Here is a 56,439-nt window from a genome sequence, read left to right as displayed (position 1 = left end):
CCGCCCTAAGCTTCTGAGCCTCTCTATTCCCTTCGGCTCTAATCAATGAAGCTTCCTGCATTCTCTCGGACTTCATTCTTTCGAAGACAGCATTTCTGTTTTCGTCGGGCAAGTCGGCCCTCTTAACACGTACAGATATTATCTCGATCCCAAAGTCCTTCATGTCATTTGCGGCAAGTTTGGTTATCTCGTCGAGAACATCGGTTCTTTGGCCGGAGATGATGTCATCGTAATCAAGTTTCCCAAAAGTATTTCTTACGTGAGAGTACACAATGTCGTCTATCCGTGTGAGTGCGATCTGTTCTGACTTCATTGTCTCTACGAAACTCCTGGGATCTACTATCCTCCATAGCGCGAAGGTGTCTGTAAGAATCGTCTTTTTATCCCTAGAGTAGATCCTCTCAGCATCAACATCGTAGATCTGAATTCGCTTGTCGAACTTCCTTACAGAGTCGATGAACGGAGTCTTGGTGTAAAGACCGGCCTCGGTAACTGACTCGCGTATTTCGCCAAATCGAAGGACCACGGCCTGTTCAGTCTCGTCAAGTATGAAGAAGAAGCTAGGCAGCACAACTGCCGCAACTATTACCACAATAGCAATCGGAATGATGAATTTATACTTCATTATCTCTCGCTCCCTTCAAGATCAAGGAGTTTAAGAACGCTGCTCTGGTCAAGAACAACGGTCTTACTGGCCTCTCCAAGTACTTTGGCAAGCGTTTCCAGATACATCCTGGTTCGAGTAACCTCCGCAGCCTTTTCGTACTCCTGGAGAATCGCAAGGAATCTATCCGCCTCTCCTTCTGCATTGAGAATCCTCTCCTGTGCGTAGCCTTCCGCGACTCTAGTCAATTGAGCCGCCTCTCCTTCTGCCTTGGGAATGAGGTCGTTCTTGTATTTCTCGGCCTCATATATGAGTTTCTCTTTGTCCTGCTTGGCACTGTTCACATCGTCGAATGCGGCGATAACCTGTTTTGGAGGCGCCACCTCTTGCAGGAACACGTTTTTCACCAATATGCCTGTACCGAGCCTCTCAAGTTCGGCCTGGACTCTCTCTCCTGTCCGAATTGAGATTGTGTCTCTCTCGGTTGTGAGAATTGAGTCTATAGTGCTTGAAGCAACTTCCTCCCTAAGCACCGACTCTGTTGTGAACTTCACGATGTCGCCATCATCCACGATATTGAAGGCGAGTTTTGCCGGATCCCCAACATAATACTGGATAACCATTTCCACCGAGACGATGTTTCCATCTCCGGTGAGCATGAGAGACTCATTTGCCAGGGTCTGGTAAGTACCTGTTCTAATGGTTCTAAAACCGATTTCCTGCTTTCTCAAATTCGAAGTATCTACAACGACTACGCTCTCAAACGGAAATGGCAGATGGTATCCAAGTCCTGGACCGACGGTATTTGTATACTTTCCGAATCTCTTGATCAGTCCGACCTGATCGGGCCCAACCAGGAAAAACCCGCTCAAGAAATACACGGCAACGATTGCGACAATAACCAGCAGCACAAAAAGCCCGGACCATAAAAAGCTTTTCTTAGGGCCTCCACCGCCTGTGAAATTATCTTCAGGTTCCTCGATTCTTACGTCAACCATTATCCAACCTCCTTCCAGATTTCTATCTCTGTTCCAAGATCGACGCCAGCAGCCTCTCTTACTTTTCGCTTGATCACTTCAATTAAACTCAAAACGTCTTCCTGGCTGGCGTCTCCTTTATTGACTATAAACCCTGCGTGCTTTTCGGATACTTCAGCGTCCCCGACCCTAAAACCCTTCAAACCTAACTTTTCGATGAAGGAACCTACATAGAAGTCAGGCCTCGGTCTCATAAAAACGCTCCCTGCACTGGGATACTGAAGCGGCTGCTTCTCAAGCCTTTTCGCCAGGATCTCAGACATCCTTCTACTGATTTCAAGCTTCTCTCCTCTTCTAAGAGCGAACTCGGCTCCGAGGATGATTTTGTTGCTGGATCTGAAAATACTGCTTCTGTAAGAAAAACCAGCGGCCTTCCCGTCGATTTCTCGTGCCCTGTTGCTTTCATCTAGATAAGTCACTCTGGCAACGCGATTCCCAAGTTCGCCACCGAAGGCACCCGCGTTCATGAGAATCGCCCCCCCAACAGAACCGGGCAGTCCAGTGAGAAACTCAAGGCCAGTCAACCCCTCAGATAAACAGTGCCAGATTAGAGTATTGACACTGGTCCCGGCCTGAACGAAGACCCTCTCTCCTTCGGACTTCATCAAGTTCAGATTCTTGGTCGAGACTACAACTCCTTCAAAGCGGGCGGGACAGATGATATTTGAACCTCCTCCGATGATTCTGAATTCAATCGCCTCAGATTTCAGAAAGCTCACGATTTCCGCAAGCGACTCAACAGAATACGGCTGAACAAAGACTCTTGCAGGACCTCCTACCCTGATCGTCGTATGCCACTTCAGAGGCTCATTAAGCCTTACATCCGCCCCCAAAGAATAGAGGATATCAAAACAGTCTGTCAGTTCTCTTTTTGCCATTGATAAAGCCTTTCAGTGATCTCCCTAACATTGTGAAGGCTTTGGAGATAATTCTTCAATTCATACCTCCTTGAGAGAATTGAGTGAATTGCTTCAAGAATGAAGGCCTTCGTAGACTTGTCGGTCGTCTCTCTCCCATACAACTCAGCAAGCGCCTTGACAGCCATTGAGGAATTAGTGCTGCTTAGAGCCATTATGACTTGGTCCCGGAGTTCGGAGTCATTGTTCTCACTAAGCATCAAAGAGAGAACACCCACTACCTTCTCTCCTTCACCCAGGCGCGCAAGAGCCTCGTAGATAACGACTTGAGACCTCTCGTCACTGAAATCTTTCAGCATCTCATAAAGGTTTGTAACGGTTCTCCTGTTGCCTATTTCACCTGCGAGGTCCGCAAGGTACAGCCTGGAGACGGGGTCGATATTCGTTATTCGCATCTTCTCTATGAGAAGCGGAACAACTGCCTCTCCCATCTGCAAGAGCGCATCAAAGCAAATGTGCGCAGTTTCGCTGTCTTCATTGACCAGAAGGTCAAGAAGAGCAGGAATCGCCTCCGTTCCCTTTTCTTCAACTATCCTGTTTATTAGCTCTTCTCTATTCACTAGACGCACCTCATTTCTCAATCTGGAATCTGGCCGCTCATTTCCTCGATCTCTCTTTCTTTAGAGCAGCCATGAAGCTCTTCTATACTCGAAATGGTGTTGGAACCGAACTGCTCTTTTCTGACGACAAAGTGCTTGTCTGCATTCTGAGCGATTTGGGGAAGATGGGTTATAACTATAGTCTGTATCTCCTGCGAGATCTCTCGCAGTTTGTCCGCCACTACCGCTCCCAGCCTCTGCCCAACACCAGAGTCAACCTCGTCAAACACAATCGTTCTAAGATCCAGCTGCTCTCTCAAAGCAGACTCAAGCGCCAGTAAAAACCTTGAGAGCTCCCCTCCGGAGGCCACCTTACCTATCTCCATAAATTCCATTCCGGGATTTGTCTTCACAATCATCGTCACTCTGGAAGTACCGTAGTTTCTCGGTATCTCTTCCTGGCGCAAATGAAACTTCAGTTCTGCACCTTTCATCCTAAGGCTTTCAAGATGTACTCTTATTTGCTCTTCTATCTCCCTGGCCCTGGCCAATCTCTTTTGGTCGAGAATCTCTCCGGTCTTCTTCAATTTGTCAAGCAGATCCTCTTCACGCCTCTTCAGCCTCTCTTTTCTCTCCTCAAGCTCTTGCAGAGACCTCAACTCTTCTTTGAACGTCTCGAGCTTAGAGAGTACTGCATCTGCAGAATCACCGTATTTTCTCTTCAGCCCCTGGATTAAGGTCATTCTGTTCTCAATCGATGTAAACTCTTCATCGTCGATGTCAAGGGAACCTCTCTCCTCTTCGACCTTCGAGTACAGAGAGTCGAGCTCTTCTAGTGCAACCTGGAGATTTTCTCGCCACTCACCATATCCAAAGCTTTCAATTCTCTCGACTATAGTAAGTGCATCGTTAAGCGAGTTATAAACAGACAAATCGCCGTCCTTAAGAAGCTCTCGCAGCTCATGAAACGTATCTAAGAGGGCTTGTGCGTTTCTATATCTTGTATACTTCATCTCTACGATTTCATCCTCGCCCGGCTGCAGTCCAGCCTCTTCTATCTCGCTAATCTGGAAACTCAAGAAGTCCTTCTCTCTCTCTATGTAAGCAGGGTCTACACTGAACGATTCGAACTCGCGCTTGACCTTTAAAAACTCTCCATATAGCTCTCTGTAATTTGTAAGGCTCTCTTCGCCTTTCAGCGCATGATCCAGAATCTCGTGGTGCTTAGACTCGTCCAGAAGACTAACACTGCTGTGCTGAGAGTGAACCTCTACCCTGTCGCTGAAGGCAGTTTGAACAATCTGCCTTGGCACCATCCTCCCGTTTATCCTGTAAATCGTCCGTTGCCCTGTGAAACTTACCGTTACAAGGAGGTGGTCTTCTTCAATCTCGATTCCCGTTTCTCTCAGTTTCGAGCTCAAAGAATCGTCGACCACAAAGTTTCCTTCAATACTTCCGGCATTAACGTTATCCCATTGGGGAGGGAATCCTAACACTGTCAAGAGCGCCTTAAGAAAGATCGTCTTCCCTGCTCCGGATTCACCGGTTATTGCGTTCATTCCTTCAGAGAACTCAACATAGAACTCCCTGAATGTAAGAAAATCCCTTCCTGCCAGCGACAGCAGCATATTTTCCTCCAATTAGTGTATAGTCCAAGTGGAACTCATACATCAATCTATTATACTATCGATCAACAGTACCTTCAGTGACTCTGCTTTCGGTCCGGCAAGACACCGGCATATCGGCGCCTTGACAGTCCCTGCCGCACTCCGTATAATGTTCACTGTGACGAATTCACTGGAGGTTGTTTATAATGAAAAGAACATACCAACCATCAAGAGTTAAGAGGAACAGAACACATGGTTTTCTTGTTAGATCCCGAACGGTTGGCGGCCGAAAAGTGCTGGCAAATAGACGAAGAAAGGGAAGAAAGAGACTGTCTGTGTGAATCTGAAAGATCAGTCCCTTAGTAAAACAGAAAGACTAAGAAGAAAGGCAGACTTCGACAGAGTCTTCAAAAAGGGAAAGTCAATTGTTGACCCTTTTTTTGTTGTATTGTATGTTAAGAATAGTCTGCCTTTTTCTCGTATTGGAATATCGATAAAACGGAAATTCGGCAAGGCGCACGTGAGAAACCGACTCAGAAGATTGGTGAAAGAGGTTTACAGAACTAATAAATCAGTCTTCCCCGCGGGGTATGATATACTTTTCATTGCTAGAAAGGATTTATCTGACCTGTTTAAAGAGAGAGAAGTTGGGTACTCTGGCATTATGCTCGTTATCAAACGAATCGCTGAGAAAATTGGAGAAACGTCCGATGAAAAAGATACTACTGTTTCTAATAGATTTCTACAGAAGAAAGATCTCACCTAGAACCCGCCCAAGATGCAGGTTTTATCCCACGTGTTCAACATACACATATGAAGCTATAGAGAGATTTGGAGCTTTCAAGGGGCTCGTTCTCGGAACATGGAGAATACTCCGATGCAATCCCTTCAATCCTGGGGGCTTCGATGAAGTACCAGATCACTTCACGCTACTGAGGAGGCACGGAAAATGAGAAGAGCGATACTTCTTACTTTGATCTTCATGACACTTTGCACGCTCACTGTATCGAGCAAAGAACTCGTTACTCAGGAAGGAACCAGTACACTCATAGTCTCAGGTAAAACGCTCAAGGTTACTCTCGACACAGTGAGAGGGTTGACTCTTGGAGTTACGAGTTATGCCGATAACAAAACAGTCGAGTTCTATGTCTACAACGAAAGTCTTGGCAAAGACGGCTTTAACGTATTCGATGCTGAAGGAAACGAGCTTCTTCCAACTTCATTTTCATACAGGGAGGATATCGACGGAAACATAGTTGTGACATTTAATTACGAGCAGGGCAGTAAGTCTTTCATTATTCTCAACAGTCCTTACTATGATTTCAAAGTTCAGTTCGATTTCAACCAGAGAGTAGAGGTCGCTTTGCCGTTCATATCTTACCAAAATCAAACGTTGGGACCCGATTCCTCTTACTATATGACATATGACAAGTTCAGCGGCCAGAAGACGCTGTTTACAGTAGCGTCAAACCAGGGGACATTTAAGTTCCAAAGATACGAGCTTGAAAGTGGAAGAGGGGTTCTGGAATCTTTTGCAGGCCCAATGAGATTAATACATATTAAGCAGGCCCTTCCAGAACACTACGAAGCGATAGTCAAAGATCTCCAAAACTTTGGCGGGGTGACCATTTTCTCATGGATCTACCATGGGATAGTCTACTTCCTCTTCTGGCTTTACCAGTGGTCTGGGAACTTCGGATGGGCGCTGATTATCTTCACTATAGTAACGCGATTCATCCTCTATCCCCTTTATCATATTCAGACGAAGTCAATGCTGATGATGAGGATGCTGCAACCGGATGTTGATAGAATAAAAAAGAAGTACAAGGACCCGAGAAAGCAGCAGGAAGCAATGATGGCACTCTACAAGGAAAAGGGATACAATCCCGCTTCCGGTTGTCTCCCGATACTTCTTCAGTTACCCGTGCTGATTCTTCTCTACAACGCGATTCGGTACTTCAGTGAAGCGATGGCATATTCTCCGGGTTTCTTGATCTGGAAGGATCTATCCGTTGGCAACTTTGTCATGAACATTCCCTTCATAATCATCACGGTCGTTGTGGGAATATATAGTTCGTTGCTGACCGCTCAAGATGCGCGATCTGCAAGATCCGGAGTAATTATGCAGATCATTTTCCCGATTCTATTTGCAACGTTCCCATCGGGGTTGTTGCTGTACTGGACAACCCAGAGTGTGCTACAGCTAATGATTAGCTGGGTTGTTTACAGACGTCACGGAATAAAGGGGCTGACTTTGAGGCAGATGCTCAGTCTGCCAGAAAAACCTGCGAAGTAGACAGAGATGAGCTCAGGAGGTGTTAGTTCGAGATGAAACCAATTGAATACAGAGCCGAGACCGTTGAAGAGGCGATAAGACTGTCACAGGCTGATCTCGGTGCCTACGAAGACGAAATGGAAGTTACTATCAAGGAGAAAGGCTCAAAGGGTTTTCTAGGAATTTTCGGATCAAAGGAATCGGTAATAGAAGTCTCTCTTCTGGACAAACACTGGGAAAGGAAACTTCACGACTTCCTTAAGGGAATACTCAAAAGCTTTGACGAAGAGACTTTTTCCGAAGTGAAGCTTGTCGGAAGAACTTACAGAGTTCGAATAGAAGGCGAAGAAGTGGCAAGGCTCATTGGAAAACACGGAAAGACAGTAGCCGCATTGCAGCATATTATGAATATCTATGCAAACAGGATGGCTCCTACCAAAGTTAATGTAACTGTCGACATAGGGGACTACAGACTTGAAAGGAAGAGACTGGTTGAAGAAATCGCTCACAGGACAGCAAAGTCGGCTCTTTCCAAGAGAAACAAGATCATAATGGAGCCAATGTTAGCCTTTGAGCGCAGACTCGTTCACGAAGTTATCTCGCAGTATGAAGAGCTCAAGAGTTATTCCGTAGGATTCGAGCCATACAGGAAAGTTGTTGTCGAATACAGCGAGAGAAAACACTCTTACGATAGAAAATCTGATCCAAAGAGGAGGCGCTACGAAAGTGTCAGACCGAATTCTGATAGGCAAAGCGCATGAAGTTGAACCACAGCTGTTCGACAATGAAAGTGTAAGGAAGGTCTCCAAGAGAGTATTGATAGGAAAGGCTAAAGGCGCCGAAAACTTCGTCATGAGGTTGTTCACCGTTGGAGAAGGAGGTCATAGTCCTCATCACAGTCATTTGTGGGAACATGAAGTCTTCATTGTCTCGGGTGAAGCTACAGTTGTTACGAATCAGGGCGAGGTCCAGGCATCTGCCGGGAGCTACGTCTTCGTTCCTTCAGGAGTGAAGCATCAGTTCAAGAACACAGGAAAGGGAGATCTCGAATTCATCTGTGTGATTCCATCTTCGGCAGATGAGGAATAGAATAGATACAGTTGATAAATAGAATTTGATGCGAAGGAGGGACTGACATGCCGTTTTACAGATATGAGTGTGAAGACTGTGGAGAAGAAACCGAAGCCTTCCAGAAAATGTCCGATGAACCCCTTACGGTTTGCCCAGCATGCGGGGGCCATCTGAAGAAACTGGTGAACAGCGTGGGAGTTGTTTTTAAGGGCGGAGGCTACTACAGCACAGATTCAAAGAAGTCTCCGACTGCTGATAGCAGCAAGAAGCCTTCAACTTCTACTAGCAAATCAGAATAATTAAAAGACATCTAAGCTTAGGTAAGGCACTGCGTTTGTTGAAAGAGGGGAGAACAATCCCCTCTTAGCTTTTTCATATGCAACCATCGCGATCATTGCCGCGTTATCCGTGCATAGATTAACCGGTGGGAAGAAAGCTCTTATCTTCGACTCTTCCGACAGATCATTCGCTCTCTCTCTCAAGCGAGAATTCGATGCAACCCCACCGGCAAAGGCGACTTCTTTCAGACCCTTACTTTCGGCCGCGCCGAATGTCTTCGTAACCAACGAATCGACTATAGCTTCCTGAGCAGATGCCGCGACATCATAAGCCGAGGCCGACGGGTTCTTCTTCAAGAAGTACAGGACAGAAGTTTTGATGCCACTGAATGAAAAGTCGAAATTACCCTTCTCTTGAAGCGGCCTTGGAAAGTGATATTTGACTTCTCCTTTCTGTGCTGCCTCCTGTATTGCAGGACCGCCCGGATAACCCAGCCCAAGCAGCCGCGCAATCTTATCAAGGGCCTCACCTGCGGCATCGTCTCTTGTCCTTCCTACAAGCTCAATTCTATTCCAGTCTTCAAGCACAAGAATTTCGGTGTGACCTCCCGATACCAAAAGCACCATGAAGGGCGGTCTCAGTTGAGGGTACTCCAGGAAATTCGCATAGACATGACCAAACAAGTGATTCACACCGATGAACTTTTTGTTCATTGCAAGGGCCATCCCTTTTGCAAAAGACAACCCGACCAGCAGAGATCCCACAAGCCCGGGACCCATAGTCGAGGCGAAGACATCTATTTCTTTCAAACTCAAATTCGCCTCATCGAGTGAAGCGGAGACAATCTTGTCAACTATTTCTAGATGCTTTCTCGCGGCGATTTCCGGCACAACCCCGCCGAATTTCCTGTGAACATCTATCTGAGAAGAGACTACAGAAGAGAGAAGATGGCCATCTTCAATGATGGCCACCGCTGTTTCATCACACGAACTTTCAAGAGCAAGAACCTTCATCAGGCAGATTCTCTTGAAGTTATCTCCGGAGAAGAGTTATGGACTATTACGTCTTCATTGATGACAACCTTCTCCACGTTGTTCATTGTTGGAATATCATACATTATATCAAGCATTACCTGCTCCATCACGCTCTTAAGAGCTCTGGCGCCAGTTCCTCTCTTCATAGCTCTTTCAGCGATCGCAGTCAATGCACCTTCGGAGAATTCCAGCTCGACACCATCAAGCGCCAGCAGTTTCTGGTATTGCTTAATGATAGCGTTTCTCGGCTCGCTCATTATCCTCTTCAGATCCTCAACATCGAGATCATTCAAAGCGGCCAATACGGGGAACCTACCCACAAACTCAGGAATCAAGCCGTATTGAATCAAGTCATCGGGAACAACCTGCTGGAGAACCTCACCAAGCCTAAGTTGATTCTTCCCCTTGACTTTTGCCCCGAACCCCATGGAAGAGTCTAGAACTCTTTGCTTAATTATGCTGTCTAGACCGTCGAAAGCACCACCTACAATAAACAGAATGTTGCTCGTATCTACTTTTATGAATTCCTGGTAAGGATGCTTTCTTCCGCCTTGCGGCGGGACATTCGCAACGGTCCCTTCGACGATTTTCAATAGAGCCTGCTGTACTCCCTCTCCAGAAACATCTCTAGTTATCGATGGATTGGGAGATTTTCTTGCTATCTTGTCGATCTCGTCTATGTATATTATCCCGAGTTGTGCCTTCTCCACATCATAGTTCGAAGACTGGAGCAGCCTTAGGACTATGTTTTCAACATCTTCTCCAACGTATCCAGCTTCGGTAAGAGGTGTCGCATCTGCAATCGCAAACGGCACATCGAGAATACGTGCAAGGATCCTCGCTATGAGGGTTTTCCCCGAGCCAGTCGGGCCAACTAGCATAATGTTCGACTTCTCAATCTCGACATCATCTACATCATTGAAGACTCGCTTGTAATGGTTGTAAACGGAGACTGAGATTGTCTTCTTCGCGTTCTCCTGGCCTATTACATAGCAATCCAACTCCTTCTTGATATCTGCAGGAGTTGGGAGCTTCTTACCGGGCGCCTTTCTTGCTTTCTGATCCTGCTGAATTATGTCATGAAATAGTTCGACACATTCATTGCATATGTACCCTTCCGTTCCCGATATTAACTTTTTTACCTGCGGTTCTGGTCTTCCACAGAACGAACAATATCTCTCAAACGGCAAAACTTTCCCTCCCATTAATCGGTGCTTTTATTATACACTGTAATAGGATAGCACGCACATGGAGGTAATTGATGAAGGCTCTCATTATAGACGGATACACCGATGAACCGGCGGCCTTCGGAGTACCGCCGTACATATCGCCAAGAATCAGGGCTTTGGCCGGCGCCTTTCTGCTTAAGAGATTTGAGACAGACTACCTTACTATAGATCAGGTAAGAAGTGGCAACCATTGGAACCGACCAAACGACTACGATTTTCTTCTAGTATATGGGGGGGTCACGACCTCAGGCAGGTACTTAGGAGGAACCCCGATATCCAGCTCCGAAATATCGAGACTTCTTGAAGCGAATAAGGACCCGGTGAAAATCGTCAGCGGTCCCTTAGTGTCTGTTGGCTATACTCTGAGAGGAGGTACAACTGCCTTTGCTCCTCGCTTTCTAGGAGCAGATTATCTCTTCAGGGACGAATTCGAGCTCGCTGAGCTGCTTGGCATAGATTACGACGGTTCGCGTTATTCGCTGCTGAACAAGCTGTACGAGGCCGGAGCGAATATTATCGTACTTCATCCCTCTTATCCAGATGTAATAGCTGAAATCGACATATCCTCAGGCTGCGAGAGAAGTGACGGCTATTGCTCTTTCTGCACTGAATCTATTCTCTACGGAGGTTTTGAGTGGAGAAACCTAAAGGGGATTATCTCGGAATTTGAAGCGCTGAGGAGGCTCGGCGTAAAGGCAGTTAGGTTCGGAAGGAGTGCAAACGTGATCGCGTACGGTTACCACAAGAATAGCGACAAACTCGATACACGTTTAATTGAAGAACTTTTCAAATCAGCCAGACACATACTGGAACCCGAAGTGCTTCACATTGACAACGGAAATCCGATTTTCATTGCCAACCATCCCGTCGAATCGAGATCCGTGCTTGAATCGATGGTCAGGTATAATTCCGCAGGAGACACGATTTCTTTCGGCGTGGAGAGCTTCGATAACGAAGTTCGGGAGAGGAATAACCTCGGAGGAAGCGTGGAAGACATAATGTTCGCCATTGATCTGGTCAATGAAGTAGGTGGTACAAGAGTTGATGGTGTCCCGAAACTGCTTCCGGGTGTCAACTTGCTTTATGGTCTTCCAGGACATAGCAGAAACAGTTACGAAGTGGACTACGAAAACCTGGTCTGCATAAGAGACAAGGGGCTACTTGTACGAAGAATAAATATAAGGCAGGTAATGGTCTTTCAGGGGACAGCGATTGCCAAGATGAAGAGGCCGAAAATCGATCATAGATTGTTCGAAAATCACAAGCGACGTATAAGAGAATCAGTAGACACTTCGATGCTAAGGGCAGTCTTCCCTGTTGGAGCAGTTATAAGAGGCGTCCTTCCGGAATACAGCGATGGAATGGTTCACTTTGGCAGACCTCTGGGTACTTATCCTATTCTGGTCGGTACTCCTCTAAGCTTTAAAGAGAAGACCGACTTTGTGGTTATTGACCACGGCATGAGATCTGTAACCGGCCTTCCTGTTGGAACTGAACTGAATGAGCTCGGTGAGAGAGAGCTCGAATATCTGCCCGGAATAGGAAAAGATAGGGCAAGATCGCTAGTAATGAAGAGGCCCAAGACGGTAGAAGAACTGGTAGAGATTGTGGGACCCGAAACGCACAAGACACTATCGTTGGTTAGGACAAAACTAGGAGGAAAGCAAATATGAAGCAGAGAGTCGTTTTAGTTACTACAGGCGGCACTATCGCTATGGTAACCGACCCTGTTACAAGGGCTTCGATTCCGGCTCAGGGGTTAAACAAACACGTGGCCAATGTCGAGGGGCTTAAAGAAGTAGCTCTTGTTGAGCACCATGAGTTTTCAAACATCCCAAGCCCTTATATCAACCCGGAGACCATGTGGAACCTCTCTAAGAGGGTGCAGGGACTCTTAGACAGGGAGGAAGTTTGCGGAGTAGTCATTACTCACGGAACGGACACTCTCGAGGAGACGGCCTACTTCCTCGATCTAACAATAAGGAGCGAGAAACCCGTGATTTGCACAGCAGCAATGAGGAACATCGACGAAATGGGAACCGATGGTCCAAGAAATGTGCTCTCATCTGTCAGAGTTGCTGTCAATCCGCTCGCAGTTGGAATGGGAACCATGGTCTGCCTGAACGACGAAATCCACGCAGCCAGAGAGGTAACAAAGACCTACACCAGCAACGTTGCGACCTTTGACTCTCCTGGCCATGGCCCGCTTGGAATAGTTGACGAAGATTCAGTTATCTTTTTCAGAAAGCCTTTGCTTAGAGCGGTTTTTAACGTTGATAAGATTGAACCGAAAGTCGCCCTTGTCAAGACCTTCACTGGCGATGACGGCTCGATCCTCAGAATTCTGCCCGAGCTGGGCTTCAGAGGATTGGTTCTTGAGACATTTGGGAGAGGCAACGTACCCGTTGAAGTCTATCACGTAGTAAAATACCTAATAAGAGCGAAAGAGTTTCCTGTTATCATTACTTCAAGGTGTTTCAAGGGAAGGGTTCTTGGAGTTTATGGATATGTTGGTGGAGGAAAGAGTCTGGCCGATTTAGGCGCGATCTTTGCTCAGGAGTTGTCCTCAATAAAAGCAAGAATCAAACTGATAGTTATAATGGGGATCACAAGCGAGATGGCGGAAATCGAGAGACTCTTTAAACTCCCTTTGAAGGGGGCATGACGTGGGACGTGAAGTACTGAAGAAACCTCGTTTTCAAGCAGCGGTATTCACATTATTCTATCTTGCAATTTGCTTTGTGGTATTCTCGGTTTCACTAAGAACTGCCGTTATTCTCTTTGCGACTTTCACAGTTGTTCTTTTACTTGAACCCTGGGCAAGGTTCGCACAGAAGTATTTTAGAATCAAGCGTTCAATCTCTTTGGGAATTGGACTGACTATTATGTTCGCAGGAATAACTCTTTTGATTGTCTTTCTGACGACTCCTGTCGCAAAGGAGGCCTCGAAATTCTACAATATTGTCAGAGATTTCTTCCCTTCCGTTCAGGAGGCTGAAATTACCTCTTTCGAAGTGAATGCGAACATCGACAGATTTCTTTCAGACGAAGACCTCCTCGCACAGCTTTCTCATGAAGAGATCGACTCGCTCGATCTACTGTCTAAAGATCTGAAGAACTATTTCGTTGACGTAATGAGGACCATACCTGCAAACCCGGAGGGGTTGGAACAGGATCTCGCTCTGCTCGAGGAGACTCTCAAAGAGCGCAGTGACTATCTTGTGATTGTCAGCAGTAGCAAGCATAAGCAAGCTTCATTTGACGAGATTCATGGCATCGTGGCAAACTATCTGAATCCCGAAGTGGCCGAGTCGCTTTCTGCCATCGTAATGGAGAATGCAATGATAGTTCAGTCACAGGAACTGTGGAAAGATGTAGTGGAATACTTCATGCCGAAGAACATCGATCCGGCAAGACGTAGGGCAACTTACGAAAGCGTAAGAAATTTCCTCATTCAGGTGCAGAACAGCCTTATGAAATTCCTTCCGGGAATACTGGAAAAGGTGCCCAGTTTCGTAACCACCACGGGGTTCGTTCTTTTCTTCACGATAGTGGGCGCGATCTACCTAAGCTACTACTTTCTGACAGTTAAGGAGTTCGCTCCAAGACTCTATCCGAAGAGGATTCGCGATATTGCTCTCAACTTCCTTTCAGACACGTACAAGAACCTCGAGAGGTACGTGATCTCGGTAGTTCTGATAGCATTGATTGTGGGGATCGTAGTCGGCATTGTGGTTCAGTCGATGGGATTGAAATACAGCCTCCTAATGGGGCTCTGGGCTGCTTTTACAAATCTCATACCCATAGTGGGAGTACCACTTGAAATTGTGCCCCTCGTTCTTCTAGCCGTATCCACACAGAATCTCGTTCTTGTCCTGATACTCCTTGTCGTTTTAGTAATAGTTCACGCGGCGGCCTTCATCCTTTTCCTGGTATTCATGAAGGGCTACAACAGAATCAATCCAGTAATAGTCATTTTGATGATTGTGGTGGCAGGACAGTTGCTCGGGCTTTTTGGCGCGATTGTTGCCGTTCCGTTTGGCATTATATTGAAGATGATGTGGATCCATTTCTTCTCACCGATGCTCGAAGAAGAGGAACAGGGTCAACTCGGCGAGTAAGAGATAGCTACGAACGCCGACTGTCATGATCTACCCGAAGCTCACATAATAAAACATGCATCTCCAAAGGAGAAGAATCTGTATTTCATAGAGATAGCCTGTTTATAAGCAGAGAAAATCAATTCTCTCCCTGCAAAAGCAGCAACGAGCATAAGGAGAGTCGATTTCGGGAGATGGAAGTTTGTGACAAGCGAGTCGATTATCCGGAATCTGTAAGGTGGAAAGATGAATATATCCGTCTGGCCGCTGTCTCCCACGAGTTTCCCGTGTCGTGTCGCAATGCTTTCAAGAGTTCTAACTGTTGTGGTACCCACAGCGACAATTCTCCTGCGTTCTGCTCTCGCGTCATTTATCCTCTTTGCCGTTTCCGATGATACCGTGAAGTACTCGCTATGCATTTTGTGCTCATTCAAGACCTCTGATTTCACCGGCCTGAATGTTCCTATTCCAACGTGAAGCGTGATGTACTCGATAGCAACTCCTTTGCTCTCAATGGATCCGAGAAGCTCATCCGTGAAGTGAAGCCCTGCGGTAGGAGCAGCGACTGAGCCCTCCCTCTGCGAATACACCGTCTGATAAGACTCGGGATTATCCGGATACTTGTGAATATACGGAGGAATCGCAAGGAGACCGGCCTCTTTTATCTCTTCATCGGCAGCTCCATGGAAGTCAAGGACTCTGCTAGAGTCTTCACAGTGTTCTACGACCTTACAAGAGATGCTTCTGAAGATAAGCTCATTTCCCAGCTTGATCTTGGAACCAGGTCTCACTATCGCTTTCCAGAGGCCTGAGCCCAGTTTTTCTATCAAGAGGGCTTCCACACTGGCACCTGTTTCCTTTCTACCTATTAGTCTCGCCGGGACGACCCGACTGTTGTTCAACACCAGAACATCACCCGGACGAAGGAGTTCAGTGATTTCTGAGAAGACTCTGTGTTCAAATAGGCCTGTCTCCCTGTTGATCACAAGTAGTCGAGAGCTGTCTCTCGGATCAGCGGGTTCCTGAGCAATCAATTCTTGTGGAAGATCGTAATCAAAGTCTGAGACTTTCATCTATGTCCTCCGGCCGCACTATCTTTATATCATCAACCAAATGATCCAGGAATCTATCGTAGGTGACAACCACTGAGTTGTTCTCTCTCGCGAGGAAGATTATCCTATCATCAGCAGGTGAATAGGTCTCGACTTGTGGCAACGAGAGCAGTCTGTTAAGGCTTTCCTGCTGGAAACCGCCGAGAGTATACCTGATGTTGGCATCAAAGACGATCCTGTAAGGGAACAAGGCGATTCTACAAAACGACATTCTAAGGAAGAGGTCATCGATTCTGTTAAGATCGGCATGTTCGCTCTTCGAGAATACTATATTGCTTCCATCTACAACTACCGATCTTGCGTGACTAGATAAGAGGACCGTTTTCACATACGGATGCGTGAACTTTAGATTCGCCAGTCCTCTCCTCTCCTGTCTGGACAGATTGGAAATCGCCCCTCTCAACAGCTCGAGTTCAGTGATGTTAGTATACACCGCTTGGCCAACTCTGTAAGCAAGATCGGGTTTCTGGGCCAAATCGTCTCTCTCGTACAGTAGCGCCGCCTCAAGCATGACGAAGTTCTGGATTCCATGTCTGCCGATTGACTTACAGAAGGAAAGCCATTCTTTATAGTCGTCTACCGATTTGATTTCCTTTATGATAGGGCCGGTAACGGGCGGGTTATTTCTGGGATCGATCAAGAAAAGCAAATGACCGATACTGGCCAGAGAAGCTTCCGACAGAGACGAAACATAATCGACCCTTTCTTCAGGTGATTTGTCTCGTTCTCTAAGGATGTCTATTGAAAACTCCATCTCTTCATAAGAGAGAGAGCTCAGATCGGGAATCCGTTTTCTTACCTTTGCGATTGCTGCACTACTCACAGGGTTCTTCTTAAGGTGACTGGACAGTCTTTCGATGTGTTCCTTTCTTTTGCTATAATAAGTATAGAAGCCCTGAGAAGAGGCCGACTGTTTGAGTCTACTCAAAACATCTGTAATCATCACTATTCTCCATTCTACGACAGCTTTCAGCCATAAGTAAGTCTTTGACACGCTTTCCTCTCTATGATATAATGAGTTTTGTGCAAATTACAACATGAAGAGGTGAAGCCCCGATGAAAAAAGAAATGCACCCTGAGATGAAGCTGATTACCGTAAAGTGTACCTGTGGCGCAGAACACAAATTCTTCTCGACAAAGGACAACATAAAGATTGACCTTTGTTCCAGCTGCCACCCCTTCTTCCGTGGAGATGCATCTTCAATGATTCTCGACACTGAAGGAAGAGTACAGAAGTTCAGAAACAAATACGGAGACAATTACTGAGTCTGCGCTCTGCGCTCTCTCAAGTATATAGTCAATTGGAGGTTAGTCATGTGAGTGTGAAAGTGGGTACCGTTGTTGAGGGAAGTGTAACTTCTGTCAAGAAATTCGGAGCGTACGTAAATCTTGAAAGCGGTGAGGAAGGGTTCATTCATATTTCCAAAGTGGCAAGAGAGTACGTGAAGAACATTGAAGACTATCTCAAAGTCGGTCAGAAAGTGGAAGCAAAGGTTCTTGGGACGACGAAGGACGGAAAGTGGGAACTGTCAATCAAAGATCTCAAGGCCAAGGGTTCAGAAGAAGGAACGACAAGTCAGGACTTCGAAAAGAAATTGGCCAAGTTCATGAGAGATAGCGGCGAGAAGATATCTGCCTTTAAGAGAAGACTCGACAAGAAAAGAGGTATCCGTAAAAGGCCATAATGCAGAATAGTCCAACAGATATAAAAAGGGAGCAGTGCTCCCTTTTTTGTTTGGCATACCGACCAGTGACAATGAGCAAGAGCACAATAAAAGAGCAAGATCGTTCCTAACAAGGTATAATTGGACATAACACCAGAATTTAGGAGGGTATATTGATGTACTTCCTTGAAAAGGTTATGGCGGTACCGAGACTGCCGGAAAAACTGAATAGACTCGAAGAGATTGCGAGAAACCTTTGGTGGAGCTGGAATTACCCTGCTCAGCAAATGTTCAGATACATGGATCCTGAGATGTGGTATCAGGAGAAGAGAAGTCCGGTGCGTTTGCTTCGTAGGGTCAGCCAGAACAGGCTTTATGAACTCTCTGAAGACAAAGACTTCGCGGAAATGTACGAAAGCGTAGTAAGGCAATTCGATGAGTATATTGCTGGAAAGGACACCTGGCTTGAAAGGGCCCATGGTGAGCGAAAGAATCAGTGTATAGCGTACTTCTGTGCGGAGTATGGCTTTCATGAATCCTTTCCAATCTATTCGGGCGGCCTTGGAATCCTAGCCGGTGATCATCTTAAGACAGCAAGCGATCTAGGACTTAACTTCGTCGCAGTCGGCCTTCTGTACAGGAATGGATACTTCGAGCAGATGATAGATGAATCTGGATGGCAGCAGAACATGTATCATTCCTATGAGTTTGAAGACTTCCCGGTAATTCCTGCGCTGGACGCTTCCGGTGATGAAGTGTTCGTGAATGTTGATTTTCCCGGAAGAAAAGTATGGGCTAAGATATGGAAGGCAGCCATAGGCAGAACGTCGCTTTATCTTCTCGACACCGATATCCCTCAGAACGAGCCCGATGATAGAAAGATCACGGCTACTCTGTATGGTGGAGATCGCGAGATGAGAATAAAGCAGGAAATACTGTTAGGCATCGGTGGAGTTAGAGCCCTAAGAATGCTCGGATACTCTCCAAAAGTCTGGCATATGAACGAGGGTCACGCCGCCTTTTTGTCGGTCGAAAGAATAAGAGAGCTCGTTCAGAAAGACTCAATGGATTTCTCGACGGCTTCTATGATTGTCAAGACGAGCAGTGTCTTCACAACTCACACACCGGTCCCTGCAGGCAATGATACGTTCAGTCTTGACATGATTGACAAGTACTTCCGGGACTTCTGGAGCAAAATGAAGGCCGAAAGAGACGAATTCATAGATCTAGGGATTGAAAAGCTTCCTGGCGGGGGCCAACACTTCAGCATGACCGTTCTAGCGTTGAGATTGTCTGCGCTCGCCAATGGCGTAAGCAAGCTACACGGAAGAGTGAGCAGAAACCTGTGGAACCACATATATCCGGATTTGCCCGCAGTTGAGGTTCCAATAACCCACGTGACGAACGGTGTCCATATCTGGACGTGGCTCAATCCTAACCTCGTCGAGTTGCTCGACAAGTACCTGCCTGAAGGCTGGCATGAAAAGGTATACGACCCAGAGGTGTGGGAAGGGGTCGATAGCATTCCCGAAAAAGAGATTTGGGAGCTTCACATGTCCCTCAAGTCAAGGGCAAGAGGATTTCTTCAGGGCAGGCTTAAGAAACAGAGAATGAGACTAGGTGAGACGATAGAAGATCTTCTGGAAGTAGAGGAAGCCCTTCCCGAAAATGTGCTCACAGTTGGTTTTGCCAGGAGATTTGCTACATACAAGCGCGCAACTCTTATCTTTAAGGACATCAACAGATTGAAATCAATAATCACTAACTCTGAAAGACCTGTCCAGTTTGTCTTTGCCGGAAAGGCCCATCCTGCAGACGATCCCGGCAAGGAGCTCATAAGAAAGCTTTATGAGATTTCCAGAACCCCCGAGTTCAAGAGCAGAGTAATCATCGTCGAGAACTACGACATGAATATCGCCAGGCATCTTGTCAGCGGGGTTGACATTTGGCTCAATACGCCGAGGAGACCGCACGAAGCCAGCGGAACGAGCGGTGAGAAGGCCGGCATGAACGGCGTTTTAAATTTCAGCGTACTCGATGGCTGGTGGGTTGAAGGCTTCAACGGGGAAAACGGCTGGGCCATAGGAGACAACAGAGACTACAAGGACCATGAGCTCCAGGACAGAATAGACTCGGTCTCGATATATAGCACTCTGGAGAAGGAGATAATACCTCTCTATTACTCAAGAGACAAAGACGGTGTTGCAAGACAATGGGCGAAAAGAATGAAGAACTCCATAAAGGAGATTGGGAGTAGATTCAATACTCACAGGATGGTCATTGACTATGCGAACGATCTGTATTTCCCCGCTGCAGATCTTTCTGAAGAGGCTGAAAGAGATGGCTTCAAACTCGCCAAGAGCGCAGCCGTGTGGAAAGACAAGTTCAGTTCCAGCTGGAACGCCATAAGGATCAAACCTAACGTGCAGGGAGAATCCTCAGCCAAGTCAGTGAAGGTAGGTCAGGAGATATCTCTATCGGCAAATATCTATCTGGGCACACTCGATCCCTCTGAAGTTCTCGTCGAGATCTTCGTAGCAAAGATGAACGAAGAAGGAGAGCTGGACAGTTTCAGTCTGTACCCTATGAAGCTCGTTAAGGAAGACGTTCATGGAGAATACGTTTACGGAGGAAAGTTCACCGTATCCGAAGAGGGCGATCTGGCCTATACCGTAAGGGTAATTCCAAACCCTGACAAGCTGCCTGACAGATACTTCATACCTGCTGCGAAATGGATTGTATGAAAAAACCCGCCGCCTTTAAGGCGGGTTTTTAATTATTCATAGAGAAATCTGTCAAAGTTCTCTCGAACTCTCCAGAAGAAATCGCTCCCCATAGCAGCGACTTATACAGACCGGGAACGGTCATGATGGCTCTAAGTTCTTCATCAAGGAAGACTCTCTTCCTGGGGTCGTATTCACCGTCCAGAATGGTCTCTGTCGACTCTGAACCCGAAGAAATAATGCCGACAACCGCATTGTAGACTTCGGCAATCTCTGCTTCTCTTAGTCCCAGCTTTTGGAGCTGTTCGTAAATCTCGTGGCTTTCATTTCCCTCAGCTATCATCCTCAAAACAACATTTATATAATCAGGAAACGTCATCGTCTATTCAGGCACCTCCTAGCATTTCTCTCAATTGAAGAGCGTTATGAATTGCCCTACCCATGTAGCAGTTGTTAAAGAACACATAGACGGGCATATCACGTTTATGAAATTCTAGCACATCGAGGGCAAAACTTCTCAGATCAACTTCCGAATAATCGTAGTTGTATCTTTCGCTTCCGCTACTTCTGAACCAGTTCGAGTTTCTGCCGTGGAACCTGAAATAAGCACCTTTGGCACCGGCGCTGGGGATATAAGGAAACAACTCGCCGATAGATGGTTCATCGACCGTGACGGGTATTCCGCCAATCCTCTCCAGAGCTTCAAAAGTGGCCTTGTTCGCCCAACTATCGTGTCTGAACTCGAAAGCGAGAAGATTACTCTCTGGATCGAAAGAGTCGGCAACCTCTTCAAGATACATCACGTTTCCTTCATTGAATTTGAAAGACCAGGGGAACTGAAAGAGAGTCGGACCCAATTTGCCCTCTTCTCTCATTGGAAGCAAAGCACTAAAGAACTCACTTGAGACTTCCCTTAGGCCCCTTGAATCACCCTTCCATAATTCATGAGTCACCCGGCCAGGCGCCTTCACAGAAAAAGTCATCTCCCCTGGAATCTTCCGTAAAATGCCTGTTATCGTCTTCAGCGATGGCATCCTGTAGTATGTGAAATTCAGTTCAACAGAATTGAACTTCCAGACAGAGTGATAATACCTGAGCATCTGGGAAGAGCTTATTCCTTCGGGGTAAGCAGTTCCTACCCAGTCGGGAAATGAATATCCGCTCGTTCCCAAGTAGATCACTATAGCTCCTCTATTATGTATACAGGATCGTTGTTGTTAATTATTGCAGCGTTGGCCTCGTCAACATCGACATGGAATTCAAGCGCATAGCTGGAATGTACTCTGACTAGAACATCGTCGAAGATTACCCTTCTAGTCCCTGCACCTTCCGCGTAAACCATAACGATATCCTTGTCTTTCACACCATAGACTTCTGCATCCTCAGGAGTCATGTGTATGTGTCTTTTTGCCAGCATCACTCCTGAGTTCAGTACAACCGTCCCCTTTGGTCCTACAATCGTGAGACCGGCAGTCCCGGCATGGTCGCCAGAATCCTTTATCGGGGGTTTGATCCCCAGAGAGAAGGCATCGGTTCTGGATACTTCTATTTGTGTTGCCTTTCTTGCGGGCCCCAGTACCCTCACTCCTGTTATTGCTCCCTTCGGACCGACAAGGATCACTTTTTCGTCACATGCAAACTGTCCGGGTTGACCCAGATCCTTTATTGGAGTGAGCTGATGACCACTTCCAAAGAGTCTACCGATGTCTTCCTCACTCAGATGCAAATGCCGATTCGAAACTCCAGCTTTAATCGCAGGTTGCTTCAGCTTCACAAAAACACCTCCAGTTATCTATTCTTCTTGAACTTCTTAGGACCCACGAGTCCTTTTCTCACTTTCAGAGCTACGTTCTTAGGCCTGGTTAGAACTATTGTAAGTGGACCTTTAGCTACGTTTATCCACCCCAGGCCGCATATGTGAAGCTCCTGACCGGTACGAAGCCTGAATTCCTTAGCCTCCCATCTATACTTACCTCTTTTCGATCTATCAAAGGGAGGTCTCAGTATATCGCCGAACCAACTATCCCATTCATTGGCCGCGGTGTTCGGGTTAGTTTCATGCACCGAGACGCTCTCCGGGACAAAAGTATGAAATATCCCGACTGGATCGCTCTGATTCTTCGCGTCTATCTTCACGAATCCGCCAAGGAAAACCGTTCGAACATCATGAAATTGAAAAGTAGATTTTTTGAGTCTTTTTCTGGCAAGAAGCCTGCTCTGATCCTCGGTACTCATCAAATCCGTCAACCTGTCGTTCGTGAAAATCCCCGGAGTATCGTAAACGGTCACAGCTGAGTTTTTCAGAGTCTTCGAAGCTACCTCTACAGTTGTTCCTGGGAAACGACTCACTATTATCTCTTCTGAACGCATGAGTCCATTCAGAAGAGAGGACTTTCCAACATTAGTCACTCCTATCGAGACAAACTCCTCCGCTGCGGACTTCATATAGGCGTAAAGCGAATTCAGTCCGTACTTGCCCAGTACAGAGACGGGTCTCACTCTGCTCACAGGCTCTTTGATAATGTCCGACGCCCACTCCCTTATCTCTTCAACCTTCACCTCTTTGGGAAGGAGATCTATCTTGTTTAAAACATAGTGAACGGAATGGTTCTTGAGTAGTTGAGAAATATCCTTCCTGTAGGTGCCGTCAAAATCGGAGATATCGATTACGTAAATCACTTCTCGCGCAAGCTTCAGGTACTCGTTAAGGTTATCGAGTGTATGTGACACGGAATCGTTCTCAGGCAAAGAACTATAGTGCTTTATCAAGAAACACCTTCGGCACATTATCTCCTTGCCAGCCTGGAGCCTCGATTCCAAAACCGATTCAGGTAGGTATCCCAGTTCTTCCGGGTCTTCATGCTGTAGTTCCACACCACATCCGCTACATCTCATCTATCAAGCGCCTCCACCTCTGGATGCTTTTTCATTTTGCTTAGAAGAAGACCTTCTACCATTCTTACAAGCTTCGTCCAGAAGAATTCTCTCTCCGAAATAGGTTCGACCTTTATTGTGTACGCCCCTAGAAGATTACCCATAATCATATCTGTGAAGAGCTGGTCTCCCACTACCACTGTCTTGTATGATGGAATATCAAAGTCCTTAAGCACTCGTTTCGCTTTGAATGTCAGAGGCTTTCTAGCTCGGCTGATTACCCTTATTGAATCCAGCTCATCATCGATTCTGCCGAGCCTGCCCGGCTTGCCATTTGAAATTAGAACGACCTCCATACCCAGTCTTTCCACTCTGCTGAGAAGCAACCGTTTCTCCTTCGAGACCGAGCTTGCTCCCCAGGGCTCAAGGGTATTGTCGAAATCGAAGATCACAAGTTTATAACCGGACTCCTTCAACGCATCAAAATCAATGTCCATAACGCCTTCGGCAAACAAATGAGGCGTGGCCAGCCTTCCCGTTCTGAAGATCCAGCCAATACTGAAGAAGAAGACAAAATAAGCTGCAATCGTCATCGTCCCCAGAAGCCTCTTATACCACTTCTGGCTAATATCGACCAGTGGTGCCACCAAGATCGAATACATCCCCATTCTGTTCCCCGCAATAATATCTGTGAAGAAAAGGTCTCCTATTATTACCGTCTTCTCAGGCCGCGACTTCATATCGCTCAGAACCTTCCGGAGTTCCTTGGTACCGGGCTTTCTCATCGAGTGATAAATCCTGAGTTTTTCTCCAAAGAGGTCTCTTAGGTTCCTCACTCTGGATTGCGGACCGTTTGTGACAACAGCGACCTTCATCCCGGCAGCTATGAGATCGTCGATTACCGACTTATTCCTCATATCGAACGGCTCTCTCCAGACTGCTATCGTGTTGTCGTAGTCAAAGAGAATGGTGTTGTAACCTAGCCTCCGGAGCTTGTCGTAGTCTATCTTCCTCACATTCTCGGCTTTGTCGTTTGGTACGGCACTATCAAGTATGTCCAGGATTCGCACGAATCTCCACCACTTCCAAATCTATCCGCTTCTTGATACTCTGAAGGAAACTCTTGAGTTCCTCCAGCAGATCAGCAGGAACGATGATTTTGAGTAGACCTTCATCTGTGACATGCCTTATATTCATCAGATTGTCTTCTGCTTCTGCAATATAACACAATACGTGGATGTCTTCCGGCCTGATCCTAATAAAGAGATCATACTCCAGTGCTTCATTCATCCGACAACCTCACAGCAGCTCGGCAGCCAGACTCGCCAGTTCAGAGCGCTCACCCTTTGTTAGGGTCACGTGGCCCGCAAGCGATTTGTTTGTAAGCCTTGAGGCGGAGTAGGTCAACCCATTACTGTATGCATCAAGGTATGAATTATCAATCTGATAGGGGTCGCCGATCACGACTATCTTCGTGTTTTCGCCCACCCTCGTAATAATCGTCTTGATTTCGTGAGGCGAAAGATTCTGGGCTTCATCGATGATGAAGTATTGATTGGGAATGGACCTCCCCCTAATGTAACTTAAAACCTCTACCTGAAGTTGCTCTTCCTTCTTCATGAAGGCATTCAGGTCCATGTGGCGGTTGTTGAACAACATATAGAGATTGTCGTATATGGGAGTCATCCACGGGTTGATCTTCTCTTCCATCGAACCGGGAAGATAGCCGATGTCCTGGCCCATTGGAATGATCGGCCTTGCCACCAGGAGCCTCTCGTACTTCTTCTCATCCACTACTTTTCTCAAGCCGCAAGCAAGAGAGATTAGAGTCTTTCCGGTGCCAGCCATTCCAGGTATGAACACGACCCTTACGCTATCGTCCAACAGAAGCTCCATTGCCATCATCTGCTCGCGGTTTCTCGGTTTTATACCCCAACTGCCAGACTCCATCGATACTTCAAGAGGAACTATCTTCTTCCCGTCCGGTACAACTCTTCCGAAAATCTCTCGTCCGAAATCGACAAACTCATTCGCCCCGACAGGTTCTGGCAGTCTTCCAGTTGACAGCTCGTCCTTATTTATGAATTCATCCCTGAGAGAAGCATCATCTACTGTCGTTATGCCTGAAAGCTTGTCGTCGATCTCTACCTTGTCATGCAAATAGTCTTCTGCTTTAAGTCCCATAATATCTGCCTTTACTCGCATGTTTATGTCTTTGCTGACTAAAATGACAGGTAGTTTCTCTACGAGATTAAGCTCCATCATGTAAAGCAGAATGGCGTTGTCTTTGTAGTCGTTTGCAGCAAAAGGCGGCAGCTTGCTCTTGAATTCGTTGAACACTGCAATACGCAGTGTACCTCCTGATTCAAGCCTTATCCCCTCTGTGAGTCTCCCTTTTGATCTTAAGGAATCGAGAAACCTGTTAACCTTCCTTGCATTCTGACCGACAGAACCTGAGTTCTTCTTCAGTTTATCTATCTCTTCCAGAACGGGAAAGGGGATAATAATGTTATTGTCCTCGAAATTAACAAAGCAATACGGATCGTGAACCAGAACGTTGGTGTCGAGAATGAAATCCTTAATCAAACCTAACCCCTCCACTTCTTTTCATACTTGATCATTTCGAATACTCCGCCCAGTCTCCTAGCCAAGGCAAGGAAGACCTTCGCTGTTACCCTCGCATCGTCCATAGCTCTGTGAGTAGGAACATCTCTTATCTTCAATCTCTTGGCAATATTGGTGAGGCTGTATGGACCTTCGAAAAAAACCTCATGAGCGATGTCAATCGTGTCTATATAGTTGTTTACAAGTGGCAGCACTCCCGTTTCCTTCGATGCGATATCGAAGAAAGTCATATCGTTCACGATGTTGTGTCCCACGAGTGTCGCCCCACCAACATAGTCGCGAAATCTTGGAAAGACCTCTGCCATAGTGGGCTCTTCCGACACATCTTCGTTCTTCAGTCCATGAATCCCTGTTATTTGCGCCGGTATCATAACAAGTGGATTCACAAGAGACTGGAATGAGAGATTGTGCAGGATTTTGTTCCCATACACCGGGATCGCCGCTATTTCGAGAATTCTATCACCAGAGAGCGGACTGGACCCGGTGGTCTCTGTGTCAATGACTAAGTAGATCTTCTTCATTTCAAACCCTCCGTAAAATTTTACCATGAGAACTGCTTACACTCCTGACCACTTGTTTACTATACAATTGAGTGAGGTGATCCAATTGAAAGAGCTATCAGTAACTGTAAATCATGATCTGGGCAGTAAGAACGCCAAGAAGAAGTTAATGAGAAGAATCGAAGAGCTTAAGAGTGATTATGAAGGGAAGTTCACTCTGGATTCGTCCTGGAAAGATGATTTTCTCGAGTTTCATCTGAAAGCGGCAGGGATTAAGACCGATGGCTATTTGAATGTCACTGAAAGCGAAGTATCTGTTAGTGGAACTCTTCCCGTTTCTCTAGCCGTATTCAGAGGGAAGATCGAAAAGACATTGAAGGCAGAACTTGAGAAGCTTCTAAGTGACGGTGACTGAGAATTGCCGATAGATCTTCACAATCATAGCTTGTTTTCTCCAGACAGCGACACGCCTATAGAAGAGATCGTGAAAGAAGCCGCTGGAAAGGGCTTGAAAGTGATAGGCATCTCCGATCATGACGATCTCGACACTTCTTTCCCATTCAGCTACAGGCTCAAGGATCCGGAGGGCTATCTGGAGAGTCTCTCCAGCCTAAAAGAGAAGTCGAACATAAAGGTTCTATCCGGACTTGAAGTAGGTCTCCAGTCATGCGCTAAGATACCGCCTGATGGAGACTTCGATTACTTCATCTATTCGGTACATGGAGTACCGGGAGTAACTGATCTTTCGGTAGAGAACCTTTGGACGCTCTACCTGGAAGAGGCTATCGAGGCGATTTCGGAAATAGAGAGGCCAGGCTTCTTCGGTCACATAGATTTTCTGAGAAGGTATATTCCAGGTCATAGACCTCTTGATAATCGAATTCTTCTGGACGAATTACTGAAAAGGCTTATTCGAGTTGGAATCGGAATAGAGATTAACACATCCGGCTGGCGGTACCCGTACAAAGAACCGAGCCCGCAGCGCTGGATCGTGGAGAGGTATGTTTCTCTTGGGGGAAGGGTCATAACTGCCGGGTCGGATTCTCACCGCAAGGAGGACGTTGGCAGCTACATACACGACGCCGTCTCTTTGCTAAAGGAGATTGGCGTAGAAGAGATCTTCTACTGTGAAAGGATGGAGTATGTTCCCATCCAGCTCCAGGAGATCTAGAGACTAACTTTCTCTTCCTCTCAGCAGATTCTTGAATTTCATTAAGTTACCAAGCCCGAGAATTCTTATAAATAGAAAGTACACTGCGGTCCCTGCAGTCAGAGTTATCAACGTTGAAATAGATCCCGTTCCAAAGACTGCCTTCCCAAAAAGCATTAGTCCGGACATGACAAGAGAAGCAACGATGATTTTCAGCATGGCCGTTACCTTCGCCTTTTCATATCCGGTCCATCTGAGGAGTGCTGCCGATACGATGACTGTACCGACAATTCCCGCAATACTTGTCGCTAATGCCACACCCAAAGGTCCTATTGTAAAACCGAGCAATATATCGAGAACCACATTCACACCAACCATGATCGCAGAGATTATTGTGGGCGTCCTGGGGCTCTTCCTTGCATAATATGCCCTTGATAGAACACCGTAAGATCCATAGAAAGGAAGTCCCAGAGTGTACCCGTAAAGGAGGGCTGTGGTTAAGGCCGTATCTGCAGGAGTGAACGAACCTCTCTCAAACAGAATACGGACAATCCCTTCGCCGAGAACAAGAAGTCCCAGTGTTGAGGGGATAATCAAAAAGGCGAGAACGGTTAACGCGTCCCATAGAGAACTCCTGAATTTCTCTTTAGAACCTTCTCCGGTAAGTTTTGAAAGTTTCGGAAGCGCTACCGTGGCCACCGCGATTGCGAAGACGCCTAGAGGAAGCTGATAGAGCCGCTGGGCGTATCCAAGACTCGATACGGCTCCCCTCCCAAGCTCAGTTGACACTCTAATATCGACAAAGGAGTTGATTTCGTTGATCGCCGGGGAAATCGCAGAAAAAAGGAACAGGAGCAGGAACTCCCTGACATCGCTTTTGTTGTAGCCCGGCTTGAAGACAAAACCCTTTGATCTTGCGGAGAGAGCGACCACGCCGAGCTGGATGACTCCTCCGACAAGAAATCCGATCGTAGGACCGACAATTGGAGTTGAGAACCTTCCTGAAAGCAAAATTCCAGCGATCGTCGAGAGATTTATGAACATTGGTGAGACTGCCGCAATGAAAAAGGCATCGAGACTGTTGAGAACACCGCAGTAGACTGCCCAAAGAGATACTAGTACAATAAACGGAAAGGAAATCCTTATAAGTTGAGAGGTCAGTTCAAGTGCTGATTGATCGAAACCTCCGGCAAAGACAGAGGCAACCCCGTCAGAGAATATGCTTCCCGCTGCTGAAATCGCGCCCGAGACAATAACTACGAATATGAGAACGGTAGAAGCGAACATAAAAGCTCTCTCTCTCGAGCTCTTCAGCTTCTCGTTGAATACTGGAACGAAAGCCATCGTCATCGCTCCATCTGCAAAGATCTTTCTGAGAAAGAAGGGAATCATGATCGCAACTAAATATGCGTCGTACTGAGCCGACGTGCCGAAATAGCTGGCAAAAAGGGAGTCTCTGACGAGACCCGTAATTCTTGATAACAACGTTGCTATTGCAAAAAGAGCCGTGCTTCTGACCGTGCTAGCCGTCATAGAAACCTCCAGAGAAGATTATAATACATGGTCGAAGGATTGGATAGGAGAGAAGTCTCAGATATCCAGTCACGAGCCAAGTTGATAACTATGATATACTGAGCATGGCTATTACGAATGATCCTAAGGAGGGAAAGCCCCAAGGCTGATGAGTATGAAAAAGGTAGCTCTGATATTCGGAACCAGACCGGAGGCAGTGAAGATGGCTCCTGTCTATCTGGCGCTGAAGAATTCCTCTCTTAGGCCTGTTGTAATTGCTACGGCCCAGCACAGAGAGATGCTCGATCAGGTTCTCTCACTCTTCGGCATAGAACCCGACTTTGATCTGAATATCATGCAACAAAGGCAGTCTCTTTCGGGCCTTACTTCCAGACTGATCGAAAAACTCGACGAGATATATTCGCAAAACAAGTTTGATGCAACGCTCGTTCAGGGTGATACCACATCTACTTTCACGGGCGCCCTGGTATCTTTCTATCATAAGATCCCAGTTGGTCATGTTGAAGCGGGGCTGAGGACCGCCAACGTTTACGATCCCTTTCCTGAAGAAGTCAACAGAAGGCTCAACGGAGTCATTTCAACGTACCACTATCCACCAACTGAGAAATCAAAGCTGAACCTGCTTAAAGAAGGAGTGCCTGAAGAAAACATGCTTGTTACAGGCAATACTGTCATCGATGCCCTGCTGTGGGTAACAAGCAACAAGTCCAGGCTTACTTCGAGCTTCAGAGAAGCGCTTGGTGTGGAGGGTGATGACTACATTCTAGTAACCATGCACAGAAGGGAAAACTGGGGAAGACCGATGCAGGAAGTTATGAAAGCAATAAAGGATGTCCTCAACGAGTTCCCCCGGATGAAAGTTGTCTTTCCGGTTCATCTCAATCCTGCCGTCAGAGAAGTCGTCTATCCGGAGCTTGAAGAACACGACAGGGTAGTCTTGACTGATCCGCTCGATTACCTTCCCTTCATTTCTTTGATGGAGAAATCAAAGCTCATACTGACGGACTCTGGCGGAATCCAGGAAGAGGCCCCTGCTCTTGGAAAGCCGACATTGGTACTGAGGCGCACAACGGAGAGACCAGAAGCGATCGAAGCAGGTACTGCCAAGCTTGTAGGAACAAGTAGAGAAGCCGTCTTCATGGAGACAATGAGACTTCTCAGCGATTCACGGGAATATGAGCGTATGGCGAAGGCTAGAAATCCGTTCGGAGATGGTACTGCGTCAAAAAGGATCTCTGATCACCTCTGTAAAAACCTGTAGATCCATTTACCGACTGCTAATCCTCGATTGCTTTCATCTTAAGCTCCCAGAAGTATTCGTACAGCTCTGAAAGTGAAGAGAATTTTATCTTCAGATGATCAACTAACGCTGAAGTCATTAGAATGTCGTCTATCTCCCGGTTGGCAGCGATGTAGAAGTCTCTATATTGAAACCATTCGAGCAGCTCTATGGTACTGCGTCAAAAAGGATCTCTGATCACCTCTGTAAAAACCTGTAGATCCATTTACCGACTGCTAATCCTCGATTGCTTTCATCTTAAGCTCCCAGAAGTATTCGTACAGCTCTGAAAGTGAAGAGAATTTTATCTTCAGATGATCAACTAACGCTGAAGTCATTAAAACGTCGTCTATCTCCCGATTGGCAGCGATGTAGAAGTCTCTATATTGAAACCATTCGAGCAGCTCTTCGGAGACTCCTTCTCTTTTCCGTCTTCTCTTGTACTTCTCTCCGAAAACCGAGAAATCGCTCTCTCTCAGAATACGAGTCTTTTCTGTAAACCTCGATGGATTCTTCGCTATTTCTTCATGGATCTTACTCATAGTCTCTCGAGATGGGAAGTAGAATCCCATACCGTACCGGTATCTGTCGGGAAAGAGCTCAAAAAAGTATCCGGGAGAGTCCTTCCAGTCGGGCCCTGGCACCCTGAAAGTGAACCACATATTGGTTCTGTAGGGAGGCTTTCCCTTGTTGCGCCTTGCATCCCGACTTATTCTGCTTATGGTCTTTCCAACCTGAGGTCTCACTTCCACAAAGGGATCTAGCCTTTCCATGAAGGGCGCAAGTTCACTTACAAGTGCCTTGAAGGGTTCAAGCAAGCACACACGATACCGATCACGGTTTTTATCCATCCAGGAACGGTTGTTGTTCATCCCGAGATCCATGAGAAATGAAATGGTCTCACCTGAAAATCCCGTGAACTGTCTTTCGCTCATCTCGCCTCCGCAATCGAGTGGGAAACGTAACTACCTTTCTCACAGTAGAATACCTCTTTAACTCCAAGCTTATATAGAAGAGAAACGGCCTGTGAACTGTAGCTCCCCACCTGATATGCTCTATGAGAGTCAGAGCCTATAGTCAGTAGACGTCCTCCGAGTTCGAGGTATCTCTCTATCACCCATGATTGAGGGGTAGGGTCTCCGATTCCGTACATCCAGCCCGAAGTATTGACTTCAAGCCCCACATGACAGGATACCAGCTTCATAAGCAGCTGATCCATCTGCGGTCCGGATCTAGGAGGCTTTGCGTAAGGAATATGCCTTCTGAGGAAATCGAGATGGCCAAGAAAACCCGGTTTCTCGATCAAATCAACTGCTAGAGTCGCCTCGCGAAGGTAGATATCCCAAGGGTCCTCAAGAGTCTTCAGATCTGGCCTTCCCGGAACCGTGTGGACTGAGTAGATGAAGAAATCCATCTCCTCAAAAGGCAAGAGAATACCCTGGGACTGAAGACCCAGTTCAAGCCCGGCAAGTATCTTGATGGGAAACTTCCCCTCAAAGCTCTTGATCTCCTTCAGATAGCCCCCCGTTTCTTCGGGCTGCAAGCAGACTTCCTGAGAGACGTAAGGGTCGAAGTGATCTGATATGCCGACGACATGAAGCCCTTTGAGTGAAGCCGACTGAATAACTTCCTCGACCGTATTCCTTCCGTCTGAGAAAATTGTATGATTGTGAATATCTATCATCATAAGACTCCGCAATCTATACTAGCATATTAATCAGAAAGCAATTGTACAGCCGCTCTCTTTTCTCTGTCGGTTATATGCAAATATATACTAGTTGTAGAAAGATTAGCATGGCCCAGTAATTCCTGTACTGTTTTTATACTTGCTCCTTTTTGTAGAAGTTGTGTAGCAAAACTATGTCTGAATATATGCGGAGTGACTCGTTTCTCTGGATATACAAGTTTTACTTGTGTATTCAGTACTTTTGGAATAACGTTCCTCGCCATCGGCTCCCCACGGGTCCCGATAAAGACATGATCCTCATACTCGCTAAGGGGGAAATCCTTCCTTATCTGGAGGTAATCCTTAATTATGGCAAGGACCTGATCGTTCAGAGGAACCTCCCTGTCTCTATTTCCCTTTCCGCTCAGTATTCTTACAGCTGGCGAATTACCCATCCTAAGATCACCGAGTCTTAGTTTGCATACTTCGCTGACTCTCAGTCCACAGAAGTACATCACCGCCACAATAGCCTTGTTTCTCTTGCCAAGATTGGTTTCCTTGAAAGACGATATGATCTTCATTACCTCATCATGACTTATGTAGTCGGGGATCCTGCGTCTCGTCTTAGGGTTCTTTATGAGCTTCGTAGGGACCTTGCCAACCGTACCGCTTATATAAAGAAATGTATAGAATGACCTAATAGTTGAGAGGTTCCTCGAGACGGTAGTTGCTGAAGGCCTCTTCCTGGAGTACTTACCCTGAGAATACTCCTTCACGAAAAGTTCGATGTCTCTTCTCTTCACCTCTTTAAAATCTGTATTATGACTCTCTAGAAACAACTGAAAGTGGTGAAGATCCGAAAGATATGCTGCGATGGTGTTGAATGACATATTCCTAACATATTCCATATTGTCCTTGAATCTCTCGACGGCTTCGACAAACTCCATACATACCCCCAAATTGTCCTACATTATGAGTCATAATAGTCATTATGACTCATATATTGTATTATAACACAGCTCATTCTCTATACGGTGTTCTGTAAGTCTTATTAGAGGCGCATTATAGAATTACATCTCGTATATTGCCCTGTAACGCATTTTTTTGACAGGATGCATCTTGTACTATCCAAACAGCAAGAAACGAGCGCTAAGAGCCGTTTAACGAGTATTTGTCTGTAATGCTCTCTCAAAGCCCGCTCTGATTTCCGATATTATAGCTCTGTATTTATCTGCAAGTCTATACCTCTTTCCCTCTCGCACCACAAGCTCTTCCTTGATTCCCGAGTAGTGTTTTGAAAGAGCTCCCATTATAGCGCCCAACGCCATTGGTCCTTTGACCAGTTCGCTCTCGTTCATCTCCAGAAACTCGTTTATTTTCCCCACCAGATCGTCTCCGACCATCGGAGAATCGAGCAAGGAGAACAACATGCCAACTGTAGGAAGTTTCAATCTGTTCATAATGAAGTCTTCCAGTTCCTCTTTTGTCCACTCCTTCTGAAGAGAGACTTGCGGCTTTCGAGCGAGTTCCTTTTTGAAGGCAAGAAGCATCAGCTCCATAAACGAAGATATCCTTTTGTCGTAGTCATCGTCAGTTACAAGAATCGAGGCTACCGAACTTACAGGAAGCTCAATCTGCTCTATCATCGCGAACAACATTCCCAGGCGTCCCACAGTCACGAAGGGCCTACCCAGGTCGATAGCCTCAGGCAGTATGAGCAGCGCATTTCTGGCTACACCCTTTGCTTCTTCGAAGCTGGCGCAGATGATGGCGGCTACTCTTATCTGTATATCCTCCCCGACCTTCCAGATACCCGTGATCTTCTCTCTGCCTGAGTATTTGACGTAATCCACAGAAAAGCCGGAGATCTCGGCCAGTCTGTTGACCAGATCTGCAAACGCTCTCCCAAGACTCTCAGAATCGCCTTTGAATGTGGGGTAGGCTTCCAGCAGCCCGTCAATATCACTAATTACCATCTCCGGTGTCTTGTATTTCGAAAGGAACTCTCTAATGAACCTGCTCCTACTTGAATGCTCTCCACCTTCATCACTGAGCTTGCCAAGTATCCTCACAACATCGACAGATGCAATCTGTGCTGGCATAGTATCACCTCTTACATTATACTAACACAAAAACAATCACGAGTTACATTGTTTATATATACATGTTCTAAATTTGTATGCAAATATATACTACTTATAGAGAGCTGTATATTGCTATACTTTATTACATAAATCAAACGTTGCAAGGCACTATTAACAACGCGTATACGGTATTATACTAGCATATCGACTACAATGTTATATTTACTAGCTAATCGTTGTATATCCGAATACGAAAAGAATGGACTAGCTCCAGGTCTGGCAACAACCATAGATGCAAGCAAATTTCCTGTCTTCAAGCATTCTGTTTCCGTCCTACCGGAAAGATATGCATGCAAGAATCCTGCGTTGAAAGAGTCTCCCGCTCCCGTTGTATCTACTACCTCTGTGGGAAAGGCGTCTACGCGTTTCCCGTCACTGATCTTTGCTCCCTCCGCTCCAAGAGTAACCACAACAACTTTTGGCTCAGTCTTCAAAAAGCCTCTAAGATGTAGCCATTCGCTCTTGTTAACAAGAAGCACTTCGCATTGCGCAGCAAGATCAGCAACTTCTGCACCTCTTTCAAAGGTCACTATCCCTCCCGGGTTATAAGAAAACCTCGGCTCACGGATCTCCTTCAAGAGATTGATAACTTGATCGGGGGCTATCCCCCCAAAATGGTAGAAGTCAGAGGATACATCAACAGGATAATTGACTTCATTAACACCCCTGTATGTGAACAGGTGTCTTTGGCCGTCTGTAGAAACTGCGGAGAAACAGAATCCCGTCTTTCCTTCTATTCGAGCTAGATACCGAATATCCACCCCTTCTCTTGTCAAAGCCTCTATTGCCATGTCGCCGAACCGATCAGTCCCCACTGCACCCTGCAAAAACACGTTCTTTCTCAACCTACTCAACATGATTGCCGTGTTTGCCGCACTTCCTCCGATAGTGAACATCATTTCCTTAATCCTGTTCTCTTCAACATTTTTACTTTCGTTGATGAAGGCGCTGAGATCTATATTCACATTGCCAACCACAGATAATCTCATATTCTAACCTCAACTCTTTAGGTAATTTTGGCTTTTGCTTCCTTTCACGATTATAATTGTTTATGAGCGTACAAAAAAATGACGTGGGAGGGTTCGCCTATGCTTTCATTTCCAGACGGGTTCATATGGGGTGTCGCAACGGCCGGTCATCAAATAGAAGGAAGCAATGTCTTTTCTGATTGGTACAAATGGGAACATCAGGGAAAGGTCAAGAATGGCGACACTTCCGACATAGCTTGTGGTAGCTGGGAGAATCTCGACAGGGATCTGGAGGCTGTTAAGGCTTTGGGTGTAAAGGCCTACAGATTCTCGGTTGAGTGGGCGAGAATTGAACCAAAAATCAACAGATTTGATGACAGTGTACTAGAGAGATACAGAGATTTCTCCAAGGCGCTTACTGAGAACGGAATCCAGCCCATTCTTACTCTCAACCATTTCGTTCTTCCTCAATGGTTCTCGGAGATGGGAGGCTGGGAGAATAAGGAGAACCTGCGTTACTTTCGTCGTTTCGTCTCGAGAATCGTCGAGTCTATGGGCGAATTCATTCACTACTGGGTCACTGTGAACGAACCGAACGTCTACGCAGTCATGGGCTATTTGACGGGAGAATGGCCGCCGGAAGTCAAGGATATGGGAAGGGCTATGAAAGTCCTCGCTAATCTTCTCTATGTCCACAGCGAGGCATATGACGTAATAAGGGAGTCGAATCCAACGGCGATGGTAGGGGTAGCTGTTAATATGATGCCTTTCTTCCCTCTCAGAAAGTTCCATCCAGGAGACAGGCTGGTAGCAAATTATCTGGACAGAGTCTACAACTACAGTTATCTTGATAGTCTGATGAAGGGCAGTATAGTTAAGCCTCTCGGCGAAGGAGAAGCGGTGCCTGAGATAGAATCAAAGCTCGATTTCCTGGGCATCAATTACTACACGCGAATCTTCGCCAAGTACTCGAAGCCCCTCCCTGAAATCGCAGCGGGTAATGAATTTGAGAAAACGGAAATGGGGTATGAGTTCTTCCCGCAGGGGATTGAAGAGGTTGTTCTGAAGGCATATAAGAGGTATCGACTGCCGATAATGATCACTGAGAATGGAATTGCCGACAAATCGGACGCACGACGATGGGAGTATATCGAGAAAGCTTTGTCAGGACTAAGAAACGCTATGGATAAGGGAGCCCGTGTATTCGGTTATCTGTACTGGTCACTTATGGACAATTTCGAATGGAAAGAAGGCTACTCAATGAAGTTCGGACTCTACGAAACGGTTCAAGAGAGTCTCGAATTAAGGCCTAGAGAGAGCGTTGCAAAATTCAGAGATTTCATCAGGGACAGTCTGAAATAGTACCAACGCAGAAAGCTAAAAGGAGTGTTGCCATAGCGAAATCGCCGATAATTGCTCCATGTGGTATCGAATGCTCTAGATATGCTATCTTCTTCGGACCGAAGAAAAGCTGAGCTATTGGAGAAGCAGAAATGTAGATTCGGCACTAGTTAGATGCAGCGGCTGCCAAGCGGGTGAAGGATCTTACCGCTGGACAGAAAGCTGCAACATTTTTGATTGTTGTGTAGCAAAACGAAGCCTGAGTCACTGTTATGAATGTGCAGAGTTCCCTTGCGATGCCCTTAAAGAACGAGCATCAGCCTATCCACACCACAGATCGGCACTCGGCAGACTCAGGTCGATGAAAGAGAATCTATCAAGAAGACACATCTGATTTTCGATAATAGCTCACGGCAACTACTGAATCAGAACTCCTAGAAGCTCTTCGGTTCCCTGCCGTTTCTCTGAAGAAACTGCAAATACCGGAGGTTTTCCCCAAAAGGTAACTTCCTCGGTTATCGATCTTTTCATCTGGAGCTGGCGATTCTTCGATAGTTTGTCGGCCTTTGTCAGAACCAAGACAAAAGGGATGGAATAGTGCGTAAGCCACTCAAGCATCTGCTCGTCTGCCGGCTGCAACGGGTGCCTTATGTCAACGAGCATAACAACGAGAGAGAGGTCTTCTCTCGATTCGAAATAGTCGGTAATCAGCCTCTGCCACTTCTCTCTTTCCGACATAGAGGCCTTTGCATATCCATAACCGGGCAGATCAACGAAATAGATCTCTCCGTTTACTCCATAGAAATTTATCGATCTTGTCTTTCCAGGAGTCGAACTTGTCTTCGCAAGTTTCCTTCCAAACAAAGCGTTCAACAAAGAAGACTTGCCGACATTTGACCTTCCTGCGAAGGCTATCTCCCTCCTTAATGGAGGGGGATATTCGCCTTTCGTGTATACAGTTCGGACAAGTTCAGCACTCTTCACCATCACCTTGAATCAAAGCCTCCTCTAGTACTTCGCTTATATTCTCAACAAAGACGAATTCCAGTTTCGACTTTATTTCTTCGGGGACTTTATCGAGATCTCTCTTGTTTGCAAGAGGAATCAGAACCTTCTTCATTCTGGCACGGTAAGCTGCCATCAGCTTTTCTTTCAAACCACCAATGGGCAGTACCTTCCCTCTAAGAGTTATCTCCCCAGTCATTGCAATGTCGTTTCTCACTTTTCTTCCGGTGACGGCCGAGACAATCGCCGTCGTGAGAGTAATCCCGGCACTGGGTCCATCCTTGGGAACGGCCCCTTCGGGAACGTGGATATGGAAGTCCTTCTTCTCGAAGATCTCGTTGAACTTCTCATCTCCACAAAGCTTTCTGGCAAGCGACGCCGCGATCTGTGCCGATTCCTTCATAACATCGCCCAGCTGACCTGTTATGATAGTCTTTCCTTTCCCGGAAACGGGCAGGACTTCAATGTACATGATTTCTCCCCCAACCGATGTCCAGGCCAGTCCAGTCACCACGCCGACCTCTGGATGCTTCCTGAAATCACTCTCTTTGAATAGAGGTGCTCCAAGATACTCTCCCAGTTCATTGACACCGACCGAGATTGAATCAGCGCCCTCAGCTATTTTCAGGGTGGCCTTTCTGATGATTTTCGCCAGATTTCTATCGAGTTCCCTAACTCCGGCTTCTCTTGTGTAGTCTCTAATTACGTCTCTTGTTGCGGCCGGTGTTATTTTGAGTCTACCGGCCTTCATGTTGTATTCATCGAGAAGCTTCGGCAATATATGCTCCCTGGCTATGTGATACTTCTCAGACTCCGTATAGCCTGGAATCTCGATAATCTCCATCCTGTCTTTCAGAGCGGCAGGGATCGAATAGAGAACGTTTGCCGTGGTAATGAACAGGACTCTGGAAAGGTCAAAAGGCACTTCCAGAAAATGATCGGTAAAACTGTTGTTCTGCTCGGGATCAAGGACCTCGAGAAGAGCAGAAGCGGGGTCTCCTTGAAAACTGATTCCCATCTTGTCGACTTCATCAAGCACGATTACCGGATTTCTGGTCTTCAGCTTTCTGATCATCTGCATAATCCTGCCCGGAAGCGCTCCTACATAAGTACGTCTGTGGCCCCTTATTTCTGCCTCGTCTCTCATGCCTCCCAACGAGATTCTACCAAACTTCCTTCCCATAGCCTCGGAAACAGACCGACCAAGTGAAGTCTTCCCAACACCCGGAGGCCCAACGAGGCAAAGAATCGGAGTGCGCAGGTTCTTCGAAAACCTCCTGGCCGCCAGGAATTCAAGAATCCTTTCCTTCACATCGTCCAGTCCATAATGATTGTTATCAAGAGTCTTTCTGACGTCCTTGATCACTATCTCATCATCTGTCTCTTTCTGCCAAGGGAGGTTCAACAACCAATCGAGATAGGTTCTCACAACCGTCGCTTCCGGAGAATATGGGGACATCTTTTCCAGTCTCGAGATCTCTTGCTCTGCCTTTTCCTTTACCTCCTGAGGAAGCTCGCCGGACTCGGCCATCTCTTTAAGCTCTTTGATTTCCTCGTCTTCTTCGCCCTCGAGCTCCTCCTGGATCGCTCTCATCTTTTCTCTCAGGTAGTACTCCTTCTGCCCCTGCTCAATCTTCTGTTTAACCCTTTTGTCTAGTTCTTCCTCTAGAGAGAGAATCTCTATCTCTCTCGTTAGTAACTCCATTAGCGTATTGAGACGATCCTTCGCTTCAATTTCCTCGAGAAGACGTTGTTTCTCTTCCAAAGAAAAGGGCACCATTGAGGAAACGAAATCTGCAAACTTGTCTGCATCGGAAGTATCTTCCAGCGCCATTATCGCTTCGTCGGGGAAACGTCTGCTCATCGATACATATCTCAGCGCAAGTTCCTTCACCCTTCGAACCAGCGCCTGAAGCATCTTACTTTTTCTACCCTTGGACTTCAGCTTCTCTGCAACGACGATAAACGTGCTCTCTCCTTCCTCCACTGAAGAGAGCCTGGCTCTTGTCAAGCCTTCAACAAGAATCTTGTAGTTCCCATCGGGCATCTTCATCAGCTGTACTATTCTCGCTATCGTTCCAATCTCGAATAGATCCTCGATCTCGGGTTCTTCTTTAGTAATGTCCCTCTGAGAAACGAGAAATACCATCTGATTGAATTTGCCAATTGACTCCTCCAGCGCCGCCAGAGACTTCTCGCGTCCAACATACAACGGCATAACTGAAGAAGGATATACCAACATGTTTGTTCTCGTCGGTATAACCGGCAGTTTGTCGGGTATCTCAATCTTTCGCTCGCTTCCTACAGCAGCCTTTTCAAGCAACTCAAACTTCTGAGCCATCTATTCACCTTCCTTCATTCTTATCTTGATCTATTCTCTTAACCAAACGATCCAAAATGCTCTTCATTCTGCGGCCGAATGGCTTCAATTTCACGGTTCGCTTGATCTCGTCGAAATGCTCCAGTTCAACTATGAGATAAGGCTCGCAGACATACTTAAAGTAAAGTTTAGGCCATTCTACCGCTAGAACCGTATTGCAATTCATTAGATCGTAGATAGCTAGATCCAGAACCTCTTCTTCACCGGTAATCCTGTACAGATCGACGTGAATGAGAGCGGGATGCACTCTTACCGTTTCGACATCGGCGCTTCCGCCAGTCGAGGATCGGCCGGGATAGAAGTTGACAATGTTGAAAGTCGGACTTCTCACGCTATCCTTATCGATTCCCAACCCGCTGGCCAGCGCCTTTACAAACGTCGTTTTTCCACTGCCCAGATCACCGAATAGAAGGACCGTCTCTCCTCCTTCGAGTGCCTCTCCAAGTTCTTGTGCAAAAGTCTCGAGATTTTTCAGCTCTAGTTCGCCCAGTTCATAGATCTCTTCAACGCCTCTTTCCACCTTTTGTACTCTGCCTCCATTCTATCGCCCGAAGGTTCGAAGACAACTTCGCTTATTCTCTTGTTCTTCAAGCTCTCCCGATCCCAGAGATCTGTGCATATTCCTGCAAGCATTGCAGCACCAAGCGCGGTCGTTTCCTTTATCAGAGATCTGTCAACCGGGATATTCAGGATATTTGCCTGCATCTCCATCAAGAAGTTATTTCGGGTAACTCCTCCGTCAACAAGCAGCTTGTTGAGCGTGATTCCCGTTTCTTTTTCCATCAGCTCAAGAATTTCTCTTGTCCTGAAAGCGATGTATTCGAGAACGGCTCTTACTATATGTGCCTTCCTCGTTCCCCTTGTTAGACCGATCATCATTCCTCTTGCTGAGGAGTTCCAGTAAGGAGCTCCCAGCCCTGTCAAGGCACCGGAGAAAAAGACTCCTCCATTGTCATTGACTTCTCTGGCAAGAGGCTCCGTATCGGAAGGGCTGTCAATAATCCCCAGTCCATCTTTCAACCAGCTTATAAGGGCTCCGGTGGCAAATATCGAACCTTCCACAGCGTAGACTGTCTCTTCTGTTGACTTCCAGCCTATTGTCGTAAGCAAGCCATGATCGGAAATCTTTGGTTTGTTTCCAATGTTCATCAATATAAATGAACCAGTCCCATAAGTACATTTCGCGTCACCGGTCTGAAAGGCCGTCTGACCGAACAGCGATGCCTGTTGATCTCCAGCTATTCCCCCGATATTTGGGCCGTAGATCGAAGGACCGAGAAGCTTACTCGATTCCACCACTTCGGGCAGAAACTCTTTCTCCACTCCAAAGAGATTGAGTAGGTCGCGATCCCATTCAAGCTTCTCGATGTTGAACAACATCGTTCTCGACGCGTTCGAGAAATCACAAACATGGAGATTCTCTCTAGTCAGATTCCAGATTAACCAGGAGTCAATCGTACCAAATCTTAATCGCCCTTTTCTTGCCGCCTCTCGAACTACCGGTACATTCTCCAGCAGCCATTCCATCTTCGTCGCGGAGAAATAGGGATCCGGCTTGAGGCCGGTCTTTCGTCTTATCAATTCTCCATGAGACTCTTCAATCTCTCTGCATCTGTCGGCAGTTCTTCTATCCTGCCACACTATTGCGTTGTAGAGCGGCTGATCAGTCACCGAATCCCAGGCAACGACCGTTTCTCTTTGATTTGTGATGCCGATTGCCGCAATTTCCCTGAATGAGATCCTGGCATCCGAGACTACTTTCTCAATTGAACCCATTGTGCTTAAGATGATGTCTCTAGGATCGTGCTCAACCCACCCGGGTTTGGGATAGATCTGCGCAAACTCCTCCTGAGCAACGGCAACTTGATACAGTTCTTCATCAAAAAGAACGGCTTTGCTGCTGCTCGTTCCCTGATCGATAGCAAGAATATACTTCATCTAACCCCTCCTATCTATGAATACGTCTTCTGAAGACGATAGCATCTTCAGGGCAAAGTTCATGGCAAACGTAACAAGCTATACACTTACCATAATCGATATTTAACCTGCTTATGTCGATTGCTCCAGCCGGACAGGCCCTCTCGCAAACACGACAGCTCACACACTTCTTCCTATCTATTTTCGGAAACTTTGTTACTAATCTCCTCAATAGGGATGCACCGTAAACACCTATTAAATTTGTCTCGGGGAGAGAGAGTTTTTTCGGCTCGACTTCATCTCCGACAACCTTGTAATTTCCTACTAACCCTTTCTCCCTTGCCAAACGGAGAATTGGGACCTTCGAATTTATCACTCCAAAGAGTTCTGCGATGGCATCATCTAGTGCGAAAACATCTTCTGAAATGCCAATTATTCCTGGCCTTATAATCCTCCCGTTCGACGGACCGTTGCCATCCATGCCTTCTACGCCGTCGATTATTGTCAGGGACGGCTTCAAATAGCCAGCCAGATCAAGAAGCATAACCGAGAACTCCTTCATGTTTCTTACTCTGAAATGCCAACCCTGCTTCTTAACACCCGGAACACAGCCAAAAAGATTCTTTACCCCGAATGTGACCTGAGTGAGTGAATGTGTCTTGAGCTTCGGAAGATTCACCAGAAGATCGGTTTCAAGAACCGGCCTGGCAATTTCGAAGCTTCTGTACGTACCATGCTCCAGGACTACAGGAACGGGATCATCGAAATCGACAAGTGGAACGCCCAGGTCTTCGCAGACAGAGGCGATCCCGGATGCATGGGCAGCGACTGCAGTGCTCACGCTTGCCGGAGAATCCCCGATGCTCACATTGGCTCCCCTCTCCATGAAGATCTCTGCAACCGCGCGCACAAAAGCAGGATTCGTGGTTACACAGTTTTCCGGAGATCTTGCCGATAGAAGATTCACTTTCAGAAGAACTTTCTTTCCCTGCAGAGTTTCGTTGAACTCGATCAGGTCCAGCCCTTCGCTAATCTTCTTCCTGCACCTTGCGTATTCTGGGCTGCTTAGGACCGCCACCCTTTTCATTAGATTCTCGTTTTCCATAAATGATCCTCTTCTTTTTCCTTCTATCATCGACTATGCTGGACACCCCTTCGGGCAGCTTCAGCTCGGAAGAAGCAAGAGTCTCCACAATGACCTCTTCAGGAATTGAGGTGATGGCCCAGAGATCTGTGAGATACAGTCTCTCTCCAGATCTTATCGGAGCTTTTTGAACTGCTGATTCAAGAGCCTTTCTATACCGTTCCCTGATTTCCTCTTCGGAATGATTTACCTTGTCATCCATAGTGGATCACCTCATAAAAATTATACTCTATACGTTGCCCTTGGTTTGGAAAAGAGCTCCCATGATCTGTATAATTCTTCACAAGTTTCTTTTTGACCTTATTCTGAAAACACTCACTTCATTATAAAATCTAAGGGGAGGGAAGTCTATTGGAGTTTGTTGTCCTTGATACTGAAACTACCGGGCTAAGCGTAGAGCGAGGTGCAAGGCTCATAGAAGTGGCTGGGGTGCGAGTGAGAGACTGGAAGGTCTACAGAAACGACACTTTTGAATCACTAATAGACCCCGGGTGCATAATCCCGATTACAATAACTGCCCTGACGGGAATCAGCAATCTCACAGTTAAAGGGAAACCTTCGGTGGCAGACGTATTAAAGGATTTCTATTCCTTCGTGGGCGATTCGACCCTTGTTATCCATAACGCTCTCTTTGATCTCTCGTTTATAAATCACTTCGGCATCAAATCCGGGCTTGGCAAACTGGACAATTCGTATATCGACACGGTAGAAATGTCCAAGACCGTTTTCAGATATGGCAGAAACAATCTGGATATTTTGCTTGCTAGACTGGGCATAATTCCCGAATCGCGACACAGGGCGCTTGGAGATGCTCTCGCGACAGCAGACGCTTTTATCGCGATGTTAACTAGAATTGGTAAAAACAACGTAACTCGTTTCATACGGAACTCTCACAAGTAACGATTGCAATCTTTGAATATTTGATCGCCTTTTCCCGGTAATTCTGTGGACCACTGCTGGAAAGTCTTTCACGACAAATCGCAGATTTTTCTTACCGGAAGAACCGGTTTCTTAGCCCAAATTATGCTCTTTTCTTTTTTTGAATTACCCATATATTGTGGTAAAATCATTCTTGGACACAATTTATAGAGTCCTACATCATTAGCCGATTCATGGAGGTATTGAGATGTTGAATGTAAGAAAAAGGAATGGAGCCATAGTCGAATTCGACCTGGAGAAGATAATCAGCGCCATGAAGAAAGCATTTGAGGCAACTGAAACACATTTTAACGAGGATATTCTTGAGAGGGTTGCGCTAAGGGTAGTAGCCGATTTTCAGTCGAAGGCCACCGATAATCTGGTGGACATAGAGGATATCCAGGATTCCGTTGAAAGAACTTTGGAGAGTCTAGGATTCGCTGACGTTGCCAAAGCCTATATTCTATACAGAAGGCATCGAGAAAAGCTAAGAGAACTCGATTCTTCCATGCTCGATTTCTCTAAGACAGTCAACAGTTATCTTGACATGCTCGACTGGAGAGTTCACGAGAACTCCACAGTAACCTACTCTATCGGCGGTCTGATTCTGCACAACAGTGGAACTGTGACCGCCAATTACTGGCTGAGGGAGGTATACGATCCCCAAATTGGGAATGCCCACCGCGAGGGGGACATTCACATCCATGATCTATCGATGCTCTCGGGCTACTGCGCGGGTTGGAGCCTGAGACAGCTCATAGAAGAAGGACTTGGTGGTGTGCGTGGAAAGGTATCCTCCTCACCTGCAAAGCATCTATCAACGCTCGTTAACCAGATGGTCAATTTCCTCGGAATACTTCAGAATGAATGGGCAGGCGCCCAGGCGTTCTCTTCATTCGACACCTATTTGGCCCCATTTGTAAAAGTAGATAACCTCTCTTTGAAGGAAGTGAAACAGAACATTCAGTCTTTCGTTTTCGGAGTAAACACACCTTCTCGATGGGGAACACAGGCCCCCTTCACGAATGTTACTCTTGACTGGGTGGTTCCATCCAAGCTAAAGAGCGAAGCTGCTATTGTCGGCGGCAAAGCTATGGACTTCACATATGGTGATTGTCAGGAAGAGATGAAGATGATCAACCGAGCCTTTCTGGAAATTCTCGACGAGGGTGATGCCAACGGACGCGGTTTCCAGTATCCGATACCCACATATAATATTACAAAGGATTTCGATTGGGACAACGAAGACGCCCAGCTTCTATTTGAGATAACCAGCAAATACGGTACTCCATACTTCCAGAACTTCATAAACTCTGATCTGGACCCGGATGATGTCAGAAGTATGTGCTGCAGGCTTCAGCTCGATAAACGAGAACTGAAGAGAAGAGGGGGAGGGCTCTTCGGCTCGGATGAGTTCACTGGGTCTATCGGCGTCGTTACGATAAACTTGCCGAGAATTGCATACCTCAGTAAGAGCGAAGAAGAGTTCTTTGCACGTCTTTCTAAAATGATGGATTTGTCGAGCAGAAGCCTTGAAATAAAGAGATCGGTAGTTGAGAAACTGAACAGTGAAGGCCTTTATCCATACACAAAGAGATATCTGAAGAACTTCGATAACCATTTTTCTACGATTGGCTTGATAGGAATGAATGAAGCAAGTATGAATGCCCGATGGATCAGAAAGACTATAGCCGAAGAAGAGGGCTATCAGTTTGCATTGAGAGTGCTGGACTTCATGAGAAACAAGATGATCGGCTATCAGGAGACAACCGACCATCTCTACAACCTTGAGGCGACACCGGCCGAATCAACGGCTTACAGGCTCGCCAAGATGGACAAAGAGAAATTTCCTCAAATACTTACTGCGGGAAAGGACAACCCGTATTACACAAACTCATCCCATTTGCCTGTGGACTACACGAAGGATATTTTCAGCGCGCTAGACCTTCAGGAGGAACTACAGAAGAAATATACAGGCGGCACAGTGTTTCACGCCTTCCTTGGAGAGAGGATATCTGACTGGGAAACGACCAGGCAACTTGTGAGGAAGATCGCAGAGAATTATAGAATTCCGTACTTCACGATTTCACCAACCTATTCAGTCTGTCAGAACCACGGATATATAAGAGGTGAACAGTTCACATGTCCCGAATGCGGAAAGCCAACCGAAGTGTATTCAAGGATTACAGGCTACTACAGACCAGTACAGAACTGGAACACTGGAAAACAGGAAGAATTTAAGACGAGAGAGACCTACATAATCAGGGGAGAGAGAATAGATGAATTTCGCAGGAATGGAGAGGGTCAGTCTAGTGGACTATCCGGGCAAAGTAGCCCTGACACTGTTTACCTCAAGCTGTAATTTCGACTGTGCTTATTGCCACAATCCTGAACTGAAGAAATCGGTAGAGGAGAAAGTTGGTGAATCAGAGGTCTTCAAGTACCTTGACAGAAGAGCGGCTCTCATTGATGCGGTTGTTATTACCGGGGGGGAGCCTACACTCAGGGCAGATGATCTGATTCCATTTGTCGAAAGACTGAAGGCCCAATTTCCGACTGTGTTGGTTAAGCTCGATACCAATGGCTGGAATTCAGACATTCTCAGGGAGTTCCTGAATGTCATCGACTATGTCGCAGTTGATCTCAAGTCTCTGAACTATGAGCCTTTTTCTACTGTAAATCTGAAGCAAATCCAGAAGAGTATTGAATTGGCAAAGACTTTCTCCACTCATGAGATAAGGATCACAATGTTTCCACCTTACGTTCCTGAAAAGGATTTCGAAGAGCTCGCGAGAATGTGCAGCGGGGCGTCGTTGGTTTCAGTTCAGCAGTATAGACCGGTATCCGGGTTTTGCGAATCGCCACCTTATCCGGATTCAGTGTTAAGCGAATTCGCCGACTCGCTCTCTGAATATGTGAAAAACGTTTTCGTTAGGAAGTAAGCTGAAGGACATGGGGTGGCAGAAGAACCGGCCTTTTTTCGTGGCCGGTTCTTTCGTTTTGTGCTTGCAAAGAAAAGCAAATGACCTTCTTGTGAAGCTAGCCAAGAAGTTACCTGAGTTCGAAGTAGAATTTGAAACCGTCTCCTCCGAAGAATACTTGAGGCTCCACTCCAACTCCCAGTGGTGTTCTCCACTCGAAACCTATTCCTATCGACAGACCGAGAGTGGCGTTGTCACCCGCGGCCGCCATCAAGTAGAGCTTGGGAATGAAGACGCTCATATCATCGGAAGGAGCAATGCCGAAGCTCTCAGTGAGAGGGACTCCTGCCTGAAGTATCTCCAGCGCATAGAATCTAGGATTAAATGCATTGGGGTTCCAGCCCTTGAGATCGGTGCTTCCTCCCAGGTAGAAGCTCCTGGTGACCGGCGCATCTCCGAAATAAGTCACACCTGCTCTTGTCTCACTCTCGATATAAATTCTTCCAATGATCCTGTACCAGTAATTTACAGACGCCTTCTGCTGGAGATAGCATATTCCTTCCCCAAATCCAAAGGAAAGATTTGTCTGCCCGTAGAGATTACCTCTCTTCTCCTGATAATTGTCTTCATCCCCAAAGGCAAAGGCTCCTGTTAGTATTGATACAGAGTAGTCGTTTGAATCCGTAGCCTCAAATGTTGCACTTTCAAAGGTGTAAGAGAGTCCAGCAACGTAGTCTCCAATGGGATATGTCGCACCCAGATCTACAGAACTAAGAGAAAGAATAGTATCTGCCTGCCACGGAACATCTTTAAACAGAGTCACTTCAATGAAGGGATTGATTCCTGTTCCAAAGACGCTAAGGGTGCTTGCGCCAAATCTCAATCCCCCCCAGAAGAACTCGGGTTGGGGAAGGAAACCGAGGATTTTCTTGTCGGTCAATCTGAGAAACCGAACCCCACCATAGAGATTAACACCGGTACCGAGGAGATTTCTCTCCCCCAAACCCATCGACATGTACTCGCCGAAATAGGGATAGATTGTCGAACTCTCCTGAACCGTAATCACCAGCTTATAGTCGCCATTTGAGTCTCTAAGCTGAAAATATACGTCTGTAAAGAGACCGCATTCTTCCAGATTTCTCTTTGCCCTGTAGACTCTCTCGATATCCAAATCTTCACCGATCTTGAGCCCGGAAATATTGATTACCACTTGTGGAAGTGTCTTATCAACACCTGTTACTTCAATTTCAACGATTTTGTTGGCAAAAACCGTTAGAGAAAAGAAAATGAATATTACCGACAGAAGTATTCGCTTCATATCATCACCTCACTCAAGCAACGCGTTGACTTTCGTAACAGCACTATCGAAAGCCGATTTTGGCTCTGAAACACCTTTTCTTACCTGCTCAACAGCGTCGTAAAGAATATTCCTGATCTCAATAATATTTGTGTGAACCGGTCTGGGTCTGGCAAACTCTATCGAGTCTATTGGAGCCTTCAACTGCGGGAAGCGCTGCCAGATAAGCTGTATCTCAAGAGAACTCATTGCAGACTTCAGAACCGGCATGTATCCCGTTCCCTCATACCAGAACAATGTGTTCTTCTCTGAAACCATCCATTTGATGAAGGTCCAGGCGGCCTGAAGCTTCTCTTCTGAGAGTCCGGCCATTATGGCAAGAGAACCTCCTCCAAGCGTTGTGGTTTTCTGCTTACCTTCAGGAAGAGGGGCTACTCCCAGACTCCAGGGTATGTTCTCGAGAGCGTACCGAATTCCTCCGCTCGTCATGGGGCCCATCGAGATTCTCCCCATTGTGAAGGACTGTATTCCTTCATCGATGGTCAAGTCCACCGGAGACAAACCCTCGACGAACCAACGCCTCCACGTTTCCAGAGCCTCGACTCCCTCAGGAGAGTTGATTACACACTCGGTCATATCTTCATTGAAAATCTCTCCTCCGTTCTGCCAGACAAGAGGTTCAAACTGATAGAACATGGTGTCTACACCCCATAAGAGACCATACTGAGAGGGTCTGGAATCCAGAGATTTTCTTATTGTGAGTCTTCTGGCGTATTCCTCGAGTTCCTCCCAGTTCTGAGGAGGTCTGTCTGGATCAAGTCCCGCTGCTCTGAAATGATCCTTGTTGTAAAAAAGCATAAGCGCACTGATGTTGAAAGGAAGCGCATATGGCTTTTCGTCACGAACTATTGTCTGCCAGAAGCTCTGGACAAAGTCATCGGGGTCAAGCGTAGGATCGCCGGCCAGAAGATCTGTGAGATCCTGGAGAGAATGGTCTTTTGAAAATATCTGGATGTGCTCGATGTTCACCTGCGCTACATCCGGCCCTTTTCCTGCCAGCAAAGCCGCCTTTAGTTTCGTAACGGTCTCATCGTACGAGCCTTGAAAGATTGCCCTTACAGTGATGTCCTTGTGTGCCTTGTTGAAATCAGATACGAGTTTGTCGATAATCGGCTTCTGATAATCAGACATCGAGTGCCAGAATGTGAGCGTGACAGCTCCCATTCCCGTTAGTGCAAAGATCATCAAGATAACTACCATGGTCACTCTTTTCATCTCTTCCTCCTTATCGCTATCCTTTTAGTCCCGTAAGGGTTATTCCCTTCACGAATTGCTTCTGAGCGATGAAATAGGCTATCATGATCGGAAGCGTAGCCACTACAGTTGCGGCCATAAACTCTCCCCACTGTATTCCCCCTTCAGACTTGAACATTGCTAGTCCCAACTGAACAGTTCTCATCTCAGGTTCGCTAATAATCAAGAGGGGCCAGAAGTAGTTGTTCCATGACCACATGAAAGAAAAGACTGCGATTGTTGCTATCGCGGGTTTTGTGAGAGGTAAAAAAACATTTAGCAGAGTTCTTAAAGGACCGCAACCATCGATTATCGCAGCATCCTCTAGATCCCTTGGAATCGTGAGAAAGAACTGCCTCAGAAAAAAGATCGAGATCGCAGTAGCTGCGTGAGGAATAATGAGGCCAAGGTATGAGTTGTCCAGATTGAGTCTCATTACAACGAGATACTGCGGAATCATTACGACTTGCTGAGGGATCATCATAGTTGCCAGAAAGATGTAGAATATCACTTCTCTGCCCCTAAATCTCATTCTCGCAAATGCAAAGGCCGTCAGAGAGGCCGTCACAAGTTGCAAGAAAGTGGTTCCCAGCGCTACGATAGTGCTATTTAGAAGGTATCTTGCGAATGGAACTTTCGTGAAAACACTAACATAATTCTTCAGAGTGAACTCCTTCGGGATAAGAGAAAAGGGATCCATGAGAATCTCTCGCAAATCCTTAAAGGAGGTCATGAAAGACCAGAAAAACGGGAAAATCATCACAACTGCACCGGATATCAACACGAAGTACTTCAGAATCCTTCCAATCCTCTTACTCATAATGAACGGTCCTTTCAATTGTCTTTACTTGGAATGCAGTCAAAAATATCACAAAAAGGAAGAGAACAAAGGCCATTGCGGACGCATAGCCAAACCTGTAATAGGAGAAGGCCTCTCGATAAAGCCGAAACACGACAACGGAGGTTGTGTTAAGCGGTCCGCCGTCTGGAGTCATAACCATAATCGGTCCAAAGACCTGGAAGGAGCTTATGCTGAACATTATGAGAAGGAAGAACGTTGTCGGTGAAAGAAGCGGAACGGTGATCTTTCTCAACATCTGGAACCTGTTAGCTCCACTCAACGCCGCCGCTTCATAGTATGTGGTCGGGATATTCTGAAGACCGGCCAGATAGACAACCATGGCATATCCGATATTCTGCCATATTCCCATTAGAATTATCACGAAAAGCGCTACGCTCGGCCCCTGCAGAATTCTGGGAAGCTGAATGCCTGTCCAGTTGAAAAGAATTTGAATTACGCCCTGAGGATTAGTTAACCAGTTGATGTAATCCCCGCCAAACAAGGAGATGATATGATTCACATAACCGAGTTCCGTACTGAACAGAAAGCTGAAGCCCATACCGGCAGCAATGGGTGATGTAACTACCGGAAGGAAGTAAATCATTCGAAAGAACCCTATCCCCTTCATCGTCGAATCGTTCAGAAGATTGGCAAAGAGAAAACCGATAAGGAGCGAAAAAGGGAGAACGCCGAGAATGTAATAAGCGGTGTATAACATTGAGTCCCAGAATTCGCTCGATGAGAGAATCTGTGAGTAGTTCCCCAAACCAACGAAAGTCATTGTCGGAGACAGGTCCCACTCAAAAAAGCTAATGGCAAATGAGTATATCAAAGGATATAAGAGAAAGAAACCAATTATTGCACCTGCAGGTGCAATAAATATATAAGGAGTAGCTTTCTTCACCTGTAGACCTCCATAATGCTATTGTTCAAATACTGAAATACCAGCCCTTCCTTGAACGCCCACAAATTTCAAAATCCTGAAGACTCAACTAACCTGAGAGTCTAGTCGCACCGACATAAATACCACCCTGTCGTAGATGAAAGCCTAACGTCTTTTACAATGGGAAAATTCTCTTTGAGCTCTTCGAAGGCTTTCGGAACGAAGTTTCTGTAATCGCTTCTTTCGAAGAACTCGACAACATAGACCAAGAGATTTCTATTCGGAAAGAACTCATGAATCAGAACCTCTTTCCTGCATATTCTGCGACTCTCTCTATAAAACTTCTCCCTGCCGTCAATCTTATGACCGTGTACAACATAAGATGCAACGAGAAGATCAAAACTATTGTCTTCAAAGGGAAGCTTCTCAAAAAAGTCGCCTTGAACGACTTTGACCCCGCTTTCCTTAAGATTATGCCTTGCTATTACTACCATGGGAGTCGAAGCATCTACAGCCGTTACTCGGTATCCCAGTTCATCGAATGCTTTGGCAAGAGCACCTGTTCCGCAACCGATATCGAGAACGCTCTTGATGTCGTCGCCAAGTAGAGAACGGTGTTCTTTCAAAAGGCTTCGATAACTTTTAAGCTGCGACTTGAAAGCAACGTTATAAAATGGAGCTATTAGTGAAAACAGCAAGACATGCGCTTTGTTTCCCATCTATCCTCCTCACTTAGATAATATCAGAAATTCTACAGAATTCGGCAAAGCTAGATCTGTTGTTGACATTGCTAGCTGCAACCAGTATAATATATATGATTAGTGCATATATAGGAGGTGACAATATGCCATTTGGATCTGGTCCTATGAGGTTTAGAGACGGTTCCTGCAGATACTACGGCTACGGCCCTGGATATGGAGCAGGATACGGAAGAGGAATGGGATACGGTAGGGGATTTGGGCCCGGAAGAGGTTTCGGTTATTATGGACCATACGCCTACGATCAGGAGATTTCAGCTGAGATGGAGAGTCAGGAACTGAAGGAGTATCAAGCGATGCTTAAGAGAGAGCTTGAGATGATCGGCGAAGAGCTCAAGGAAATAGAGAAGAGATTGGAAACGCTTGAAAACACAAACAGTACTGAAGAGGAGGAGTGAGAATATGCCGTGGAGAGATGGAACTGGACCCGAAGGTTATGGGCCGATGACCGGCTGGGGCATGGGAAACTGTGCTCCCGTTGATCAAGTGTCGAGGCCGACACCCGCAAGGAACTACTACCGACCATATCCGAGGAGAAGACTTTTTCTCGGAAGAAGGATGGGTTTTGGGGGAGGTTTTGGAGCCGGAAGAGGCATGGGCTATCGCTTCAGGAGATGGTGGTAGGCCTTGGTTATTGCCGTACTAAGTGGCAAGGGAGGCACAGGAAAGACAACCCTTGCCACAAACCTCGCATACGCAATATCTGAAGAGTTTGATGTTCAACTTCTGGACGCAGACGCAGAAGAACCCGATGTACATCTGTTTTTTAACCCAAAGATTGAGCATGAAGAGGAAATTGAGCTGATGCTTCCCGTAATAGACAAGGAAAAGTGCACTCGTTGCCGCAAATGCGCTGAAGCCTGCCAGTTTGGAGCACTTTCTGTTTTTGACACGGGTGTCATGGTCTTTGAATCTTTGTGTCATGGCTGCGGTTTGTGCACTTTTGTCTGTCCCGAGAAGGCAATCAGCGAGAGGCCAAAAACCATTGGAAAAGTCATGACGGGTAAGATCAACAACAAAATCGATTTTGGAATGGGAATACTGGAAATTGGGGAACCATCCCCTGTAAGGGTTATCAGAAAGCTTAAAGAGAATATCGATCGAAATAAGCTCGTCATCATTGATTCTCCCCCGGGAACGTCCTGTTCCGTGGTAGAGACACTAAGAAAAGTAGATTTCGCGATACTGGTAACCGAACCCACTCCATTTGGTCTTCATGATTTGAAACTTGCAGTTCAAATTGTAAGAGAGATGGAAATTCCTTTCGGTGTCGTAATCAACAGAGATACGAATTCTTACACAATGATAGATGAGTATGCTGGTGAAGAAAACCTCGTTCTCCTCGAAAGAATACCCTTTGACCGCAGCATAGCGGAAGCCTATTCAGAAGGCAAGCTATTTACTGAGACTTCGCCACCATGGAAGATACGGTTCAAAAAACTGGCGGAAAAGATCATCTCTTCATCGGGGGTGTCATGATGTTCCAACTTGCCATAGTAAGTGGAAAGGGCGGAACTGGTAAGACAACACTTGCAGGATCGCTTTCCTCTCTTTTTGACTCAATAGTGATGGCCGATTGTGACGTAGACGCACCAAACCTTCACCTCATTCTTGAGAATAAGCAGATCGAGAAATTTGAATACTATGGTGGCAAAAAGGCCGAAATTTCTGATCAATGCATATCATGCGGACTCTGCGAGAAATTCTGCAGGTTCGATGCGATTATCAGGGGAGGTCCTTACTCAATCGATCCCTACGCATGTGAGGGATGCGGCATGTGTGTGGCTGTCTGCCCGGCAGATGCGATTTCACTCAAAGACAATAAGTCGGGCGAGTACTTCTTGTCTCAATCGAATGAAATCCCTCTTGTCCACGCTTTATTGACTCCAGGGGAAGAGACTTCTGGAGGGTTGGTGGCCGAGGTCAGAAAGCTGGCAATTAATGTCGCAGAGAGAGAAAAAAGAGAAGTAATTGTGATCGATGGTGCCCCGGGAATAGGGTGCCCCGCAACTTCATCGATTACCGGGGCAACTTACGTTCTTGCAGTTGCCGAACCGACTGTTTCTGGAAACCACGATCTTGCAAGGATAGTGGAGACAATAAAACATTTCAAGAGAGACTTTGGAATAGTTATAAACAAATGGGATTTGAATAGATCCAAGAGCGCTTTCATAGAGTCCTGGTGTGGAGCCAACGGAATAGAACTGCTTGGCAAGATTCCCTTTGACGAGCAGGTAGAGAAAGCGACGATTATGGGAAAACCGGTTGTTGCAATTGAAGACTCTACGGCAGCGCAAGCAATAAAGCGAATTGCCTTGAGGTTGAAACGGAAAATTTCCGGAGGTGTAGAAGAATAATGAAAATAGCTATCCCAGTGAAAGAAAAGAGTATCAACAGCATCCCAGACGATAGATTTGCCAGAGCTAAGTTCTTTCTGCTGTATGACCCGGAAACGGGAAGCGAAGAATATGTAGAACCAGACAACAGTGTGGCGCACGGTGCCGGACCTATGGCCGTAAATATGCTCACAAAGCAAGGGATAGACACAATAATAGCTTTCCATCTTGGAGGCAACGCCATTCAAGCTATAGAAGCAGCAGGTATAGCTTTCTATGAAGCTTTTGTTGGCACGGCAAAGGAGAACATTGAAGCTGTTATTAGCAGAAGGAAAAAATAGATCCGACGGGCCTATCCCCTGATATCCCGATCCCTGTGTCAATAATTGAAGCTTTTTGTCTGCCTAAATTGTGTCTAGGCAAATAGATTCATTTCAAATGGAGCGCAAGAGAATTCCGAGCATCTGATTTCTTTGCCGGTGTTCAGCGGTGTAAAATACACTGAGAGGTGATACCGGTGAGAAAAGAGGAACTTGCAATGCAATTTGACTTGCTCTCGAGACTTCTCAAGGTCATAAGAGACAACCCGTTCAAGATAAGGACTTACGAATTCGCCGCAAGAATAATCAGATCTAATTTGCCGGAAGGCCGTCTCTCAGATGGTGACATAACAAAGCTCTTGGAAATAAGAGGCATTGGAAAGGCCGTAGTGGACAAATCTCTCGAGTACCTACAGAAGGGTGAGATCAGCAAGGTATGTGAGATAAGTGATGAAATGCCCTCGCCAATATACCTTCTCACCTCACATAACCTTGTAGACACTGAAGTAATTTCCTTCATGTGGAAAGATATGGCGATCGTTGAGCCACAGGAAATAATCTCCTTTCTTACTAGTAGAAAGGAGAGTCTGAAGCTTTCATCCGACAGACTCTCCGAAATTGAGGCCTTACTTAAAGGTCTAAAGGCCTCTGAGAACTAAATGAAGTAGATTTCGGAATACTTATCGATGACATACTTCAAGAAATAAGAAGAATCTAGCTCCTTTCCCGTCGCTACTTTGAGAAGCCTCTCCGGTTCATGCTTTCTGCCTACAGCATGAATATTCTTTCGCAACCAGTCTACAAGAGCCAGAACGTCTCCCTTCTCAATCCTCTTTTCGAGATTTGGGATATCCTGTCTTGCTTTCGCGTACATTTGAGCGGCGTAAAGGTTTCCAAGCATATACGAGGGGAAGTATCCGATCATTCCCGATGGCCAATGAATGTCCTGCAGCACACCGTCCCGGTTGCTCTCAGGTTCAATTCCCAGGTATTCTCTCATCTTTGCATTCCAGGCAGCCGGAAGCTCAGACACTTTCAAATCGCCTTTCATCAACGCTTCTTCAAGCTCAAACCTTACCATGATATGAAAGTTGTATGTCACTTCGTCGGCTTCTATTCTAATCAACGAAGGTTTGACATTGTTTACAGCTCTATAGAAGTCACCAAGCGAAACACTCCTGAAGTTTGACGGGAAAGCCTTCTGAATCTGAGGATAGAAAAACGATAGAAACTCCTTGCTTCTTCCCACTATGTTTTCCATCATTCTTGACTGCGATTCGTGGATTCCTAATGAACATGCACCATATATAGGTGTATCTTTCAGAGAAATCGGCAGCCCCTGCTCATAAATTGCGTGACCCCCCTCATGGATAGATCCAAACAATGAAGGTGTGAACTCTTTGATCTCGTACTTGGTAGTCACTCTAACGTCATTCACTCCAATGCCAATCGTGAATGGATGGACAGTCTCATCCAGCCTACCTGCATCGAAGTCATAGCCAATGAATTTCAGAGCCCTTCTGCTGAGCTTCTCCTGTGCCCTCTTGCTGAACATCCCTTGAAGGATTGACGTGTCAGGATGTGTGCCTTTATCCAATATCTTTTTTACAAAGGGTATTAGTTCTGATTTCAGTGGTTCGATGACCTTCCGTAGCTTTCTTGCCGTCATCCCTTCTTCGTAACCTTCGAGTAGCGCATCATAGGGGTTTTCTTCATAACCATACAGTTCTGCCATTTCTCTCGAAAGATCGACAATCTCTTCCAGATATGGCTCCAAGCTGCTAAAGCTGTTTTCTTTTCGCGCTCTCTCCCATACCCTTTCACTCTTAGACGTTAGGACGGAAAACCTATGATGAAGCTCAGGTGGAATTGACCTGGCCCTTTTGTATGCTTTCGTAGCAACCCTGACCATTGCTTTTTCATCATCTGTTAATCCTTCTTGGGTTGCTCTTTCGTTCAATTGGCTTAACAATGCTCCAAATTCATCTGAGACTGCCTTCTTGAATGCAAGAGTTGATACATAACCTAGAGCCTCCGCCCTATTCTCGGCCCCTTTAGGGGGAATGTAAGTCCTCAAATCCCAGACCATCAGGGCCGCTGCATTCTGAAGATAGGAAATCTCGGAGTATTCTGATTTAAGCTGATCTATTAATTC

Annotated in this window: 62 protein-coding genes (2 of these 62 cut by a window edge); 27 read left to right on the top strand and 35 right to left on the bottom strand. The window is 46.3% G+C overall.

The window, feature by feature from the left end; all coding sequences use genetic code 11:
• The 5 genes in view from hflC to RJ60_RS03760 are tightly spaced (at most 17 nt apart) and all read right to left on the bottom strand, a layout consistent with a single transcriptional unit that may run on beyond the window.
• Positions 1-625 carry the 5' portion of a protease modulator HflC gene (gene hflC, locus RJ60_RS03780; protein ID WP_103134019.1) on the bottom strand. The gene continues 233 nt to the left of window position 1, outside the view, so the window shows 625 of its 858 coding nt (coding positions 1-625); its start codon is at positions 623-625; its stop codon lies off the left edge, out of view.
• Entirely contained in the window at positions 625-1,602 is a 978-nt protein-coding gene (gene hflK, locus RJ60_RS03775) for an FtsH protease activity modulator HflK (RefSeq protein WP_103134018.1), read from the bottom strand. Before hflK ends, hflC begins: the two co-directional genes overlap by 1 nt.
• The gene (murB, locus tag RJ60_RS03770; RefSeq protein WP_103134017.1) at positions 1,602-2,519 is read right to left on the bottom strand and encodes a UDP-N-acetylmuramate dehydrogenase; all 918 of its coding nucleotides are present in this window, start codon (positions 2,517-2,519) and stop codon (positions 1,602-1,604) included. The genes hflK and murB overlap by 1 nt, the downstream gene beginning before the upstream one ends.
• Positions 2,501-3,118 (bottom strand): HEAT repeat domain-containing protein, encoded by a 618-nt coding sequence (locus RJ60_RS03765; protein ID WP_103134016.1) that lies wholly within the window; start codon positions 3,116-3,118, stop codon positions 2,501-2,503. The genes murB and RJ60_RS03765 overlap by 19 nt, the downstream gene beginning before the upstream one ends.
• A 17-nt stretch (positions 3,119-3,135) precedes the next feature.
• Positions 3,136-4,725, bottom strand: a complete 1,590-nt coding sequence (locus tag RJ60_RS03760) for a DNA repair protein RecN (RefSeq protein WP_103134015.1) — start codon at positions 4,723-4,725, stop codon at positions 3,136-3,138.
• Between the two features lie 185 nt (positions 4,726-4,910).
• Between RJ60_RS03760 and rpmH the strand changes: the two genes are divergently transcribed.
• Genes rpmH through RJ60_RS03725 form a run of 7 tightly spaced genes read left to right on the top strand, consistent with a single transcriptional unit; the run spans position 4,911 to position 8,349 of the window.
• On the top strand, positions 4,911-5,045 hold the full coding sequence (gene rpmH, locus RJ60_RS03755; protein ID WP_099828529.1) for a 50S ribosomal protein L34: 135 nt from the start codon (positions 4,911-4,913) through the stop codon (positions 5,043-5,045).
• A complete protein-coding gene (rnpA, locus tag RJ60_RS03750) occupies positions 5,042-5,470 on the top strand; it encodes a ribonuclease P protein component (protein WP_103134014.1) in 429 nt (142 codons plus the stop codon). The genes rpmH and rnpA overlap by 4 nt, the downstream gene beginning before the upstream one ends.
• Positions 5,415-5,657: a membrane protein insertion efficiency factor YidD gene (gene yidD / locus RJ60_RS03745; RefSeq protein ID WP_099828527.1), complete on the top strand. Its 243-nt coding sequence runs from the start codon at positions 5,415-5,417 to the stop codon at positions 5,655-5,657. The genes rnpA and yidD overlap by 56 nt, the downstream gene beginning before the upstream one ends.
• Positions 5,654-7,000: a YidC/Oxa1 family membrane protein insertase gene (gene yidC, locus RJ60_RS03740; protein ID WP_103134013.1), complete on the top strand. Its 1,347-nt coding sequence runs from the start codon at positions 5,654-5,656 to the stop codon at positions 6,998-7,000. Before yidD ends, yidC begins: the two co-directional genes overlap by 4 nt.
• A 32-nt stretch (positions 7,001-7,032) precedes the next feature.
• Positions 7,033-7,740 carry an RNA-binding cell elongation regulator Jag/EloR gene (jag, locus tag RJ60_RS03735; RefSeq protein WP_099828525.1) on the top strand — a complete coding sequence of 236 codons (708 nt, stop codon included), beginning with the start codon at positions 7,033-7,035 and terminating at the stop codon, positions 7,738-7,740.
• Positions 7,706-8,068, top strand: a complete 363-nt coding sequence (locus RJ60_RS03730) for a cupin domain-containing protein (protein WP_099828524.1) — start codon at positions 7,706-7,708, stop codon at positions 8,066-8,068. The genes jag and RJ60_RS03730 overlap by 35 nt, the downstream gene beginning before the upstream one ends.
• A gap of 47 nt (positions 8,069-8,115) precedes the next feature.
• Positions 8,116-8,349, top strand: a complete 234-nt coding sequence (locus RJ60_RS03725; RefSeq protein WP_103134012.1) for an FmdB family zinc ribbon protein — start codon at positions 8,116-8,118, stop codon at positions 8,347-8,349.
• On the opposite strand, the gene tsaD is transcribed toward RJ60_RS03725, so the two are convergent.
• Together tsaD and clpX are read right to left on the bottom strand one after the other, a co-directional pair.
• Entirely contained in the window at positions 8,350-9,342 is a 993-nt protein-coding gene (gene tsaD, locus RJ60_RS03720) for a tRNA (adenosine(37)-N6)-threonylcarbamoyltransferase complex transferase subunit TsaD (protein WP_103134011.1), read from the bottom strand.
• Positions 9,342-10,568 carry an ATP-dependent Clp protease ATP-binding subunit ClpX gene (gene clpX / locus RJ60_RS03715; protein ID WP_180979894.1) on the bottom strand — a complete coding sequence of 409 codons (1,227 nt, stop codon included), beginning with the start codon at positions 10,566-10,568 and terminating at the stop codon, positions 9,342-9,344. Before clpX ends, tsaD begins: the two co-directional genes overlap by 1 nt.
• 56 nt (positions 10,569-10,624) lie before the next feature.
• On the opposite strand from clpX, the gene RJ60_RS03710 reads away from it, so the two are divergent.
• The 3 genes from RJ60_RS03710 to RJ60_RS03700 are packed head-to-tail and all read left to right on the top strand — an operon-like array spanning position 10,625 to position 14,713.
• Complete coding sequence (locus RJ60_RS03710; protein ID WP_103134009.1) at positions 10,625-12,265, top strand: radical SAM protein; 1,641 nt, start codon at positions 10,625-10,627, stop codon at positions 12,263-12,265.
• The gene (locus tag RJ60_RS03705) at positions 12,262-13,257 is read left to right on the top strand and encodes an asparaginase (protein WP_103134008.1); all 996 of its coding nucleotides are present in this window, start codon (positions 12,262-12,264) and stop codon (positions 13,255-13,257) included. The genes RJ60_RS03710 and RJ60_RS03705 overlap by 4 nt, the downstream gene beginning before the upstream one ends.
• 1 nt (position 13,258) lies before the next feature.
• Positions 13,259-14,713 carry an AI-2E family transporter gene (locus RJ60_RS03700; protein WP_103134007.1) on the top strand — a complete coding sequence of 485 codons (1,455 nt, stop codon included), beginning with the start codon at positions 13,259-13,261 and terminating at the stop codon, positions 14,711-14,713.
• A 41-nt stretch (positions 14,714-14,754) separates the two neighbouring features.
• On the opposite strand, the gene queA is transcribed toward RJ60_RS03700, so the two are convergent.
• Both queA and RJ60_RS03690 read right to left on the bottom strand, forming a co-directional pair.
• Complete coding sequence (gene queA, locus RJ60_RS03695) at positions 14,755-15,765, bottom strand: tRNA preQ1(34) S-adenosylmethionine ribosyltransferase-isomerase QueA (protein ID WP_103134006.1); 1,011 nt, start codon at positions 15,763-15,765, stop codon at positions 14,755-14,757.
• Entirely contained in the window at positions 15,746-16,798 is a 1,053-nt protein-coding gene (locus RJ60_RS03690; protein WP_258006167.1) for a ribonuclease, read from the bottom strand. The genes queA and RJ60_RS03690 overlap by 20 nt, the downstream gene beginning before the upstream one ends.
• Positions 16,799-16,860: 62 nt before the next feature.
• On the opposite strand from RJ60_RS03690, the gene rpmE reads away from it, so the two are divergent.
• The 3 genes from rpmE (at position 16,861) to glgP (ending at position 20,212) form a co-directional block, all read left to right on the top strand.
• The gene (gene rpmE / locus RJ60_RS03685; protein ID WP_099829009.1) at positions 16,861-17,070 is read left to right on the top strand and encodes a 50S ribosomal protein L31; all 210 of its coding nucleotides are present in this window, start codon (positions 16,861-16,863) and stop codon (positions 17,068-17,070) included.
• A gap of 50 nt (positions 17,071-17,120) precedes the next feature.
• On the top strand, positions 17,121-17,489 hold the full coding sequence (locus RJ60_RS03680) for a S1 RNA-binding domain-containing protein (protein ID WP_099829008.1): 369 nt from the start codon (positions 17,121-17,123) through the stop codon (positions 17,487-17,489).
• Between the two features lie 155 nt (positions 17,490-17,644).
• The gene (gene glgP, locus RJ60_RS03675) at positions 17,645-20,212 is read left to right on the top strand and encodes an alpha-glucan family phosphorylase (protein WP_103134005.1); all 2,568 of its coding nucleotides are present in this window, start codon (positions 17,645-17,647) and stop codon (positions 20,210-20,212) included.
• Between the two features lie 28 nt (positions 20,213-20,240).
• On the opposite strand, the gene RJ60_RS03670 is transcribed toward glgP, so the two are convergent.
• Genes RJ60_RS03670 through RJ60_RS03635 form a run of 8 tightly spaced genes read right to left on the bottom strand, consistent with a single transcriptional unit; the run spans position 20,241 to position 26,211 of the window.
• The gene (locus RJ60_RS03670) at positions 20,241-20,570 is read right to left on the bottom strand and encodes a hypothetical protein (RefSeq protein WP_099829006.1); all 330 of its coding nucleotides are present in this window, start codon (positions 20,568-20,570) and stop codon (positions 20,241-20,243) included.
• A 7-nt stretch (positions 20,571-20,577) separates the two neighbouring features.
• On the bottom strand, positions 20,578-21,372 hold the full coding sequence (locus tag RJ60_RS03665; RefSeq protein ID WP_099829005.1) for a DUF72 domain-containing protein: 795 nt from the start codon (positions 21,370-21,372) through the stop codon (positions 20,578-20,580).
• Complete coding sequence (gene pduL, locus RJ60_RS03660; RefSeq protein WP_099829004.1) at positions 21,372-21,965, bottom strand: phosphate propanoyltransferase; 594 nt, start codon at positions 21,963-21,965, stop codon at positions 21,372-21,374. The genes RJ60_RS03665 and pduL overlap by 1 nt, the downstream gene beginning before the upstream one ends.
• A gap of 14 nt (positions 21,966-21,979) precedes the next feature.
• Positions 21,980-23,086: a GTPase gene (locus tag RJ60_RS03655; RefSeq protein WP_103134004.1), complete on the bottom strand. Its 1,107-nt coding sequence runs from the start codon at positions 23,084-23,086 to the stop codon at positions 21,980-21,982.
• Positions 23,083-24,135 carry a YqeG family HAD IIIA-type phosphatase gene (locus RJ60_RS03650; protein ID WP_103134003.1) on the bottom strand — a complete coding sequence of 351 codons (1,053 nt, stop codon included), beginning with the start codon at positions 24,133-24,135 and terminating at the stop codon, positions 23,083-23,085. Before RJ60_RS03650 ends, RJ60_RS03655 begins: the two co-directional genes overlap by 4 nt.
• On the bottom strand, positions 24,113-24,355 hold the full coding sequence (locus tag RJ60_RS03645; RefSeq protein WP_103134002.1) for a DUF4911 domain-containing protein: 243 nt from the start codon (positions 24,353-24,355) through the stop codon (positions 24,113-24,115). Before RJ60_RS03645 ends, RJ60_RS03650 begins: the two co-directional genes overlap by 23 nt.
• A gap of 9 nt (positions 24,356-24,364) precedes the next feature.
• Positions 24,365-25,651 (bottom strand): PhoH family protein, encoded by a 1,287-nt coding sequence (locus tag RJ60_RS03640; protein WP_103134001.1) that lies wholly within the window; start codon positions 25,649-25,651, stop codon positions 24,365-24,367.
• Positions 25,652-25,653: 2 nt separating this feature from the next.
• Positions 25,654-26,211, bottom strand: a complete 558-nt coding sequence (locus RJ60_RS03635) for a PolC-type DNA polymerase III (RefSeq protein WP_103134000.1) — start codon at positions 26,209-26,211, stop codon at positions 25,654-25,656.
• A gap of 85 nt (positions 26,212-26,296) precedes the next feature.
• Here RJ60_RS03635 and RJ60_RS03630 point away from each other — a divergent pair, with 85 nt between their 5' ends.
• Positions 26,297-26,605, top strand: a complete 309-nt coding sequence (locus RJ60_RS03630) for a polyhydroxyalkanoic acid system family protein (RefSeq protein ID WP_103133999.1) — start codon at positions 26,297-26,299, stop codon at positions 26,603-26,605.
• A 3-nt stretch (positions 26,606-26,608) separates the two neighbouring features.
• Positions 26,609-27,361: a histidinol-phosphatase HisJ family protein gene (locus tag RJ60_RS03625; protein ID WP_103133998.1), complete on the top strand. Its 753-nt coding sequence runs from the start codon at positions 26,609-26,611 to the stop codon at positions 27,359-27,361.
• Between the two features lie 3 nt (positions 27,362-27,364).
• Here RJ60_RS03625 and murJ read toward each other — a convergent pair whose 3' ends face one another.
• Positions 27,365-28,873, bottom strand: a complete 1,509-nt coding sequence (murJ, locus tag RJ60_RS03620; protein WP_103133997.1) for a murein biosynthesis integral membrane protein MurJ — start codon at positions 28,871-28,873, stop codon at positions 27,365-27,367.
• A 154-nt stretch (positions 28,874-29,027) separates the two neighbouring features.
• Between murJ and wecB the strand changes: the two genes are divergently transcribed.
• Positions 29,028-30,134, top strand: a complete 1,107-nt coding sequence (gene wecB, locus RJ60_RS03615; protein WP_103134090.1) for a non-hydrolyzing UDP-N-acetylglucosamine 2-epimerase — start codon at positions 29,028-29,030, stop codon at positions 30,132-30,134.
• Between the two features lie 254 nt (positions 30,135-30,388).
• On the opposite strand, the gene RJ60_RS03605 is transcribed toward wecB, so the two are convergent.
• The 5 genes from RJ60_RS03605 to RJ60_RS03585 all read right to left on the bottom strand — a co-directional run bounded on the left by RJ60_RS03605 (position 30,389) and on the right by RJ60_RS03585 (position 34,951).
• A complete protein-coding gene (locus RJ60_RS03605) occupies positions 30,389-31,087 on the bottom strand; it encodes a DUF2461 domain-containing protein (RefSeq protein WP_103133996.1) in 699 nt (232 codons plus the stop codon).
• The gene (locus RJ60_RS03600) at positions 31,084-31,839 is read right to left on the bottom strand and encodes a PHP domain-containing protein (protein WP_258006166.1); all 756 of its coding nucleotides are present in this window, start codon (positions 31,837-31,839) and stop codon (positions 31,084-31,086) included. Before RJ60_RS03600 ends, RJ60_RS03605 begins: the two co-directional genes overlap by 4 nt.
• A 26-nt stretch (positions 31,840-31,865) precedes the next feature.
• Positions 31,866-32,765: a tyrosine-type recombinase/integrase gene (locus RJ60_RS03595; RefSeq protein ID WP_103133994.1), complete on the bottom strand. Its 900-nt coding sequence runs from the start codon at positions 32,763-32,765 to the stop codon at positions 31,866-31,868.
• 213 nt (positions 32,766-32,978) lie between these two features.
• Entirely contained in the window at positions 32,979-33,920 is a 942-nt protein-coding gene (locus RJ60_RS03590) for a hypothetical protein (protein WP_103133993.1), read from the bottom strand.
• Positions 33,921-34,093: 173 nt separating this feature from the next.
• A complete protein-coding gene (locus tag RJ60_RS03585) occupies positions 34,094-34,951 on the bottom strand; it encodes a carbohydrate kinase family protein (protein ID WP_099828990.1) in 858 nt (285 codons plus the stop codon).
• A 99-nt stretch (positions 34,952-35,050) separates the two neighbouring features.
• Between RJ60_RS03585 and RJ60_RS03580 the strand changes: the two genes are divergently transcribed.
• Both RJ60_RS03580 and RJ60_RS16475 read left to right on the top strand, forming a co-directional pair.
• Complete coding sequence (locus tag RJ60_RS03580; protein ID WP_099828989.1) at positions 35,051-36,292, top strand: glycoside hydrolase family 1 protein; 1,242 nt, start codon at positions 35,051-35,053, stop codon at positions 36,290-36,292.
• A gap of 79 nt (positions 36,293-36,371) precedes the next feature.
• Positions 36,372-36,665 carry a DUF3795 domain-containing protein gene (locus tag RJ60_RS16475; RefSeq protein ID WP_099829019.1) on the top strand — a complete coding sequence of 98 codons (294 nt, stop codon included), beginning with the start codon at positions 36,372-36,374 and terminating at the stop codon, positions 36,663-36,665.
• Positions 36,666-36,688: 23 nt separating this feature from the next.
• Here the strand turns inward: RJ60_RS16475 and yihA are convergent, their stop codons facing one another.
• The 6 genes from yihA to RJ60_RS03545 are packed head-to-tail and all read right to left on the bottom strand — an operon-like array spanning position 36,689 to position 42,919.
• Positions 36,689-37,261 carry a ribosome biogenesis GTP-binding protein YihA/YsxC gene (yihA, locus tag RJ60_RS03570; RefSeq protein WP_099828988.1) on the bottom strand — a complete coding sequence of 191 codons (573 nt, stop codon included), beginning with the start codon at positions 37,259-37,261 and terminating at the stop codon, positions 36,689-36,691.
• Positions 37,242-39,617, bottom strand: a complete 2,376-nt coding sequence (lon, locus tag RJ60_RS03565) for an endopeptidase La (RefSeq protein WP_099828987.1) — start codon at positions 39,615-39,617, stop codon at positions 37,242-37,244. Before lon ends, yihA begins: the two co-directional genes overlap by 20 nt.
• Positions 39,618-39,621: 4 nt before the next feature.
• Positions 39,622-40,176 carry a tRNA (adenosine(37)-N6)-threonylcarbamoyltransferase complex ATPase subunit type 1 TsaE gene (tsaE, locus tag RJ60_RS03560; RefSeq protein WP_099828986.1) on the bottom strand — a complete coding sequence of 185 codons (555 nt, stop codon included), beginning with the start codon at positions 40,174-40,176 and terminating at the stop codon, positions 39,622-39,624.
• A complete protein-coding gene (gene glpK, locus RJ60_RS03555; protein ID WP_099828985.1) occupies positions 40,134-41,594 on the bottom strand; it encodes a glycerol kinase GlpK in 1,461 nt (486 codons plus the stop codon). The genes tsaE and glpK overlap by 43 nt, the downstream gene beginning before the upstream one ends.
• A 10-nt stretch (positions 41,595-41,604) precedes the next feature.
• Positions 41,605-42,678 carry a DUF362 domain-containing protein gene (locus RJ60_RS03550; protein ID WP_099828984.1) on the bottom strand — a complete coding sequence of 358 codons (1,074 nt, stop codon included), beginning with the start codon at positions 42,676-42,678 and terminating at the stop codon, positions 41,605-41,607.
• Positions 42,602-42,919, bottom strand: coding sequence for a hypothetical protein (locus RJ60_RS03545; RefSeq protein ID WP_099828983.1), 318 nt, complete (start codon positions 42,917-42,919; stop codon positions 42,602-42,604). The genes RJ60_RS03550 and RJ60_RS03545 overlap by 77 nt, the downstream gene beginning before the upstream one ends.
• 149 nt (positions 42,920-43,068) lie before the next feature.
• Between RJ60_RS03545 and RJ60_RS03540 the strand changes: the two genes are divergently transcribed.
• The 3 genes from RJ60_RS03540 to RJ60_RS03530 all read left to right on the top strand — a co-directional run bounded on the left by RJ60_RS03540 (position 43,069) and on the right by RJ60_RS03530 (position 46,577).
• Positions 43,069-43,617, top strand: a complete 549-nt coding sequence (locus tag RJ60_RS03540; RefSeq protein WP_099828982.1) for a PolC-type DNA polymerase III — start codon at positions 43,069-43,071, stop codon at positions 43,615-43,617.
• Positions 43,618-43,843: 226 nt separating this feature from the next.
• Positions 43,844-45,997 (top strand): ribonucleoside triphosphate reductase, encoded by a 2,154-nt coding sequence (locus RJ60_RS03535; protein ID WP_099828981.1) that lies wholly within the window; start codon positions 43,844-43,846, stop codon positions 45,995-45,997.
• Positions 45,915-46,577, top strand: coding sequence for an anaerobic ribonucleoside-triphosphate reductase activating protein (locus RJ60_RS03530; RefSeq protein ID WP_099828980.1), 663 nt, complete (start codon positions 45,915-45,917; stop codon positions 46,575-46,577). Before RJ60_RS03535 ends, RJ60_RS03530 begins: the two co-directional genes overlap by 83 nt.
• 109 nt (positions 46,578-46,686) lie before the next feature.
• Here RJ60_RS03530 and RJ60_RS03525 read toward each other — a convergent pair whose 3' ends face one another.
• From RJ60_RS03525 to RJ60_RS03505, 5 genes are all read right to left on the bottom strand, one after another.
• Positions 46,687-47,874 (bottom strand): BamA/TamA family outer membrane protein, encoded by a 1,188-nt coding sequence (locus RJ60_RS03525; RefSeq protein WP_099828979.1) that lies wholly within the window; start codon positions 47,872-47,874, stop codon positions 46,687-46,689.
• 9 nt (positions 47,875-47,883) lie between these two features.
• On the bottom strand, positions 47,884-49,128 hold the full coding sequence (locus RJ60_RS03520) for an ABC transporter substrate-binding protein (protein WP_099828978.1): 1,245 nt from the start codon (positions 49,126-49,128) through the stop codon (positions 47,884-47,886).
• A gap of 16 nt (positions 49,129-49,144) precedes the next feature.
• Complete coding sequence (locus tag RJ60_RS03515; RefSeq protein WP_103133992.1) at positions 49,145-49,966, bottom strand: carbohydrate ABC transporter permease; 822 nt, start codon at positions 49,964-49,966, stop codon at positions 49,145-49,147.
• Positions 49,959-50,891: a carbohydrate ABC transporter permease gene (locus RJ60_RS03510; protein ID WP_099828976.1), complete on the bottom strand. Its 933-nt coding sequence runs from the start codon at positions 50,889-50,891 to the stop codon at positions 49,959-49,961. The genes RJ60_RS03515 and RJ60_RS03510 overlap by 8 nt, the downstream gene beginning before the upstream one ends.
• Before the next feature lie 101 nt (positions 50,892-50,992).
• Complete coding sequence (locus RJ60_RS03505) at positions 50,993-51,589, bottom strand: class I SAM-dependent methyltransferase (protein ID WP_099828975.1); 597 nt, start codon at positions 51,587-51,589, stop codon at positions 50,993-50,995.
• A gap of 125 nt (positions 51,590-51,714) precedes the next feature.
• Here RJ60_RS03505 and RJ60_RS03500 point away from each other — a divergent pair, with 125 nt between their 5' ends.
• The 6 genes from RJ60_RS03500 (at position 51,715) to RJ60_RS03475 (ending at position 54,943) form a co-directional block, all read left to right on the top strand.
• Positions 51,715-52,026 (top strand): DUF5320 family protein, encoded by a 312-nt coding sequence (locus RJ60_RS03500; RefSeq protein ID WP_099828974.1) that lies wholly within the window; start codon positions 51,715-51,717, stop codon positions 52,024-52,026.
• Positions 52,027-52,030: 4 nt separating this feature from the next.
• A complete protein-coding gene (locus RJ60_RS03495; protein ID WP_099828973.1) occupies positions 52,031-52,252 on the top strand; it encodes a DUF5320 domain-containing protein in 222 nt (73 codons plus the stop codon).
• Positions 52,253-52,255: 3 nt separating this feature from the next.
• Complete coding sequence (locus tag RJ60_RS03490) at positions 52,256-53,107, top strand: ATP-binding protein (RefSeq protein ID WP_099828972.1); 852 nt, start codon at positions 52,256-52,258, stop codon at positions 53,105-53,107.
• Positions 53,107-53,985, top strand: coding sequence for an ATP-binding protein (locus tag RJ60_RS03485; protein WP_103133991.1), 879 nt, complete (start codon positions 53,107-53,109; stop codon positions 53,983-53,985). Before RJ60_RS03490 ends, RJ60_RS03485 begins: the two co-directional genes overlap by 1 nt.
• The gene (locus tag RJ60_RS03480; RefSeq protein ID WP_099828970.1) at positions 53,985-54,305 is read left to right on the top strand and encodes a NifB/NifX family molybdenum-iron cluster-binding protein; all 321 of its coding nucleotides are present in this window, start codon (positions 53,985-53,987) and stop codon (positions 54,303-54,305) included. Before RJ60_RS03485 ends, RJ60_RS03480 begins: the two co-directional genes overlap by 1 nt.
• A gap of 176 nt (positions 54,306-54,481) precedes the next feature.
• Positions 54,482-54,943, top strand: a complete 462-nt coding sequence (locus RJ60_RS03475) for a helix-hairpin-helix domain-containing protein (RefSeq protein WP_099828969.1) — start codon at positions 54,482-54,484, stop codon at positions 54,941-54,943.
• Here RJ60_RS03475 and RJ60_RS03470 read toward each other — a convergent pair.
• Positions 54,940-56,439: the 3' portion of a carboxypeptidase M32 gene (locus RJ60_RS03470; protein ID WP_103133990.1), read on the bottom strand. It continues 3 nt past the right edge of the window; the window shows 1,500 of its 1,503 coding nt (coding positions 4-1,503); the start codon falls outside the window, past its right edge; it ends in the stop codon at positions 54,940-54,942. The two genes, RJ60_RS03475 and RJ60_RS03470, sit on opposite strands and share 4 nt — an antisense overlap.

It is taken from the genome of Mesotoga sp. B105.6.4 (assembly GCF_002896535.1).
Taxonomy (GTDB): domain Bacteria; phylum Thermotogota; class Thermotogae; order Petrotogales; family Kosmotogaceae; genus Mesotoga.
The sequence above is the reverse complement of the archived record's forward strand: the minus strand, read 5'-3'. Positions and strand labels throughout refer to the sequence as shown.

What these genes read in the sequence shown, in the direction of transcription:
- RJ60_RS03485 (WP_103133991.1), top strand. Translation starts at nt 53,107, where the DNA reads ATGTTCCAACTTGCCATAGTAAGTGGAAAGGGCGGAACTGGTAAGACA.
- RJ60_RS03525 (WP_099828979.1), bottom strand. Translation starts at nt 47,874, where the DNA reads ATGAAGCGAATACTTCTGTCGGTAATATTCATTTTCTTTTCTCTAACG.
- RJ60_RS03585 (WP_099828990.1), bottom strand. Translation starts at nt 34,951, where the DNA reads ATGAGATTATCTGTGGTTGGCAATGTGAATATAGATCTCAGCGCCTTC.
- RJ60_RS03590 (WP_103133993.1), bottom strand. Translation starts at nt 33,920, where the DNA reads ATGCCAGCACAGATTGCATCTGTCGATGTTGTGAGGATACTTGGCAAG.
- RJ60_RS03500 (WP_099828974.1), top strand. Translation starts at nt 51,715, where the DNA reads ATGCCATTTGGATCTGGTCCTATGAGGTTTAGAGACGGTTCCTGCAGA.
- RJ60_RS03635 (WP_103134000.1), bottom strand. Translation starts at nt 26,211, where the DNA reads ATGAAGAAGATCTACTTAGTCATTGACACAGAGACCACCGGGTCCAGT.
- RJ60_RS03480 (WP_099828970.1), top strand. Translation starts at nt 53,985, where the DNA reads ATGAAAATAGCTATCCCAGTGAAAGAAAAGAGTATCAACAGCATCCCA.
- RJ60_RS03705 (WP_103134008.1), top strand. Translation starts at nt 12,262, where the DNA reads ATGAAGCAGAGAGTCGTTTTAGTTACTACAGGCGGCACTATCGCTATG.
- RJ60_RS03760 (WP_103134015.1), bottom strand. Translation starts at nt 4,725, where the DNA reads ATGCTGCTGTCGCTGGCAGGAAGGGATTTTCTTACATTCAGGGAGTTC.
- queA (WP_103134006.1), bottom strand. Translation starts at nt 15,765, where the DNA reads ATGAAAGTCTCAGACTTTGATTACGATCTTCCACAAGAATTGATTGCT.
- tsaD (WP_103134011.1), bottom strand. Translation starts at nt 9,342, where the DNA reads ATGAAGGTTCTTGCTCTTGAAAGTTCGTGTGATGAAACAGCGGTGGCC.
- RJ60_RS03655 (WP_103134004.1), bottom strand. Translation starts at nt 23,086, where the DNA reads ATGAGATGTAGCGGATGTGGTGTGGAACTACAGCATGAAGACCCGGAA.
- hflK (WP_103134018.1), bottom strand. Translation starts at nt 1,602, where the DNA reads ATGGTTGACGTAAGAATCGAGGAACCTGAAGATAATTTCACAGGCGGT.
- RJ60_RS03710 (WP_103134009.1), top strand. Translation starts at nt 10,625, where the DNA reads ATGAAGGCTCTCATTATAGACGGATACACCGATGAACCGGCGGCCTTC.
- yidD (WP_099828527.1), top strand. Translation starts at nt 5,415, where the DNA reads ATGAAAAAGATACTACTGTTTCTAATAGATTTCTACAGAAGAAAGATC.
- glgP (WP_103134005.1), top strand. Translation starts at nt 17,645, where the DNA reads ATGTACTTCCTTGAAAAGGTTATGGCGGTACCGAGACTGCCGGAAAAA.
- RJ60_RS03515 (WP_103133992.1), bottom strand. Translation starts at nt 49,966, where the DNA reads ATGAGTAAGAGGATTGGAAGGATTCTGAAGTACTTCGTGTTGATATCC.
- murB (WP_103134017.1), bottom strand. Translation starts at nt 2,519, where the DNA reads ATGGCAAAAAGAGAACTGACAGACTGTTTTGATATCCTCTATTCTTTG.
- RJ60_RS03595 (WP_103133994.1), bottom strand. Translation starts at nt 32,765, where the DNA reads ATGGAGTTTGTCGAAGCCGTCGAGAGATTCAAGGACAATATGGAATAT.
- wecB (WP_103134090.1), top strand. Translation starts at nt 29,028, where the DNA reads ATGAAAAAGGTAGCTCTGATATTCGGAACCAGACCGGAGGCAGTGAAG.
- lon (WP_099828987.1), bottom strand. Translation starts at nt 39,617, where the DNA reads ATGGCTCAGAAGTTTGAGTTGCTTGAAAAGGCTGCTGTAGGAAGCGAG.
- yidC (WP_103134013.1), top strand. Translation starts at nt 5,654, where the DNA reads ATGAGAAGAGCGATACTTCTTACTTTGATCTTCATGACACTTTGCACG.
- RJ60_RS03725 (WP_103134012.1), top strand. Translation starts at nt 8,116, where the DNA reads ATGCCGTTTTACAGATATGAGTGTGAAGACTGTGGAGAAGAAACCGAA.
- clpX (WP_180979894.1), bottom strand. Translation starts at nt 10,568, where the DNA reads ATGGGAGGGAAAGTTTTGCCGTTTGAGAGATATTGTTCGTTCTGTGGA.
- RJ60_RS03605 (WP_103133996.1), bottom strand. Translation starts at nt 31,087, where the DNA reads ATGAGCGAAAGACAGTTCACGGGATTTTCAGGTGAGACCATTTCATTT.
- glpK (WP_099828985.1), bottom strand. Translation starts at nt 41,594, where the DNA reads ATGAAGTATATTCTTGCTATCGATCAGGGAACGAGCAGCAGCAAAGCC.
- murJ (WP_103133997.1), bottom strand. Translation starts at nt 28,873, where the DNA reads ATGACGGCTAGCACGGTCAGAAGCACGGCTCTTTTTGCAATAGCAACG.
- rpmH (WP_099828529.1), top strand. Translation starts at nt 4,911, where the DNA reads ATGAAAAGAACATACCAACCATCAAGAGTTAAGAGGAACAGAACACAT.
- RJ60_RS03530 (WP_099828980.1), top strand. Translation starts at nt 45,915, where the DNA reads ATGAATTTCGCAGGAATGGAGAGGGTCAGTCTAGTGGACTATCCGGGC.
- rpmE (WP_099829009.1), top strand. Translation starts at nt 16,861, where the DNA reads ATGAAAAAAGAAATGCACCCTGAGATGAAGCTGATTACCGTAAAGTGT.
- jag (WP_099828525.1), top strand. Translation starts at nt 7,033, where the DNA reads ATGAAACCAATTGAATACAGAGCCGAGACCGTTGAAGAGGCGATAAGA.
- RJ60_RS03580 (WP_099828989.1), top strand. Translation starts at nt 35,051, where the DNA reads ATGCTTTCATTTCCAGACGGGTTCATATGGGGTGTCGCAACGGCCGGT.
- RJ60_RS03545 (WP_099828983.1), bottom strand. Translation starts at nt 42,919, where the DNA reads ATGGATGACAAGGTAAATCATTCCGAAGAGGAAATCAGGGAACGGTAT.
- RJ60_RS03670 (WP_099829006.1), bottom strand. Translation starts at nt 20,570, where the DNA reads ATGACGTTTCCTGATTATATAAATGTTGTTTTGAGGATGATAGCTGAG.
- RJ60_RS03535 (WP_099828981.1), top strand. Translation starts at nt 43,844, where the DNA reads ATGTTGAATGTAAGAAAAAGGAATGGAGCCATAGTCGAATTCGACCTG.
- RJ60_RS03645 (WP_103134002.1), bottom strand. Translation starts at nt 24,355, where the DNA reads ATGAATGAAGCACTGGAGTATGATCTCTTTATTAGGATCAGGCCGGAA.
- RJ60_RS03520 (WP_099828978.1), bottom strand. Translation starts at nt 49,128, where the DNA reads ATGAAAAGAGTGACCATGGTAGTTATCTTGATGATCTTTGCACTAACG.
- RJ60_RS03600 (WP_258006166.1), bottom strand. Translation starts at nt 31,839, where the DNA reads ATGATGATAGATATTCACAATCATACAATTTTCTCAGACGGAAGGAAT.
- RJ60_RS03495 (WP_099828973.1), top strand. Translation starts at nt 52,031, where the DNA reads ATGCCGTGGAGAGATGGAACTGGACCCGAAGGTTATGGGCCGATGACC.
- RJ60_RS03505 (WP_099828975.1), bottom strand. Translation starts at nt 51,589, where the DNA reads ATGGGAAACAAAGCGCATGTCTTGCTGTTTTCACTAATAGCTCCATTT.
- RJ60_RS03550 (WP_099828984.1), bottom strand. Translation starts at nt 42,678, where the DNA reads ATGGAAAACGAGAATCTAATGAAAAGGGTGGCGGTCCTAAGCAGCCCA.